A 57,671-nucleotide genomic window follows, 5' to 3' on the forward strand; every position below is an offset into this window, starting at 1 on the left:
TACCATTAAAGACATTCATGGCATTATTTACGCCAGCAAGCGCAAAAGATTTAACTAGTTCTACAGATTTATCCAATCGCTCTTTAAGGTTTTTGGTTTCTTCTTCTGTCCATTCCCCTAAAACATAATCTACTTGTTTTCCTTTGCTAAAAACATCGCTAATACCAAATCTAAATCGGTTATAATTTATGGTATTCAGTTTCTCTTGAATATCCTTTAACCCGTTATGTCCGCCATCGCTGCCTTTGGTTTTAAGGCGAATACTTCCAAAAGGCAAATTTAAATCGTCTGTAATAACCAATAAATTTTCTAACGGAATATGTTCTTTTGTTAACCAATATAACACCGCTTTTCCACTCAAATTCATATAGGTGTTTGGTTTTAATAGGATAAAGGTTCTCCCTTTTAATTTATAGGTAGCCACATCTCCTAGCTTTTGTGTTTCAAATATTAAGCCTTCTTGTTCGGCGAAATAATCCAACACTTTAAACCCAATATTATGACGCGTGTTTTTATAATCGTCCCCAATATTTCCCAAACCTACTATTAAATATTTTTTCATGGAATCATTGTCCGCTATGAAGCTTCTTTTCTTAAAAACTTTATTTAAAAACCTAAACATAATGTTTTAATTGGTAAAAATAAAAAAGCATCCTGAATATTACAGGATGCCTTTTCATTTAAATTTGAGTTGCCTCTATTCTTGAGTAGCTTCTACTGCTGTAGTTTCTGCTCCTTCTTCTGTTAATTCAGCCGCTGCTTCTGCTGCTGCCTCTGCTTCTTCTTCTTCAAACTCATCAATTGAAGTTCTAGATCTTCTTACTAAACAAACCACTGTATTATCTGGATGCATGAATTTGTATGCATCATTTTCTAAAGTAGTAATATAAAGTTTACTTCCAATTTTAAGAGGTGTAATATCTGCCTCAATAAAATCTGGTAAGTTAGCTGGTAATGCTTTCACTCTTAAACTACGTAAGTTTTTACGCAATACACCTCCATTTTTAACACCTTTTGAATTACCTACAAATAAAACAGGTATTTCCATGGCAATTTCCTTGTTTTCAAATAACTGATAAAAATCTATGTGAAGAATTCTGTCTGTTACTGGGTGAAATTGAATGTCTTGTAAAACAGCATTATAGGTTTCACCGTTTTCTATAGCAATCACAACTGTATGCGCATTTGGTGTGTATACAAGTTTAGAGAACGCTAGTTCGTTTGCTGAGAAATGAACTGGTGTGTCTCCTCCGTATAATACGCAAGGAACCTGACCAGCATTACGTAAGGCTTTTGTTGCTTTTTTGCCCACGCTTTCTCTTTGAGATCCGTTAATTGTAATTGATTTCATTTTTAAAATATATAGTTATTAATAATTATTCTTTTTTAGCTCCTTCCCTTTGGGGAGGTTGGGAGGGGATTACATGACAAATTTTGAACTTATAGATTTATTGTGGTGTACCTTATGCATTACATCAGCAAATAAGTTAGCACAACTTAAAACCCTAAGTTTATCGCTATGTTTTTTTAGTGGAATAGAATCTGTAATGATTAATTCCTCTAGTTTTGATTTTTCAAGTTTTTCATAAGCACTGCCAGATAAAAGGGCATGTGTACATATAGCTCTAACACTTAATGCGCCACGTTCCATCATTAAATCGGCCGCTTTGGTTAATGTCCCTGCGGTATCAACCATATCGTCTACCAATACTACGTTTTTCCCCGTTACATCACCAATAAGCTCCATGTGCGAAATGGTATTGGCTATGGCCCGTTGCTTATAACAAATAACAACATCACACTCCAATGCTTTTGAATAGGCGTAGGCTCTTTTAGAACCTCCCATGTCTGGTGATGCAATGGTTAAATTATCAAGTTTCAAACTTTGCAAATAAGGGAGAAAAATAGTAGATGCAAATAAATGATCTACTGGTTTTTCAAAAAACCCTTGAATTTGGTCGGCATGCAAATCCATAGTTATAATTCGTGTTGCACCAGCTGCTTCCAGCATTTTTGCTACCAATTTAGCCGCAATAGGTACTCTTGGTTTATCTTTTCTATCTTGTCTTGCCCAACCAAAATATGGTAAAACCGCTGTGATATGTCTTGCCGATGCGCGTTTAGCGGCATCAATCATCAACAACATTTCCATTAAATTTTCGGGACCTGGATTTGTAGATCCTATGATGAATATCCTAGTTCCACGAATGGATTCTTCATACGAAGGTTGAAACTCGCCGTCGCTATACGTGGACGTTATCACATTACCTAATGTAACACCAAAAGCTTTGGCAATTTTTTCACCAAGCACTTTACTTTGGGCACAAGCAAAAATTTTAGCTTCGGTAGTAACGATAGGCATAGTTAACTTGTTGTTTTGTAGTCCATAAAGACTACCCTGATTTTAAACGAGGTGCAAATTTATACATTTATTTTAACCTAAAAAGTATATTGTCTTGTATTTTTATGTGAATTAAAGAAAATATTCTATTTTTGCTGTCCAAAATAGGCTCAAGTGGCGGAATTGGTAGACGCGCCGGATTCAAAATCCGGTTCTTCGGAGTGCGGGTTCGATTCCCGCCTTGAGTACAGATATTTTATTAAAATGCCCTATTTTCAAAGGTTTTGAGGATAGGGTTTTTAATTTGTGCCGACATAGTATACAACAATTAATTAAAACGTTTCTAATTTAACATTGAAACTACTTTCTAAATTTGCATCCTAGTTCCGTTTTTAGATCTTCTCCTTTTAGGGGTTTTACTTGTCAAAACAACTAAAACAATAGTTAGAGCAACAAACAATATAGCATATAAGACATGGTATATTATTTTCCATAATACCTTGAGAAACGACAATATTCTATTTTTTTGACTTTCACTTAACTTTTTGATTTTCATTTTTTAAATGCTAGAATATTTGTCAAGACTATGACCAGTTTTAAAACTCCTACCTTCGTTATGGTGTTGTGCCGTATAGATTTACGACCTCCATACGCTCGTTTAGTTCTAATCTGTTAAACTCGTATAAAGTCATTAAATCTATTAATTCTCTTAATTTGGTGCAGAATTAGTCTTTTAAACCAAATATGATATTTAGTTATTGCTCCGTTTGGGAATGGTGCAACTTCAATCTTATATAATTCATAACCTCTATTGTTAAATATTTTAATTAAGTGAATTTGACTTTTTGCAAGGAATTTATTTTCCGTAATAGTGCCATTTTCATCTGAAATTTGAACATTTTTTATATAGGTTTCTTTTTGGTCATTATCCCAATATTGAATGTACAAATCTTGAGAGTAACAATTGAAACCAAAAAGAATAAATGTGATAATGAATATTTTTTTCATAATAAATAAGTTTAATTAAAAGTTAAATGTAAGATAGTGTCAATTCTATAAGTTTATAAACTCCATAACATACTAAACCAATAGTAAGTACAACAAACTTTAACTTTCCAACAACCCACCAGTAAGGTTTATATATATTGTTTTGGTTCATTTTTCTTATAGTCATATTTCATTGAATAAATATAGTAAATTGTTTATTACTCAAGTAAGTTTTATACCCCCCTACCTAAAAAAATCAAAGAGTAAAAACATAACTAACAAGCGATGTACAGACTGTTAGCCCTTTATAGATTTTACCCCATACCCCTTATTATTTTTATAAAATAACTCTCTTTAATAGTTTATATATCTATTTTTTTTGTTTCTGTTTTTAGTATATATTATTCATGTAATATACTCCATAGTAGGTGTGTAATATATTCCATAGTAGGTGTGTATTATATTATATAGGGGTGGTGCAATTTTTATACTGGGTGGTGCAGAAATTGACAAGGGTAGTGCAATTTTGATGCTAGATTTATTTTAAATAATCTGTATGTATTTTTCCATATATCTTAAATTGAACTGCATTTAAAAGATGAAAATATATTTCTTTTGAATTATAGTTGTAATCATTTTCGTTTCTTGTATCATTAAAATCATCAATAAACTTCTTAAAACTTATTTTGTCCTTAAAATATTGCTCCCATTCATTTTTAAAAGATTTCCATAAATGCGGTTTATATTGCTCTAAATAGTTGGTTGGTTTAATTGTATAGTCAAGATTGAAACATAATTCAATCAATTGTTTATTTACATTTACATAACGGTCTTTCCGTTTAATCACTTTAATTTTAACTAATCCATTTACTTTTAGAAGTCTAAAATGTTTTTTAAACATGCTCTCTTTAATACCTAGATAAATTAAGTTATCCAATATGTAGTTTGTATTCATTAAAACATATTTTTCGTTTTCAAATAACAATTGTGGCATATTATTATTTTTATGAAATTCATCTAATATAAACCCCATAATCATACAATGATATACATTGAAATAACCATCATTGATATTGTTAATAACATGATAATCTTTAAAAGCCTTATAATTTATGTATGAGCCATATTTATAATTGACTTGGTTATCTGTATTCTGTTTATTTTTCATTAAATTTATAAAGTATTAACGTTGCCCGTTTATACAAACATTTGAACAAACTAAAGAGCTGGTTAACAGCTCTTTTTTTGTTATACCATGTTTGATATAATGTTCTTTAAGAAAGTGTTTTAATATCTCTTTTTTACGGACATAGAAGTCTTTAAATATATCAACTGTTAACCCTTTATGTAAATCATTACTTTGTATAATTACTAAATGTTGAGGTGTTTCAAAGTTGGTGCCTTTGGCTGTTTTGGTTGTTAGGTTTAATTCTCTCGAAATATTGCCCTCTAAAACATTATTGATATTTGTTTTAGCCAGTCCAGTACGTGAACACCGTTTCCAGTTTGTTTCATCTCTAAAATATAACCAGTAATCAAAATCACGGCTCCTGTCATGGAAACCATTGTCAAACTCAAGTCTAATTATTTCAGTAAATAACGGCTCGTTAATAACCTCGTCATTACTTTGTAAACCATAATTTATAATGGTTTTTGTTTCGTTTGTAGATGTTTGAAAATAAACAGCTCTTATAAATTCTATATTGCCCGTTTCCATTGTCTTACTTATTAGAGTTATACAATGTTTCGGTTACTTCTTTACGACTGAAATATGTTTTATTACCCATTTTATAGGGTTTTAAAATACCTTTATTCATCCAGTCATGCAAACAGACTAAAGAAATTTTTAGGAGTTTAGCCGTTTCATTTCTTGACATAAATTCTTCCGGCTCTTTTGGTATGAAGTTTTGTTTTAATTCATCTAATTGAGCCTTGATTTTTTCATCAATTAGGTTTGCTAGTGCATTTGGTGTAGTACCTAAAAATTGTATTGTTTCCATAATTAATATTTTAAATTATGGTGCAATATCTTAACTCTATTTAGGGTATTTAGAGTTAAAAAAAGGGGATTTATCCCCTTGTAAATTCATGTAAGTAAAAATCAAACTTACTAGAGTAATAATTACTACTTGTTAAATCCTCAATATTTAAATGTGGGTTTTTTGGGTTTAATTCGCAAATTTCATTAAAATTCTTATTCCAGTAGATAGCAAAGTCATTTAAAGAACTTCTAATTTTAAAAGGGGTATTTTTATTTTCATCACTATTTTTATAATACATTTTAAATGTAATATGTTTTAATGCCGTTTTAACTTTTGGCTCGTTATTCCTTAACCATTTATCAACTAAATAATTAAAAAACAATTCACTTTTAATTTTATCGTTATTTAAAAAAACTAAATCCCCCTGTGAAGTTTGTTCGTTTTTATCTAAATTATTGAATAGCGTTTCAATTCTTAAATTATAGTACGATAGTTTTATACTATTTCTTAAGTCATTAAGACGATCCAAAAAGAATTTTTGAAGCTCCTTTTGTTCTTTAATTATTGATTTTTCGGTATAATCATTTACTTCTTTATCATTAAATAATTCTTTCGAAATTTTTAATTGTTGAATGTGGTCAAATTTGAACTTAGGATATACAATTAATTGTTCTAAATCTTCTTTATTAATTTCAACTTCATTTTTAAATTCAATCCTCAATAAAAACGATTTATCTCCAAACTTTTTAATTATTTTCTTTTTTTTTCTTTTGTAAAAATCTAAATATTCTTGATTTGAATTATTAATGACACTACTATCAAATACTTCCTTTCTAACAAACAATACAGCATCTTTTAATTCATTTTCAATTAATATAATAAAATCATCTATACTGTTAATTTCAATATCCATTTGAACAAATGACTTAGTTAAACCGAGGTTTTATTTCTCCATTCTTTATAATTCTTATACGGTTTTTGACCTGTAATAAATTCAATCTCATTGTTTAAATAATTAAAAGCATCTTTAGATGTTTTATAAAATGGTAGAACCATAAAATATGTTTCGTAAAATCCTATTGAAGTTTCAAGGTTTAAATTTGTTTTCATGCGGTTTCAGTTTTTACAATATCGAGTTTAGATTTTTTACTTTTCTTTAGCTCCTGGACTTGCCAAAATTCGTTTAATACATTTGCATTATCTTTTGGGGTTTTACCTATGTAGTTTAAAAACATTCTTTCAGTTGTATGCCCTGTTACTGCCATAATAACGGGTGTTGGTAATTTTCCGTAATGGTTTGTAGCAAATGAACGTCTGCAAATATGACTTGAAACTAATTCGTGTTTTTTATATTCGCCTTTTTCCTTTCGCCAAACTTTTGATTTTAATTTAACATTTTTGGATCCATCAACGAACTCATTAATTTTAACTTCACTACAAACAGTTTTAATGTATAAATTAAAATTTTGACTTGATATTGCTCTAGGAAATTCCCCGTTGAGGTTTTTTAATATTTCTTTTACTTGAGGATGCAAAGGCAAGATGATTTTTTGCCCTGTTTTTTGAGCCGTGTATTCAATAAAACCATTATTTACATTGTTTCTGGTAAACCTCAACAAATCACTAACCCTTGCACCAGTCCAAACGCCAATTATTAACCAATTACGAGCATTATCTAAATAAGGGATTTTACTAAAATCATGTTTGAAAATGGTTTCTATCTCATTTTCATTAAGAGTAATAAAACTTACTTTTTCTTTTGTTGCTCTAAATTCTCCATTCAAAACAACTGGATTTATTTTTATACCGTATTTTTTCGCATCAATACAAATCGTTTTTATGTAATTGATATAACGACCAGTAGTGTTGAGGTTTAATTTTTCAACATTGATTAAATAATTTTTAAAGTCTTTATAAAATTTTAAATCTATTTGTTCAAAAGTGTATGGTTTCTTTTGATTGGTTTCAAATGCACCAACTTTGTTTATTATGGTAGTATAACGTTTTAAAGTGTTTTCAGTCACTCCTGTTTTACCGCTAATTTGAACTTTTGTATTTAAAGTTTCTTTGTAATACTTTGAATAATCTAAGAAGTAGTTTAAATCTGTTTTGCTGTTTTGATTAAAATAGCACTTAATAGTTAAATTTAACCATTCAGAATTGATAATTCCCCCATTTGAATAGTGGTCGTTAAAACTATTCAAAATAGTTGTTCTAAGACCGTTTAAATCATTCTGTAAATTCTTTTTATCTTGAAACTCTGAAATTTGTTTAACAGCTCCTTTGTCGCTATTCCAGTATTTAGGGTCTATTAATAACGAAGTTGAGCGTTTTAAATCTATTTTACGCCCTTGAGTGAAGCGTAAATAAATAGTAGTAGGGTTTTGATTCCCTTTAGTGAAATACTTTAAAGAAGCCATAATAAACTAACTAACATTTGAACAAATCAAATATAGCAAATAATTTGAATGGTGCCGACATGGTGTACAACATTTGATTAATTTATACTAATTATTGCTAACCTCAACTAATTTCAAAGGGTTTTGAAAATCGTTGATAACAGTAATAAAATAAAGGGTTTTAAAGTGTTTTTAGAGAATTTAAAAGACTAACAAAATTAATTAGATTCAATTCCCGCCTTGAGTACAACCTTAAAAGCCTAACACTTATAAAAACATAAGTGTTAGGCTTTTTTACTCATACAAATCCCCGAGCATTACATTTTATCTGTATTAATCTTCATTTAAGAAATTGAAAAAACTTATACCTATATATAATCCTATTGAAAAAAAGGTATTCCAGGCGTAGCATATTTGCGCATGCCCTCCTCATTTATTTCCACTCCAAGTCCTGGCTTGTCCGGTAAAGGAATGTAGCCGTCTTTAGTTAAAAAATCACCATCAAAAGTGACAATTTCCTTATACATATCATTTTCATGGAAGTAAATCTGCCACTCAAGTATAAGGAAGTTTGGTACGGCTGCACATACATGTGCCGATGATATGGCGCCAAGATATGAGGCAACCATGTGTGGCGCAAAAGGAACATTATAGGTGTTGGCCATATTCGCTATACGCAGTCCCTCTCCTAACCCTCCACATTTTTGAAGATCGGGCATGATAACATCTACAGCACCAATTTCTAAAGGATGTCTAAAACCATAGGTCAAGTACCAATTTTCACCACCGCAAATAGGAGTAGTGGTTGATTCACGAATGCGAGCATAAGATTCTGGAACTTCAGCCGGCACTGGTTCTTCCAACCACATTAAATTGTATGGTTCCAAAGCCTTAGCTATTTTCATGCCCGAAACCTCGTCAAAACGCCCATGACAGTCTACACAAATATCAATATCATTGCCTACAGCCTCCCGAACTGCAGCGATTTGGCTTTCCATGCGCCTCAACTCTGGAATACTCACGCTCCAGTTGTATTGGTCTAATTTATTCGGGTCTTGACGATCATCAATATCAAATTTTACAGCCGTAAAACCATATTTATCAACATCTTCCTTTGCTCTTCTGCCCATCTCATCTGCCGCAAGCCTGCTACCTGCCGTATCGCAATAAACTCGTATCTTGTCACGAAATTTACCTCCCATTAACTGGTAAACCGGCAATCCTAAGGCCTTGCCCACCAAGTCCCACAAAGCGGTTTCTATTGCCGTCATCACACATACATACATACCGGCTTGAGCGCCTTTAAAGAGGCCTCCTCTGCGCATTTCTTCCTGAAGCCTATTAATATTCAAGGGATTTTTACCGATTAAGTGATTTTGAGCTAAATGGTTCACAACGTAATAAGTACCGTAAACACCATCAACCCCTTGACCATGACCAACAATGTCCTGATTTGTATAGATCTTGACAAAAAGGCTATGTTCATTGCGAATAAATCCGCATTTTACCGCGGTAATCTTAAGATCTGACGGTGCTGAAGACTTTGGTGTTCTTTCCACAGAAGATGCCAGCCCATTATAGGACGTGGCTAACATCGCGCCTGTAACACCTAGAGTGGTTTTAGACAAAAAGGAACGACGGGAAGATTTTTCACTAAGGAATGAGGAAAATAATTTCATTGTTTTTGATTATTTAATTGGTTGGTATTCATAAATATAATAAAAATACAAATAGCTTTTTGGAAGCTGCCTCAATAAAAATTTGGAAAATTAAGGTTGGGTTCCTTCTTCCACACAAAAAAAAGACCTTGTATAGTAAACCAAATGCTGATGCAACTTATATGCGTATGAAGGAAGATCATATGCAAAATGGACAGCTAAAACCCGGATATAACGCACCAACATCAAATGATTTTAGACGGTTTCATTAAAAGGAATAGAAAAAACAGAATTAGAGTTCGGTTTAATGGAATTGCACATAATTTAAGAAAGAAAATTGTTGCTTAAAGGCTATCATCAAATAAAAAAACCGTCTCAAATTTTAGTGTTGAGACGGCTTCTTTTTTTTTAATTTATTCTGCTCTTAAAAATTACAGTTTTTTATCTCAGTAACACGTAACGTATTTACCATACCTTTATCTTGAATGGGCATGGCTGCTAAACTGATGAGCATATCGCCTTCTTCCAAATAACCCATTTTACAGGCTATAGCATTAACGTCTTCAATGGTTTCATCTGTACTTACAAACTTATCGTAATAAAAAGCACGAACGCCCCAAAGCAAACTTAGCCTTGTTAATATGCGTTTGTTTGATGTAAAAACTAAAATATGGGATAATGGTCTCCATGCTGAAATTTGAAACGCCGTATAACCACTGTTCGTTAATGTAGAAATGGCTTTCGCATTAATTTCGTTTGCCATATTGGCGGCATGGTAACAAATTGATTTTGTAATGTAGCGATTAGTGCGAATATGTGGCGGTAATTGAGGCACTTTAATTAGTGGGGAATTTTCTACATTTCTTAAAATGTTTGCCATTTGCCTGATGACTTGTACTGGATATTTACCAACTGACGTTTCTCCCGAAAGCATTACTGCATCTGCTCCATCCATCACTGAGTTTGCAACATCATTTACCTCTGCTCTTGTTGGTGTTAAACTGTCAATCATGGTTTCCATCATTTGGGTTGCAATAATCACAGGGATTCTAGCTTTTTTAGCCCTTAAAACCAATTGCTTTTGAATTAATGGAACTTCTTCAGCAGGGACTTCTACTCCCAAATCGCCCCTAGCTACCATTAATCCATCACAATGTGCTACAATTTTATCTATGTTTTCTACCGCTTCTGGTTTTTCAATTTTTGCTATAATTGGTATTTTTTCATCACTATGTTCTGCTATTAAATCACGCAGTTGAATCAAGTCTTCTGCATGACGGACAAATGACAAGGCGATCCAATCTACATTTTGTTTTATGGCAAAAATAGCGTCTTCAATATCCTTTTCTGTAAGTGCTGGTTGCGAAATATCCGTGTTAGGTAGATTAACGCCTTTTTTAGATTTTAAAGGACCTCCCTGAATAACACGAGCTTTAACTTCTTTTACACCATCAGTTGAAACAACTACAAACATTAATTTTCCATCATCTAAAAGAATACGCTCTCCAGGTTTAGCGTCTTGAGGAAACCTATCATAGGTCATGTAAACACGGTCTTTGGTGCCTTCAAAGCGTTCTCCGGTGGCAAAAATGATTTCATCTCCTGGATAAACTATAACTTCTTCCTTCATTACACCTACACGAAGTTTTGGGCCTTGTAAATCTGCTAAGATGGCAGCGGTAAAACCAAATTCTTCATTAAGTTCCCTTATCATTTTTATTCGATCGGCTACATCGTTATAATCGGCATGCGAAAAATTGATTCTAAATACATCGGTACCTTCCTCAAGCATTCCTTTTAAAACTTCCTTCGTGCTTGTTGCTGGCCCTAATGTGGCTACTATTTTGGTTTTTTTTCTTAATTGCATTAGCTAAAAATTAAATTGTTTTTAGATTTTAATTGATTCCCATCAATATGATAGGCTGTTGATATTTGGGGTATTTTTAATATAGTATCTATAATAAGTTTTCCTTGGTCGTCGTCAAATTCACTATCAATCTTTAAAAAATAATTAACCTGTTTGTATTCTGGAATAAGATAAAACGTTTTGGTGATTTTTTCTTCTGAATCAAATAATGATTGTTGATTTGCTTTTTGGTATACTTCTGATTTACAAACGTTATGTACTAAATTCCATGTTGATAAATATTTAGGGTCTACCCATTCAAAAATAGAAAAGTTTGATTTTCCATTGTTATAATCTAGGTCTGAAGGCTTTCTATTAAGACGTATTTTTAAATAACTATTTAGAAGGTATGCTAACCTATAATCTTCAACAGCGCAATAAATTGCTATTAAAGTATATGGAGCTTCTTCAAAAAAATCATCAAGAATAAGCTTGTGTACAGCCATAAATTATAAATTGTGTAAATATAGTATTAATAATAAAGAGTCGTCACATCTTTTGCTTAATCTTAATTTTGAATGCCGACTAAAACGTTATAGTTGATTAATAATAATCCAGATTTTTAAATTAATCTAGACATTCTATTTTGAAAAACAAAAAAAGCGCGCTTTGATGCTTTCTCTTCTGCCTTTTTCTTGGAGGTTGCCCTAGCTTTTGCAACAACTTTTCCGTCTATGGATAGTTTCACTGAAAAATGTCTAACCTCATCATTTCCTGTGTCTTCATAAACATTGTACCCAAAGGTTTTCTTTTCTTTTTGACACCACTCAATGAGCAAACTTTTATAACTAATAACCTTGCCTTCAAGTGTTTCAATATCTACATAAGGGGTAATAACACAACTGTAAATAAACTTTTCGCAATACTTATAGCCTTTGTCTAAAAATATAGCACCTACCAAAGCTTCAAATAAATTGCCATGAATATTGTCTCCAAATTGTCCCGTTGGAATTTTACTTTCAACCAGTTTTATTAAGTTTAATTCTTTACCTAATTCATTTAAATGTTCTCTACTGACTATTTTTGATCGCATTTTTGTTAAATAGCCTTCATCTCCGCTAGGTACTTCAAGAAATAAATGCGAGGCAATAACGGCGCTTAGCATGGCGTCTCCTAAAAACTCCAATCGCTCGTAATTAATAACATTCCCAATACTGTCCTTTATATTCATGGAACGATGTGTAAATGCTGTTTCGTAGAATTTAATTTGCTTAGGTCTAAAACCAAGTATTTTAGTTATTTCCATAAAAAAATTCCCGTTGCGTTTAAAACGGGAATTTAGTATGTTACGAATGTAATTCATCTGATAATTTCTATTGTTCTATGTCGTCAGATGTAATAAACCTATCGACTTGAATTTCATGAAACAACATATCATAATGGTTTATTTCATTCGGGATTTAATCTATTTTCTTGAACAATACACAGGCGTTGTGACCGCCAAATCCAAATGTATTACTCATGGCTACTTTAACATTTCGCTTTTGAGCCTTATTTAAAGTTAAATTTAATTCTGGATCAATATTTTCGTCGACTGTTGAATGATTAATTGTTGGTGGCACAATGCCATGCTCTATTGCTAAAATAACCGAAATGGCCTCAATAGCACCGGCAGCACCCAATAAGTGACCCGTCATTGACTTTGTTGAATTAATATTTATTTTTTTAGCATGGTCTCCAAATATTTCCGATATAGCCTTAAGCTCTGCAACATCTCCAAGAGGTGTTGAGGTGCCATGCGTATTAATATGGTCTACATCTTCGGCTTTTAGTCCAGCATTCTCCAAACAATTTTTCATTACGGCAATAACTCCAATACCATCTGGATGCGGTGCTGTCATGTGGTAAGCATCAGATGACAATCCACCTCCAACAAACTCGGCATAAATTTTAGCTCCTCTTGCTTTAGCGTGCTCGTAGTCTTCTAAAACCAGTGCGCCTGCACCTTCGCCAAGAACAAATCCATCTCTTGTCCCATCAAAAGGTCTAGATGCCGTTTCTGGGCTTTCATTTCTGGTTGATAAGGCATGCATGGCATTAAACCCTCCCATACCCGCAATGGTAACTGCTGCTTCACTTCCTCCAGTAACTATAATGTCGCAATGCCCTAAACGAATCATGTTTAAAGCATCAAACATAGCGTTTGCTGCAGAAGCACAGGCAGAAACCGTGGTATAGTTTGGTCCCATGAAACCGTATTTAATAGAAATGTTGGCAGGAGCAATATCTGCAATCATTTTAGGAATAAAGAATGGATTAAATCTCGGGGTTCCGTCGCCCTCAGCAAAGTTTAAAACTTCTTGCTGGAATGTTTCCAAACCCCCAATACCAGCGCCCCATATAACACCTACTCTTAACTTGTTTACCTCGTCTAGATTTAATTTGGCGTCTGCAATGGCTTCATCGGCAGCAACCATAGCATACTGCGCAAACTTGTCCATTTTCCTGGCCTCTTTTCTATCTATAAAGTCGGTAACTTCAAAACCCTTTAATTCGCAAGCAAATTTGGTCTTAAATTTTTCAGTATCATAATATGTTATAGGCGCAGCACCACTTTTCCCACTAACTAGGCCCTTCCAATATTCATCTATGGTATTGCCAATTGGTGTTAAAGCTCCTAATCCTGTGACTACAACTCGCTTTAATTCCATAAAATGTAATGCTTATTTTGCTGCTTCTATATAAGAAATAGCTTGACCAACTGTTGCGATGTTCTCAGCTTGATCGTCTGGAATTTGGATGTCAAATTCTTTTTCGAATTCCATGATTAATTCTACAGTGTCTAATGAGTCTGCTCCTAAATCGTTAGTGAAGCTAGCTTCCGTTACAACTTCGTTCTCATCAACTCCCAATTTGTCTACGATAATCGCTTTTACTCTTGATGCAATGTCTGACATAATCTTTTAATTTTAAGTTTTAATTAGTTGGCAAAAATAAAAAACTTTATTCTCAAAACATATCTTTAATTTAAAAATATGATTGTAATTTACTAAAATAACTTTTAAGTAATTTTATTTTAACCATAATAATGTTAATAATTATTCTTTTTTTTGTTTTTGAATTTTTAAAGTCTGGACCTGTTTCTTAAAATAGACTCATAAATTTTACGTAGCAATCTATTAAATTAAATACTAATAACATCAAATAACTTAAAATATAAAAGCATTAAATGAAACGTATTGTGATTTTTGCGTCCGGAAGTGGTACTAATACTGAAAATTTAATCAAATATTTTCAAAGCAGAGACACTGTTTCTGTTGTTCTAGTGCTTACAAATAACCCGCACGCCAAGGTCTTAGACAGATGCAAACGGCTTAAAGTAAGTGCGTTCTCTTTTAACAAAATAGCGCTTACTGAAACTGGCGATGTACTCAACCTTTTAAAAGCATCAAAACCAGACCTTATTGTTTTGGCGGGTTTTTTATGGAAATTCCCAGAGTCTATTTTAAATGAATATCCCAATCAAGTAATTAATGTGCATCCAGCGCTACTGCCTAAATATGGTGGCAAGGGCATGTACGGTATGCTTGTTCACGAAGCCATTGTGGCAAATAAAGAAACCGAAACTGGTATTACGATTCATTATGTTAACAAACATTATGATGAAGGTGCTATTATATTCCAAGCTACATGCGACGTAAAACCCTCTGACTCTGCGGACGATGTTGCTGCAAAAATCCATGATTTGGAAATGGAACATTTTCCTAAGATAGTTGAAAGGATGCTGTTAGAAAAACTTTAAACTTAAATTCATAAGATTCCCTCCTTCGAGGGAATTACAAAAATGAGTAAGAAAAAGAAAAAATATTATACTGTTTGGAAAGGACATCATCCAGGTGTTTTTGAAACTTGGAACGATTGTAAAGCACAAATAAGCAACTTTGAAGGTGCTCAATATAAATCTTTTGAGACTTTTGAAGCCGCAAAACAAGCTTTAAAAGGGAATTACTTTGATTATATAGAAAAGAAATCGGATTTTAAAAGTCCCTTATCCGCCGAACAACTTAAAAAAATTGGACAGCCAAATTATAATTCCATTTCAGTGGATGCCGCATCAAGTGGAAATCCAGGAAAAATGGAATACCGTGGGGTTGACACCAAAACAAAACAACAACTCTTTATTCAAGGCCCTTTTGAAGAAGGCACCAATAATATTGGTGAGTTTTTAGCCATAGTCCATGGATTGGCACTTCTTAAAAAAAACAACAGCGACAAACTTATTTACACCGACTCTAAAACCGCCATGAGTTGGGTAAAAAAGAAGACTTGTAATACGAAATTAGAACGTAACCCAAAAAATGAAAAACTTTTTGAATTGATTGAAAGAGCTCTTAATTGGTTAAAAACAAACAGCTACAAAACAGTTATTGTTAAATGGGAAACTAAAGCTTGGGGAGAAATTCCAGCTGATTTTGGGAGAAAATAAATTCGTTTTTTAGTGTTTAAAAAACTTATATTTGCACAAAAATTTAGAAGTCCTTCATGGGTAAATTAGTAATTGTTGGCACCTTAGCTTTTGATGCTATTGAAACGCCTTTCGGAAAAACCGATAAGATTTTAGGTGGTGCCGCTACTTACATTGGTTTATCTGCTTCACAATTTAATGTTGATGCAGCCATTGTTTCTATAGTTGGCGGTGATTTTCCTAAAGAATATTTAGACCTTCTTTCAGATAAAAACATAAATCTTTCTGGAGTGGAAATTGTTGAAAATGGTAAAACATTTTTTTGGAGTGGTAAATACCACAATGACATGAATTCCCGAGACACCTTAGCAACAGAGTTAAACACGCTTGCTGATTTTAATCCTGTTGTTCCAGAAGATTATCGTGATGCAGAGATTGTTATGTTAGGAAACCTGCATCCGCTCGTCCAATTAAGTGTTTTAAATCAAATGACTGTTAAACCAAAATTAGTCATTTTAGATACCATGAATTTTTGGATGGATTGTGCTTTGGATGATTTACACACTGTGATAAAAAAAATAGACGTTATAACCATTAACGATGAAGAGGCTAGACAACTTACTGGGGAATACTCTTTGGTGGTTGCCGCTAGAAAAATCCATAGTATGGGTCCAAAATATGTCGTTATAAAGAAAGGGGAGCATGGAGCACTTTTGTTTAACAACGACAATGTTTTTTACGCACCGGCACTTCCTTTAGAAGAAGTTTTTGATCCAACAGGTGCTGGTGATACATTCGCGGGAGGTTTTGCTGGATATATTACCAAAACAGGTGATACCTCTTTTGAGAATATGAAGAATGCGATTATTCATGGCTCTACATTGGCTTCTTTTTGTGTTGAAAAATTTGGAACAGAACGCATGCAAAATTTATCAAAGAAAGAAGTTCATAAAAGGTTGCTGCAATTTAAACAGTTAACCCAATTTGAAATAGAATTAACATAACGTATCGCGCTCCTAAAAAGAGCGCGTTTTTTATTAAAAAAATTATTTTAAGGATATAAATAATGAGTGATGCTTTAAAACACGAATGCGGAATTGCAGTTATAAGACTTTTAAAACCTCTTGAGTTTTATAAAGAAAAATATGGCAGTGCTTTTTATGGGGTAAATAAAATGTACCTCATGATGGAAAAACAGCATAACCGTGGTCAAGATGGTGCTGGTTTTGCAAGCATTAAACTAAACACAAAACCCGGAGAACGTTACATTAGTAGGGTGCGTTCTGTACAGCAGCAGCCCATTCAAGATATTTTTGCTCAAATTAACCAAAGAATAAACAAAGATTTAACAGAGCATCCTGAATATGCAGATGATGTAGCGCTTCAAAAAAGGCATATTCCGTATATAGGTGAAGTTTTATTGGGGCATGTGCGATATGGTACCTTTGGCAAGAATAGTGTTGAAAGTGTACACCCCTTTTTAAGACAGAACAACTGGATGCACCGAAATTTAATTATGGCCGGGAACTTTAACATGACCAATGTTAAAGAACTATTTAGAAACCTTGTTGAACTTGGCCAACATCCAAAAGAATATACCGATACCATAACCATTATGGAAAAAATTGGTCATTTTTTGGATGATGCCGTAAGCAAAATTTATAAAGAAGTAAAAAAGGAAGGTTACAATAAAATGGAAGCATCTCCATTAATTGGCGAGCGTTTAAATGTTGCCAAAATTTTAAAACGTGCCGCTAAAAATTGGGATGGGGGCTATGCTATGGCTGGACTAATTGGTCATGGTGATTCCTTTGTGCTAAGAGATCCTGCAGGCATTCGTCCGGCATATTATTATAAAGATGATGAAGTAGTTGTTATAGCTTCTGAAAGACCTGTGATACAAACCGTTTTTAATGTAGAATATAAAGATGTGAAAGAGCTCGCCCCTGGGCATGCCATCATCACAAAAAAATCTGGTGACACCAAAATCAAAAAAATATTGGAGCCTTTAGAACGAAAAGCATGTTCTTTTGAGCGTATTTATTTTTCAAGAGGAAGTGATGCAGAAATTTATCAAGAACGAAAAATGCTTGGTAAATTATTGATGCCAAAAGTTTTAGATGCTATTGATAAAGACACTAAAAATACCGTTTTTTCATATATTCCAAATACGGCCGAAACATCATTTTTTGGAATGATAGAAACTGTTGAAGATTTTCTAAATGAAAAGAAAACCGCCGCAATTTTAAAAGGCAACTATAAATTATCAGCTGAAAAAGTAACCCAAATTTTATCTGAAAGACCTCGAATAGAAAAAATTGCCATAAAAGATGCTAAGCTTCGGACCTTTATTACTGAAGACAGTAGTAGAGATGATTTAGTGGCGCATGTATACGACATTACTTATGGTGTAATTAAGCCCACAGATAATTTAGTGATTATTGATGATAGTATTGTTAGAGGCACCACCTTGAAAAAAAGTATCATCAAAATGCTGGACAGATTACATCCCAAAAAAATTGTGGTTGTATCTTCTGCCCCTCAAATACGCTATCCAGATTGTTATGGTATTGATATGGCAAACTTAGAAGGATTAGTGGCTTTCAGAGCTGCTTTGGGATTACTACAAGATATTGGTAAATACAACATTATTGAAGAAATATACCAAAGATGTAAAGCTCAAGAAGATTTAGAAGATATAGACGTACAAAACTTTGTTAAGGAAGTTTATGCGCCTTTTACAGATGAACAAATTTCCGACAAGATTGCCGAGTTATTAAGTGATGAAGGGGTAAAAGCAGAAGTGAAAATAATTTTTCAATCTGTTGAGAATTTACATAAAGCTTGCCCTAAGCATTTAGGCGATTGGTACTTTACTGGAGACTATCCAACGGTTGGTGGAAACAGGGTTGTAAATCGTGCATTTATAAATTTTTATGAAGGCAATAAAGAACGAGCCTATTAAATATATTATTTTTAAAAATTAACGGTTAATCCTAAAAAATCGCATTTAGTCTGAAATAAATGCGTTTCGTCTAAAAAATAATTAGGTTTTCATAAATACATATAAATTGGTCTCACCATAACATAAGTAGGTTAAGTTCATGGTAGATTTGGGGCAAAAAAAGGTGAACATCTGTTCGCCTTTTTTTATGCTTTTACGTTTCAGCTTTAGGATTTTATTTTAGCACCATCTTCATCTTTAAAAACTTATAATTTCTCTTAAGCCAATATATATGTAGTTTGACTAAAATATTTCTTGAAACTATTGTACCTCTATATATTTGACCCACCATAACATAAGTAGGTTAAGTTCATGGTAGATTTGGGGCAAAAAAGGTGGACATCTGTTCACCTTTTTTATTTCATATAAATTAGTTCCACAAAAAAGGGTCTAGAATTAAATTCTAGACCCTTTTTGATTTTAAAAAGATATTTTATTTTGCTTCTGCGTAACGTCTTTCAACTTCGTTCCAGTTAATCACATTAAAAAATGCCGTGATATAATCTGGGCGACGGTTTTGGTAATTTAAATAGTAAGCGTGTTCCCAAACATCAATTCCTAAAATAGGTGTTCCTCCACAACCAACACCTGGCATTAATGGATTATCTTGATTTGGTGATGAACAAACTTCTACTTTACCACCTTTATGAACACATAACCATGCCCAACCAGATCCAAAACGCGTTGCAGCAGCTTTGCTAAAAGCATCTTTAAATGCATCCACAGAGCCATAAGCAGTTATAATAGCGTCTTTTAATTCACCAGTTAAAGATCCTTTTCCATCTGGTTTCATAACATTCCAAAATAATGAGTGGTTGTAAAACCCTCCTCCATTATTTCTCACCGCAGCATTACTCATATCTAAATTTATAAGGATGTTTTCAATAGTTTTTCCTTTTAAATCTGTTCCTTCAATAGCTGCGTTTAAATTGTTTGTATACCCTTGATGATGTTTTGTGTGGTGTATTTCCATGGTACGAGCATCAATATGTGGTTCGAGGGCATCATATGCGTATCCTAATTTCGGTAATTCGAAAGCCATAATTTCTGTTTTTTTATGTATTAATATTTATTTTCCCTCAAATTTACGGATAAAACATGTCAATTAAAAATAATTAATTGTTATCAAACCATTGATAGTTTTTATATTGTATCAAAATTCCCTTTCGTGCAAGAATTAAATTATTTTACGATATACAATGCATCTGCTGGCAGCGGAAAAACCTTTACGCTCGTTAAGGAATATTTAAAAATCCTTTTTATCGCCAAGAATCTAAACTATTTTAAAAACATTTTAGCCATAACGTTTACAAATAAGGCTGTTGCCGAAATGAAGGAACGCATCATAGAAACACTGATGCAGTTTTCAGAAGACACTATTTTAACATACCCCAACAGTATGTTTGATAGTATTTGTAATGAGCTTAATATGCAACCTTTGGAGCTTCATAAAAAATCTGAAAAACTACTACATACCATCATTCATAACTATGCTGCTTTTGATGTTTCAACCATTGATGGATTTACCCATAAACTTATAAGAACATTTGCCTACGATTTAAAACTCCCTTTAAATTTTGAAGTGGAGCTCGACCAAGATGCTTTGTTGAATGAAGCCGTTGATAGTTTAATTGCCAAGGCCGGAACCGATCAAGCATTAACAAAAGTGTTGGTGGATTTCGCTATTGAAAAAGCAGACGATGATAAAAGTTGGGATGTCTCTTATGATTTTAATAAGATTGCTAAACTGCTTGTCAAAGAAAATGACATCCCCTTTATTGAAACTTTAAAAGATAAAACGTTGGACGATTTTAAGGTTTTAAAAAGCCATTTAAAAGATGATATAAAAAGTCTTGAAACGACACTAGTTGAAAACGCAAAAAGCGTTTTGACCTTAATTGACGAAGCAGGCATAGAACATAATGATTTTTCTGGAGGTTATTTGCCAAAACATTTTCTAAATCTGGCCAATAGAAAATTTGATGTTAATTTTGAAGCAGCTTGGCAACAAGACCTTGAAAACAAACCATTATACCCCAAACGTGTTACAAATGATGTTGCTTCAATTATTGAACAACTACAACCACAAATCGCCAAAGGCTTTTACGAAACTAAAAAAAACGTTTTTCATCTTAAATTCTTAAAAAACTTTTATAAAAACATAACGCCTTTATCGGTTTTAAATGCGATAAACAATGAGCTAACCGCTCTAAAAACAGACCAAAACAAAATACTTATTTCAGAATTTAATAATATTATAAGTCATGAAATAAAAAATCAGCCAGCACCATTTATTTACGAGCGCATTGGTGAAAAATTCAAACATTATTTTATTGATGAGTTCCAAGATACATCCCAATTGCAATGGGAAAATTTAATCCCCCTTATAGACAATACACTTTCTACCGAAAATGGAACGGCGATGTTGGTTGGCGATGCAAAACAAGCCATTTACCGTTGGCGTGGCGGCAAAGCAGAACAGTTTATGGATTTGTTCAATAGAAAATCAATGCCTTTTGTAATTGAACAGGATATAAAAAACTTAACATCTAATTATAGAAGCTTTAAAGACATTGTAGATTTTAACAATAATTTTTTTAAATATCTTTCTAATGTGGTTTTTGTCAAAAAAGAATACCAAAACCTATATGAAAATGCCTATCAAAATACGTTTTTACAAAACACGGGCTATGTTGAGTTATCGTTTTTGGATATTGAAAAAGATGATGATAGAAACGACATCTTTTCAGAACATGTTTTAAAAACCATTCAGAAATGTCTAGAAAACGACTTTGATCTGGAAGATATTTGTATTTTGGTTCGAAAGAAAAAAGAAGGCGTTGCTATTGCCAATTATTTGAGCCAGCATCATATCCCGATAATTTCTTCAGAAACCTTATTAATTTATAATGCGCCTGAAGTTGCTTTTGTAAATAATGTATTATCACTTTTAATTCAGCCAAAAAACAGTGAACTTAAAATAGCTGTTTTAAATTATCTGGCTTCTTTGTTTGGCGTTGAAAACAAGCATGAGTTTTTTTGTAATCACCTCAATTTATCGCTCACTCAATTATTTAAAAGTTTTGAATCTTTCCATATTTACATAAACAATAATTATTTATTACAACTACCGTTGTTCGATTCGGTAGAAACCATTGTCAGAAGTTTTAATTTAGTAAAGAACAGCAATGCCTATGTGCAATTTTATTTGGACGTGGTTTTGGAATTTTCAGAAAAGAAAGGCTCGGATATTGCAGGGTTTTTGGACCATTTTGACAAGAAAAAGGAAACGTTAAGCATTGTATCTCCTAAAGGACAAAATGCGGTTCAAATAATGACCATTCATAAATCTAAAGGTTTAGAATTTCCTATAGTTATTTTTCCATATGCCGATTTGGATATTTATAGGGAATTAGATCCAAAAGAATGGTTTCCCATAAACAAAGAAACTTATCATGGTTTTTCGCATACTTTACTAAACTTTAATAAAGATTTTGAGAATTTTGATGATAATGGCCTTGAGATTTTCAACAATCATAAATCTGAACAAGAACTTGATAATATCAATCTGCTTTATGTCACCTTAACCCGTGCCATTGAGCAGTTGTATATTATTTCAACAAAAAACACCTCATCAAAAAGTGAAATAAATAATAAAAAGTACTCAGGTTTATTTATCAATTATCTAGAATATATTGGTGTTTGGAACGACTCACAACTCATGTATTCTTTTGGAAGCCCAAAAAGGGCAGAAGCAGAAAAATTAAATCAAACTAAAGGAGATTCAAAAGAAAGCATTGTTCAACAAACGTTTATTTCAACGTCTAAAGAGACCCATAATATAAAAGTGGTGACAAAATCTGGTTATCTGTGGGACACTAACCAGCAAGAAGCTATTGAAAAAGGAAATCTCATTCATAATATAATGTCTTTCATAAAAACGAAGGAAGATATAGATTTTGTTATAAATGATTTTATGGTTGCTTCCTTAATAAATAAGGAGCAAGCTATGGTTTTAAAAGAAAAAACTATTGAAATTGTAAATCATCCTTTACTTGAAACATATTTTAGCAATGACTTCGCAACATATAATGAACGGGATATTATTAGCAAACAAGGCATTATTTTGAGACCCGATAGAATTGTCATAAACTCCGAAAATGAAGCCGTAATAATTGATTATAAATCCGGGATAGAAGACAAAAAACACATACAGCAACTACAATCCTACAAAGATTTACTTGAAGATATGTCGCTAAAAGTCTCAAAAAAAATACTAGTTTACATAAACGACACTGTTTTTGTAAGAATAGTTTAGTCAAATTATTTGTTGATTGTAAGACTAATTAGCTGTTTTTTTAGTCCCCAATCACGGAAATTCATCTTCAAATTGGCCTAAATAATATAAAATCATCATTTTTTTATATATTTGTCTTTGTTAATAACATTTAACAACTTACTTTTGTTTCAATTAACACTTAAAATTAAACTTTTTGAATATGAAAAATCTTAGCCGATTATTATTAGCTATGTTACTGGTATTTGCTATTAGTAACTCAAACGCACAAGACAAAAACAACCCCTGGCAAATTTTTATTGGAGCAAATGCAGTAGATGCATATCCTTCTGGTGATGGAGGTTTATTTAGTGACACTTTTGGTGATGAATATTTTAATGCTGAAGACCATTGGAATATTTTACCTTCTTTATCTACAATTACTGTATCTAAATACTTAGGTAATGGTTTCTCATTAGGCCTAGGTGGATCTATCAACAAAATAACGAAGTGGGGAGATATAAGTACTAACCCAGACACAACAAACGAAGTTTCTGATTTATCTTACTATGCTTTTGATGGTATCATTAAGTACAATTTCTTAGAAGGAACTGTTTTAGATCCTTATGTAGGAGTTGGTGGTGGTTACACTTGGATTGATGATATTGGAGCTGGGACAGTTAATGGAACCGTAGGTTTAAATATTTGGTTCAGCGAAAACATTGGTTTAACTCTTCAATCTTCTTACAAACATGCATTCGAAGATTATTTACAAACACATTTCCAACATTCTGCTGGTATCTCTATCAAGTTTGGTGGAGTTGATACTGATGGTGATGGTATTTTTGACAAAGATGATGCGTGTCCAGATGTTGCTGGTTTAGCTGCATTTAATGGTTGTCCTGATACTGACGGCGATGGTATTGAAGACAGCAAAGATTCATGTCCAAACGAAGCTGGTTTAGCCGAGTTTAATGGTTGTCCTGATACTGATGGTGATGGTGTTCCAGATAAAGATGATAAATGTCCAACTGTTGCTGGTTTAAAAGCTTTAGCTGGTTGTCCAGATGCTGATGGTGATGGTGTAACTGATGGTGATGATAAATGTCCTAATGTTGCTGGTCCAGCTGCTAACGGTGGTTGTCCTTGGCCAGATACTGATGGTGATGGTGTTTTAGATAAAGATGATAAATGTCCAGACGTTAAAGGTACTGTTGCAAACAACGGTTGTCCTGAAGTTTCAGAAGAAGTTCAAAAAACGTTGAATGAATACGCTAAAACAATTTTATTTGATACTGGTAAATCAAGCATCAAAACTCAATCTGAAGCTGTATTAGGTGATATCATTAAAATACTTAATGAGTATCCAACTGCTAAGTTTACTGTAGAAGGCCATACTGATAGTGTTGGTAGCGATGCATTAAACCAAACTTTATCAGAAGCAAGAGCTTTATCAGTTAAAGAATACTTAACTGGTCATGGTGTTGATGAATTCAGACTTTCATCTAAAGGTTATGGTGAAGGTAGCCCAATCGATACTAACAATACTAGTAAAGGTAGAGCTAACAACAGACGTGTTGAAATCAACTTAGTTAAATAAGTTATAAACGATAAATAAGTTTTTAAAAACGCTTCGGATATCCGAAGCGTTTTTTATTTTTATAAGATGACAACTTTCATTTTTGATGTATTAAAAGATTTAAAAAACCAAAGTACAAATCTTTCAGAATTAACCTTTGTTTTACCAAGTAAACGGGCTGGGCTATTTTTAAAACATCAACTTTATAAAGTAAATGAGCAAACTGCTTTTGCTCCTTCCATTATTAGCATTGAAGAATTTACGGAAGAACTGTCTCAACTAAAAACCATTTCAAACACAGAACTTCTTTTTGAGTTTTATGATGTTTATAATGTGATGACTGAGGACAAAGAAAAAGATTCATTCGAAATATTTTCAAAATGGGCACAAATTTTACTTCAAGATTTTAATGAAATAGACCGTTATTTAATTCCTCAACAAAAAATATTCACTTATTTAAGTGCTATTCAAGATTTAAAACACTGGTCATTAGAAGAGCCAAAAACCGATTTTGTTAAAAATTATTTGTTGTTCTGGAATCAACTTTATAATTATTATTTACATTTTACAAAACAGCTTTTAAACAAAAAAATGGGATATCAAGGTCTTGTTTATAGAGAAGCTGTGGAGAATTTAGAGGCTTATATTCAAAACAATAGTAAAAAACAGCATATTTTCTTGGGATTTAATGCACTTAATACTTCCGAAGAAACCATAATACAAGAATTACTTCAAAATGATTTAGCTAAAATTTATTGGGACATAGATGCCAGCTTTATGAATAATGGCAGGCATGATGCCGCATTATTTACTAGAGATTATAAATTTAAATGGCATTACTATAAAAACAACCCATTTAATTGGGTTACGAATAATTATTCCAAAGAAAAAAGCGTATCTGTTTATGGCATTCCAAAAAATATTGGGCAAGCAAAACACATTGGTTTTATATTAGACAATTTAAAAAAAGAAAAGAACAATTTAAATAGTACCGCAGTTGTTTTGGGTGATGAAAGTCTGCTTATGCCTATTTTAAATTCATTGCCCGAAAACATTGATGCTTTGAATATTACTATGGGCTTCCCCTTAAAATCCATTCCATTGGCAACTTTGTTTGAACAACTGTTTCACATTCACAAAAAAGCATCCCATACGTTTTATTTCAAAGATGTTGTTACCATTATTTCGCATCCGTTTATAAGACCGTTATTTTATGTAAATGATATTGATTATGCGTCTAAAATGATTGATACCATTCATGAAAACAATTTAATTTATATTTCACCGGAACGCTTAAAAAGCCTTTCAAATACTAATGTTAAACTTATAGACTTTTTATTTTCTAATTGGAATACGATTGATTCAACGTTAAAAAATTGTTCTGAATTAATTTTAACTATTAAAAATGCATTAGATAAAAACAAAGCATCAAACCTGCTTTCTTTAGAATATTTGTTCCGTTTTAATGTGCTATTTAATGAATTGTCTTTATTAAACTCAAAATACAATCACATTAAAACCATACAAACCTTGCATAACGTTTATAAAGAATTGTTAAGTTCTGAAACTTTGGATTTTCAAGGAGAGCCTTTACAAGGTCTTCAAATTATGGGTATGTTGGAATCCCGTGCTTTGGATTTTGAAACCGTTATCATTTCATCCGTAAATGAGGGCATCCTTCCGTCAGGCAAAAGCAACAATTCTTTTATCCCTTATGATGTTAAATTAGAGAACACATTACCTACTTACAAAGAAAAAGATGCTGTTTACACCTATCACTTTTACAGACTTTTACAACGAGCGAAAAATATACATATTTTGTACAACACCGAGGCGGATGTTTTAACTGGAGGTGAAAAAAGTAGATTTATCACTCAGCTAGAATTGGAAGGTATCCATAAAATAAATCATCAAATTATTACGCCTTATGTGCCCATAATAGAAAACGTTTTAAATACGGTTTCGAAAAGCAATGATGTAATTGAAAAACTCATTAAACTAGCTGAAAAAGGATTTTCACCATCATCATTAACTAATTACATAAGAAACCCAATCGATTTTTACAATCAAAAAATATTGGGTATTCAAGAATATGAAGATGCCGAAGAAACCGTTGCCGCCAATACCTTAGGAACCGTTGTACATAATACATTAGAAGATTTTTACAAGCCTTTAATTGGCTCTTATTTATCTGTTGAATTAGTGTCGAAATTAAAGTCCCACATTACAGAGACGGTAATAAATCATTTCAAAAAAATTTACAAAGAAGGAGATATAACAAAAGGTAAAAATTTGATTATTTTTGAAATTGCCAAACGTTATGTATCTAATTTTTTAGACTTAGAAATAGAAGATTTAAAAGTGGGGAATACTATAAAAATAGTTGCCATTGAAGCTAATAAAACCGTTTTAATCAATATCCCTGAACTCCATTTTACTGTAAATCTTAAGGGAAAAGTAGACCGTGTTGACGAATATAATGGTATTACTAGAATTATCGATTACAAGACGGGAAACGTACAACAAAACCAGGTTGAAATTATTAATTGGGAAGATATAACCACCGATTTTGATTCGTACAGCAAAAGTTTTCAAATATTATCTTATGCCTACATGATGCAGCTATCTGGTGATATTGAACTTCCTGTTGAAGCAGGCATCATGTCATTCAAAAATTTAAATTCCGGATTTTTAAAGTTTGCAAAAAAAGATAAATCTGGAAATGGTGCAAAAAAAGAATTTTTAATCACCCAAGATACTTTAGATGCTTTTCATGAAGAACTTAAAAAACTAATTATTGAGATTTGTAATCCTACAATTGATTTTATAGAAAAGGAGATTTAAGCTGTTTTTAATTTCACATGTATCTTAGTTGTATAAACGCTCATTTTATCTAATAACAAATCTTTATTGACAGGTTTGGTCATATAATCGTTCATCCCAAAATCGATAACCCTTTGGCGTGTTTCTTGCATGGCATCTGCAGTTACGGCAATAATTGGTATGGCAGCGATACGTTCACCCAATTCACCACTTCTAATAATTTTAGTGGCTTCATAGCCATCCATAACAGGCATCTGTAAGTCCATTAAAATTAGATTATAAACATCTTTTTTTAAGGCATCTAATGCTTCCTGCCCATTATCAACAACGGTAAAACTAACATGAGTAAACCTTCCCAAAATTTTACGCATGACCATCTGGTTAAGCTTATTATCCTCAACTACCAAAACATGTAAAGGCTGTATTGCACTTTTATTTTTAGGAACCTTATAGGCGACTTCCTTTTTTACGGCGACATTTTTTAATGGCAAATCTATAAATATATCTGTGCCTTTATTGGGCTTACTTTCTAATACTATAGTACCCCCAAAAAGTTCAACTAAATGTTTTACAATGGTTAAACCCAAACCAATACCACCGAATTCTCGCTGGTGGTTAAGTCTCATTTGGTTAAAACTATCAAAAATTGATTTTTGGTTTTCTGGATCAATTCCAATACCTGTGTCTGATATTCTAAAGGAAAAACGACAAATATCATTAGGCTGTTGAATACAATTAAGTTTAAAGCTTATGTGCCCTTCCTTGGTGAATTTTACAGCATTTGCCAACACGTTGTTTACAATTTGAATGAAACGTTCTGCATCTCCATGTACTTTCATTGGAATGTCATGACACATTTCAAATTTAAATTCCAAGTCTTTTCTATGAGCTTCTGCACTCCAATTTTCACTGATTTGATGTAATAAAGTAGAAGGATTAAATGCATTCAAATTTAATTTAAGCTCGTTCTTTTCAATTTTTTCAAAATCAATAATGTCATTCACATTACTTAACAAGCTTAATGATGCATTTTTAATAATTTCGAATTGTTTATATGTTTCATTGTTTTCACTATTAGCCAATTCATTTTCAGCTATTCCCATAATAGCATTTATAGGTGTTCTTAACTCGTGGCTCATGTTAGACATGAAATACGTTTTTAGCTGGCTTATTTCTTCTGATTTTTGAAGCGCCACTGCTTGAGAGTTTTCTTTTTCTATTCTTAAATTTCTTATCAAATTAGTCATCGATAATGATAGAAAAATGACCTCGAGACCCGAACCAAATTTGGCGCTGTTCAGTGTATAAAAATTGTTTGGAAGTAAACTAAGATTATTCATTACAAAGCCCAACAGACCTATTACCAAAAAGAAGATTCCAATAGAGAAATACTTATCTATGGCAATGCACTTATAACGTATTACAAATACTGTCGACAGAATTAATATTAAACTAAATAACCCATTCAAATTGCTTAAAGGATAGGCAATCTCTAAGGTTTTTGGGCTTATAAAAAGCATAATGAACAAAGCTGACAAAATAACATAAATAGCATTGTAGACTTTTTTAAAATCTTTTAAAAACACATCTACTTTTAAAAAGTGCTCACAGTATTTTAACAAGAAAAAATTAGACAATAACCCTGTAATAAGTACGGCCCTACTGTTTAAATATCCACCTTCTGGAAATATGAATTCAAATATAAAACCATCGAGCGCAGATTGCATAAAACCAATCGAAAACACATAAAATCCATAATACAAAAATGACTTTTCCTTTAAACTGGTATAGAAAAACAAGTAAATAATGCCCGCTAAAAATAACAATCCGTAAAACAGCCCAAGAAACAATTGTTGGCTGTAATTCATCATCCAAAAAGAAGTTTCGGTATAGAGATTAAGAGGAATATTTAAGGTTTCTCCATCGCTTTTAAAATGCAAATAAATTTGTTGGGTTGAATTTGCTGGTAAGTCTAATTTAAAAACAGTGGCTCTGTGCTTTACTTGTCGTTCACTAAATGGAATCTTATCCCCACTTTTAAAGTGTTTTATATTATTATTTTCAATTTGGTACAAATTAGCCACATCAGTCACTGGTCTTGCCGTTTCTAGATAATAGGTACTTGTGCGTGCTTTGCTATTGGTTATATTAAACCGAACCCAATAATTATTTGAGGTAAAGCCGACACTATGGTTCTCTGATTCTAATACATTATTGTAAAATAACGAATCTTTTGAAACCTCATTAAGCGTCAAATCAAGATTGCCTGCATCGTAAAAATTGGCATATTCATAAAGTTGTCCTTTACTTTTTAAAGGGTCATAAATAGCATCTTGGGCATATAAGCCAAGACCTATAAAATAGGTTAATAGCAGTAATTGTTTCATGTTTGGGGCATTAAACTACTGTAAACATAAAAAAAAAGACTTTTAAAAAATCCTTTTTCTTGTTTAAACTACTAAAATCCTCGACAAATTTAATCGTTAAACGGCATATCTTGCAGAAATCGATTTAAAACAGTGAGTATTAAGAAAGAATAGTCTTTAGTTATTAACAAAAAACCCTTCTTCATAATTCTAGAAGAAGGGTTTTTAAATTGTTTATAGGCTAGTTTATAAATTCATTACTTCCCTTCTACCACAACAACAGAAAAAGGAGGAATGGTTACAGTAAGTTTTCCTTTATTTATCTCAAAACCTTTATAATCGGCTGGTTGGATTTTTGTTGGATTTTCAAAAGAGTTGTGATCTTGTAATGTTTTTGATGTCAAAACTTTTGCTGTTAAGTTTTTCACACCAAGCTCATTTAAATCTATTTCAATTTTGTTTTCTTTTTTAGAATCCACATTTACCATAGATACATGAACCAATCCTTTACTGTCTTTTGAAGCAGAAACATTTAATGCTGGGAGCGATTTATTATTATAAACATATAAAGGGGAAACAAACTTAATAGGAATTAATTTAGCATCTTGGTGCACTTTATACATTTCCATAACATGGTATGTTGGTGTTAAAATCATTTTAGCTTCTTTAGTAAGAATGACGGCCTGCAACACATTGACACACTGTGCTAAATTTGCCATACGAACCCTATCCGCATGATTGTTAAATATATTAAGGGTTGCGCCTGCTAAAACGGCATCTCTCATAGTGTTTTGTTGATACAAAAACCCTGGATTTGAGCCTTTTTCAACATCATACCAACCGCCCCATTCATCAACTACTAAATCGATTTTTTTAGTGGGGTCATATTTATCCATGATGGCAGAATGTTTGGTAACTAATTCCTCCATTTTCAAGGCCTCGGTCATGGTACCAAAATACTGATCTTCTGTAAAATCTACGGCATCGCCTTTATTGCTCCAATCAATTACAGAATAGTGGTGTAACGCCAACCCTCCTAACATACTATTAGGGATGTTTTTCATTAATGTTTCTGTCCAATTATAGTCATCGCCACTTGCGCCCGAAGCTATACGCACAATATCACCAGTTAAAAATGTAGCATATTTTCTATATTCATTGGCATAATATTCCGCAGTCATATTACCTCCACAGCCCCAGGCTTCATTTCCAATACCCCAATATTTTACTTTCCAAGGCTCAGTTCTACCATTTTTTACACGTAAAGCACTCATAGGGCTCGTACCACCAAAATTAGTGTACTGAATCCAATCTGCCATTTCTTGAACGGTACCGCTACCCACATTTGCAGATAAGTATGGTTCTGTACCAAGTAATTCACACATATTTAAGAAGTCGTGAGTACCAAAGCTATTATCTTCTGTTACCCCTCCCCACCAAGTATTCACTATCGTTGGTCTTTGGTCTAACGGACCAATACCATCTTTCCAATGATAAGTATCCGCAAAGCAGCCGCCTGGCCAACGCAGATTAGGTATCTGCAATTTTTTTAAGGCTTCAACAATATCATTACGCACACCGTTTGTGTTTGGTATTTCAGAATTATCTCCAACAAAAAAACCATCATAAATACATCTTCCCAAATGCTCAGCAAAATGTCCGTAAATATGTTTGTTAATTACTGGCGCATTATCATCGCTTTTAATTGTTATAACTGTGCCATCTGCCTGTGAATAAACACTTAGCGTTGAGACAAAAAAGATTGCCAAAAATCGTGAAATGAGTGATTTAAATTTTAACATAACCATCTGTTTTTTACTATTATTAATACACTTTTTAAGTGTGGAATTTACATTTATAAATTAATTAAAAAAAAACAACATAACCAAAGGTTATTAATGTTTTTAAGGCAGAAGTGCCATAAATAATATAATAAAGAAAAACCCAATGAGGTATAGAACTCATTGGGTTTCATTTAAAGTGGAGAAGATGGGGCTCGAACCCACGACCTCTTGGCTGCCAGCCAAGCGCTCTAGCCAACTGAGCTACATCCCCAATAATTATTTTAGTTCACTTAATACCAAAACAGGAATTGTGCTGCTAAAATCCTTTTTGAGTATTTCATTTTTTTCCCATAATTTGCTGAAAAAACCACGCTTTCTTCTTACTACACAAAGCATATCTGGATTATGTTCTCTATAATGCTCTAAAACACCTTGATAGGTTGTTGGATTTTCTGAAAAAATGGTATTGGATATCAAATTCTTTAATTCGTCACTTAAATCAAAATCTCCTTCATTGTAATAGTGTGTTTTTACTAACAACAAATCAACGGTTGCTTTAAAATGGTCTTTTACATGTTTTAAAGGCGATAAAACACCTTCCTTTTTTATAATAGCAGACTTTACAGCCATTAATATATTATGAATTGGTTTAAAAACCGTTGCTTCTGGAACAATGAGTGCTGGAATTTGAGTTTGCTTAATAATCTTACCCGATGTTTTTCCTAAAAAAACCTCTTCCTTAATGGAGTTCGTTCTTGGTTCAATTAAAATTAAATCAATATCGGCAGCTTTGCTAACCAATTCCAAAGTATCTATTAAATCTCCTTTTAAACTTTTTACTATATAATCAACGCCTTTAGTATCGACTTTAGATATCAAATCATCTAAATAAGCTTTGCTTTCTCGCGCTAAAATGGCATCAACATTAACCATGGTTCCTGCCTTTGTATACACATTATACGTTTGTACAACAAATAATTTAGCCCCAAAACTCTCGGCCAAATCTATAGCATATTGCAAATGACTTATGGAATTTGTAGAAGTGCCTAATGGGACTAAAATGTTTTTCATTCTTATTGAATTTTTATATAGATTTTAAAAATTAATACATGCAAAAGTAATCATTTAAATGAATTGCAAATATACTTAAGAAATTCAATTTTAAACAAGCCACTATTTTACTAAAGTAACTTTGGTTGCTTTTAACAAATTTTCGGTTTATATATTAGCTTAATAATTAATTTACGACTATATTTCCTATAATGATGTTAAAAGCGTTGTGGTTTAAAAATACAAGGCTTTACTTTGAAAAAATTCAATTCTTAATGAAATATTACTTATTATTGGCTCTTTTTGTTTTTGGCCTCAACGGATTTTCACAAATATTAGACCCTGTTGAATGGACTACGGCTGTTGAAAAAATATCCGACACCGAATATGATTTAGTGGTAACGGCTACCATCGAATCAGGTTGGCATTTGTATTCCCAAAAAGTACCAGAAGATGGCCCAATTCCAACAACGTTTACTTTTGAAGGTTCAGAGTCTTATAAGTTAGTGGGAGAAACAACCGAAGATGAAGGGCATGTGATAGACGATCCTGTCTTCATGATGCGTATTAAATACTTTGAAGATAAAGCCGTTTTTAAACAGCGTGTATCATTTACAAACAAACCAGAAACCATAAAAGGCTCTGTAGAGTTTATGGTTTGCGACGATTCGAGATGTTTGCCACCCAATGATGATGCTTTGGTTTTTAATCTAAGTGGAAAACCGTTAGCTGAAGAGACAACCGATACACAAGTTGACAATGCTTCCATAAACCAATTTTTATACGGTTTAACAGCTATAGACCTTGCCAAATCCAATGCTACTTGTAATGATGATGCTACTGTTTCTTCTTCTGAAATCAAAGAAGAAAAATCACTTTGGAGTATTTTTGGTCTTGGTTTTTTAGGGGGCTTATTGGCACTTTTAACACCGTGTGTATTCCCAATGATACCCTTAACCGTTAGTTTTTTTACCAAAAAAAGTGGCGGTAATAAAAGTGCTGGCATTTCAAAAGCCATTTTGTACGGTTTCTTTATACTTGCCGTTTACTTAATATTGAGCATCCCGTTTCATTTATTGGATTCCATAAATCCAGATATATTAAACGACATCTCTACCAACGTTACCCTAAATATTATTTTCTTTTTGGTTTTTGTGTTTTTCGCCTTTTCATTTTTTGGCTATTACGAATTAACAATTCCTGCTAGTTGGACCAACAAAACCAGCAAAGGCGAAAATGTTGGCGGCGTTTTAGGAATCTTTTTTATGGCATTGACCTTGGCATTGGTATCCTTTTCTTGTACAGGACCTATTCTTGGGTCGCTTTTAGCGGGCTCGCTAACAGCCGATGGCGGCGCCTGGCAACTCACGGCGGGTATGGGCGGTTTCGGATTGGCACTAGGATTACCTTTTGCGTTGTTTGCAATGTTCCCAAATATGATGAACGCATTACCAAAATCGGGTGGTTGGCTAAACACCACCAAAGTAGTTTTAGGCTTTTTCGAGCTTGCTTTAGCGTTCAAATTTTTATCGAATGCTGATTTGGTTCAACATTGGGGTTTATTAAAAATTGAAGTCTTTTTAGGATTATGGATTATCATTTTTACCGGATTGGCGTTGTATGCGTTCGGAAGAATGAAATTTCCGCATGATGCGCCCTTAAAAAAATTATCTTTTTCAAGAATCGCTTCTGGTGTTTTAGTGGCATCCTTCGTCATATACTTGGCATCTGGTTTTAGGGTTAATAAAGAAACCAACACGTTTACGCCTTTAACATTATTAAGTGGTTTGGCGCCACCTGTGGGTTATAGTTTTCTATATCCCAATGAATGTCCAAACAATTTAGATTGTTTTAAGGATTTAAAGGAAGGCGTTGCCTATGCCCAAAAAGTGAATAAACCCATTATGCTGGATTTTACAGGATATGCGTGTGTAAACTGTCGGAAAATGGAAGAGCATGTTTGGCCTAAAAAGAAAATTGATGATTATTTAAGAAATGAGTATGTGTTGATTTCTCTGTATGTTGACGATAAAAAAGACCTCCCGGAAGACGAGCAAGTGCTTGTTAACCGAATCAATGGTGGCACTAGAAAACTGGAAAATTATGGACATAAATGGGCACATTTTCAAACGCAATTTTTTCAAACAAATTCACAACCCTATTATGTGCTTTTAAGTCCAGATGGTAAGCAAATATTGAATTCCCCAGTTGGATACACACCAGATGAAGATGAATACGCCCAATTTTTACAATGCGGATTGGATGTTATGCGGCAAAACCCATAGAAGTATGCGCTAAGTGTTCAATAAACCTAAGGTTTTAATTACCTTTGTGTAACTAAATACCGCACATATGATATATTCAATGACAGGTTACGGAAAATCTGTTTTGCAGTTACCAACAAAAAAAATAACCATCGAGTTAAAATCCTTAAACAGCAAAAGCTTAGATTTAAATACCCGAATGCCCTCAATTTACAGGGAAAAAGAATTGGATATTAGAAAAATTCTAGCCGATACCTTAGAGCGCGGTAAAATAGATTTCTCCATTTTTATTGAAGTAACTGCTGAAGACACCTCAACCCAAATTAATGTGCCTGTTGTAAAACAATATATCAATCAGCTTAAAAAAGTAGTAGATGGTGATGAATTGGAACTATTAAAAATGGCGGTTCGTTTTCCAGATGCTTTAAATACGGTTCGCGAAGAAATTGATGAAGAAGAATGGAAAGCCATTCAAACCGAAATTACTAAAGGTATAAGTGCCTTAAACAATTACCGTCTTAATGAAGGCAAAGTGCTTGAAAAAGATTTTAATAATCGCATTGTTATTATTAGCGATTTATTGGATAAAGTTATAGCGATGGATCCCGCGCGTATTGAAGGTGTTAGAGAACGTTTGCTAAAAGGTATTGAAGAATTAAAAGATAAATACGACGAAAACCGCTTTGAACAAGAGTTGGTTTACTACATTGAAAAATTTGATATTACTGAAGAAAAAGTCCGCTTAAAAAACCACTTGAATTATTTTATAGAATCTATAGATTCAATTGATTCCAACGGGAAAAAATTAGGCTTTATAAGTCAGGAAATGGGTAGGGAAATCAATACCATTGGGTCTAAAAGCAATTATGCGCCCATGCAACAACTCGTAGTTCAAATGAAGGACGAATTGGAAAAAATAAAAGAACAATTATTGAATGTTTTATAGAAAAAAGACAATAGAACATAGATAATAGAATGTCCCACTGAGCATTAGCGAGAAACAAAATATATTATGTTGCGAAGCTAGCAAGTAAAACTTGTCGAAGTGCTTAAAAATTAAAAATTTGGCTAATCAAGAAACCATAAAACAAGGCAAACTCATCGTGTTTTCAGCACCATCAGGTTCTGGAAAAACCACTATTGTAAGACACTTATTGGGCATTGATGCCCTAAATTTAGAGTTTTCCATTTCAGCAACCTCTAGAGAAAAACGGGGCGAAGAGGTCGATGGAAAAGATTATTATTTTCTATCTACAGAAGCTTTTAAATCTAAAATAAAAAGCGAATCTTTTTTGGAATGGGAAGAAGTCTATCGCGATAATTTTTACGGCACTTTAAAAAGCGAAGTGGAACGTATCTGGGCAAAAGGCAAACACGTTATTTTCGATATTGATGTGTCTGGCGGGTTACGTATCAAACGAAAATTTCCAGAACAAACTCTAGCTGTTTTTGTAAAACCACCAAGTATTGACGAGCTTAAAATCCGCTTAAAAAAACGCAGTACCGAAAGTGCCGACAAAATAAACATGCGTGTTGCCAAAGCATCTGCGGAATTGGCAACGGCTCCTTTATTTGATGTCATTATTGAAAACGACGTTTTGGAAAACGCCTTAAAAAAAGCTGAAACACTGGTTGGTAATTTTTTAAAATCATAAACAATGAAGGTTGGCTTATATTTCGGTTCTTTTAATCCCATAAATATTGGTCATTTGGTCATCGGTAATTATTTAGCCGAGCATAGCAATTTAGACCAAATTTGGTTTGTGGTAACGCCCCATAATCCGTTTAAAAAGAAAGATACCTTGCTCGATAATTACCAACGTTTGGAAATGGTTTATCTCGCCACCAAAGACTATCCAAAACTGAAACAATGCGATATAGAGTTTGGTTTACCGCAACCTAATTATACCGTAAACACGCTCGCCTATTTACAGGAAAAGTACCCGCAACACGATTTTTGCTTGATTATGGGTGAGGACAATTTAAAGAGTTTCCATAAGTGGAAAAACTACGCGGTTATATTAGAAAACCATGATATTTACGTGTACCCAAGAATATCAGAAGGGCCTATAGAAACCCAATTCGATAATCATAAAAAAATTCATCGTGTAGAGGCGCCTATTATGGAATTATCTTCCACCTACATTCGCAGTGCCATAAAAAAAGGCATTAACGTACAACCCATGTTGCCACAAGGTGTTTGGAAGTATTTAGATGATATGAATTTCTATAGGTAACCTTAAAATTGTTTGTTTTCATTTTTTAAAACAAACCCACCACTAAACTTAATTAAAATGAAAAATCTATTTCTTGCCATCCTATTCGTTTTACCAATTTCCATATTTGCACAAAAAGCAAAGGACACCATTCGGTTGTTCTATTTGGGCGGACAGTCCAATATGGAGGGATTCGGTTATAATAAAGATTTACCAAAAACGCTGAACCAAACATTTAAGAATGTTTATATTTTCCATGGAAATTCTGTAATTGATGGTGATACATCTGGAGGTTTGGGTTACTGGAGCGTGTTAAAACCAGGTCATGGTATCGGTTTTCAAACCGACGGCAAAACCAACCAATATTCTGATAGGTTTGGCATTGAGTTATCGTTTGCCAAACGCATGCAAGAACTCTATCCAAACGATAAAATCGCGCTTATTAAATACTCTAGAAATGGTTCCAGCATCGATAGTTTAGCGGCCAGTTCTTTTGGTTCTTGGGATGCAGATTTTAATGGTAAAAACGGTATCAATCAATACGATCATTACCTAAAAACCATTAAAAACGCCCTAAGAGTAAAAGACATTAATAATGATGGCAAGGAAGATGTGTTGGTGCCTTCGGGGATTTTGTGGATGCAAGGGGAATCGGATGCCGATAAAACCGAGGAGATCGCTCTTCGCTATTACAATCATTTAAAACGTTTGATGGACTTGATGCGTGCCAGTCTGCTAACCGATGATTTACCAGTAATAATTGGAAAAATATCCGACTCGTTTAACGATACCGATGGTAAAGTTTGGGATTATGGCGATTTGGTGCAATATGCCCAAGAAAAATTTGCCAAAACCGATGGCAATGCTGCCATTATAAGAACCACAAAATATTATAAATACTCTGATAAATGGCATTACGATAGTGCTGGGTTTATAGATTTTGGAGAGCAATTTGCTAATGAATTCCATAAACTGGATTCCAAATAAATTTTATTCCTATAAAATATTGATATGTTAAACTTTTGAATTAGTTTAGATTAACTATCAAAACTGAAAATATTTACATATGAAAATCAACACTATTTTAGAAAGCATAGGCAACACGCCTGTGGTAAAATTGTCCAAATTATTCCCGAACGCCCATGTGTGGATGAAACTCGAAAAAGCAAATCCGGGAGGCAGCATTAAGGATAGAATTGCGCTGGCGATGATTGAAGATGCAGAAAAGAAACATATTTTAAAGCCTGGTATGGAAATCATCGAGCCTACTTCTGGGAATACCGGTATCGGTCTGGCCATGGTTGCCGCCGTTAAAAACTACAAGCTTACTTTAGTTATGCCAGAATCTATGTCTGTGGAAAGACGTGCATTAATGGCCGCTTATGGTGCTCAACTGGTACTTACGCCCAAAGAATTGGGTCTCAAAGGTACTTTAGCCAAGGCAGATGAATTGGTTGCCCAAAATAAAAATGCTTGGATGCCTTCCCAATTTACCAACCCAGCCAATCCAGAAATTCACCGTAAAACGACGGCTTTGGAAATAGCCAACGATTTTCCAGAGGGCATCGATTATTTAATTACTGGGGTTGGCACAGGTGGTCATATCACAGGCATAGCGGAAATTTTAAAACAAAAATTTTCCAACTTAAAAGCAATAGCTGTAGAGCCTAGTGATTCTCCAGTTATTTCTGGTGGCGAACCAGGACCACACCCATTACAAGGCATCGGGCCAGGTTTTATCCCTGAAGTATTGAATACCAAAATACTAGATGGCGTTTTTAAAATCACCAAAGAAGAAGCCTTTGCCGAAGTTCAAAATATTGCAAAAACAGAAGGCATATTAGTGGGTATTTCCACAGGTGCTTCATTGGCTGCCGTTAGGAAACAGTTAGAAACAGCCGATAATAAAACAATCATTCTTACCATAAATTATGATACTGGTGAACGTTACCTTTCTATTGAGGGGCTTTTATAATAAAAAAACATTTTATTTTAATCCCACAATAAAATCTACAAGTATAGCGGCTAAATTGGCTGTGCTGTTATCAATATCTAAAGTTGGGTTTAATTCTGCGATGTCACAAGTTATTACCTTATTGGTTTGAAATAAAAAAGGTAATAGTTTAAATAAAAAGAAAGGTGTAAATCCCATAGGAGACGGCGCGCTGACACCAGGTGCATAGGCTGATGAAAATGCGTCTAAATCAATGGTAATATATAAGTAATCATTTTTTTTAATAAATGGTATTAAACGGTTTTTTAGTGTTTTTAAATTTTCAACCGATGTATCACAATCATAATTAAACACATAATTTGCTTGCTTGCTTGCTGCGATGCTGAAGAGTTGTTTGGTATTAGATTGCTGCTGTATTCCAATAGCAAAATAGTCAACTGATTGATTTGTCTTCTTTAATTCAGAAATAATTTGATTAAATGGTGTTCCCGAATTAGGTGTGGTTTCAACAGGGCGTAAATCAAAATGAGCATCAAAATTTATAATGCCAATCCGCTTTTTGGCTGTACTTTTTACGGCGTCCCAAATGCCCATAAAATGACCATAAGCCATATCATGACCACCTCCAATGACTATTGGAAATATTTTTTGAGTTATTAACTTACTCACTGCTTTGGATAACGCTATTTGGCACGATTCCATATCATGTTCAACACAAATAACATCACCTATATCAGCAATATGTTTATTATGATGCACAGCAAGTTTACCAAGTCTTTCCCTTAGTGCTTTAGGTCCTTGAGATGCCCCTATCCTGCCTTGGTTTCTTTTGACGCCTTCATCACAAACATAACCTAATAAAGCGATATCTATTTTGGTGTCTTCATTCAGATCATTAACATGAATGAAGTCTATTTTTTGGCACCAATATAAAGCTCCTAAATCTGGATTAGACGATCTCCCCGACCAAAATATCTTTTGTCCAGGTTGATAATTAACATTCATTTGATGATATAAATCCGCTTTCAAAATCTTTAATAATTAGATTATTTCTGTTCCCTTTAAAAACACTTTTTCTATTTGAGACGAACCAAATGCATACGGTATAAAACCGTAAGAACTTATTGGTTTGGTTAAAATTAAATTAGCTTTTTTACCAACGGTAATCGAACCAACTTCTTTTTCTAAACCCATAGCATAGGCTCCATTTATCGTAGCTGCATTAATAGCTTCTTCTGGTGTCATTTTCATTTTTATACACGCAGTAGATATCACAAAATTCATATTTCCTGAAGGAGAAGACCCTGGATTATAATCGGTTGCCAAAGCTAAAGGCAACCCGGCATCAATCATTTTACGTGCTGGCGTATATGGAATACTTAAAAAGAAAGAACATCCCGGTAAAGCAACAGGCATGGTATTGGAATTTTTAAGTGTCTCGATATCTTCATCTCGCATCTCTTCTAAGTGATCGACAGAAAGGGCATTATATTTTACACCAGCTTGTACACCACCGAAAGAGGTAAATTGATTGACATGAATTTTAGGTATTAATCCTTGTTTTTTTCCTGCCTCTAAAATTAATTCAGTGTCTTCAATAGAAAAATAGCCTGCTTCACAAAACACGTCTATATATTCTGCAAGTCCTGCTTCTGCAACTAACGGTATCATTTCATCAATGATAAGGTCTACATAGCCTTTCTTATTGTTTTTGTATTCATTCGGAACGGCATGAGCTCCTAAAAATGTTGCCTTAATTGGTATCGCATAATTTTGTTTTAAGCGTTTGATAACACGTAGCATTTTTAATTCAGATTCTAAAGTTAAACCATAGCCCGATTTAATTTCTATAGCACCAGTTCCTAAAGCGATAACTTCTTCTAAACGTATTTTGCTTTGTTCATATAATTCGTCTTCAGAGGTTTCTTGAAGTTTTTTAGCGGAATTCAAAATGCCACCACCTTTATTAGCAATTTCTTGATAGGACAAACCCTTTATTTTATCAATAAACTCATGTTCTCTATGTCCTGAATAAACTAGGTGCGTATGGGAATCACACCAAGTTGGTAATAGCATTTTTCCAGTGGCATCAATAACCTCATCGGCTACTATGTCAGGGCAATTCTTCATCATGCCAAAATCTGAAATAATACCATCTATCACTAACAAATAGGCCTTTTTAATAGTTGGTAATTCGTTCATCGCCTTACCAGAAACAAATACAACTGTCTTATCTCGTACCTGAAGTAATTCCTTTATATTTTTAAATAAAATGCGCATTAAAATAAATTTTCGATGAGTTGATTGTCTACTAAATTAGCGATAGTTATCTTTAAATTTGGTGTTCTGTCCATTTCTCGTTTAATAGCGAATAAGGCTTCTTTATTTCTAGCCCAGCTTCTTCTAGCGATGCCATTATTTACATCAAAAAACAACATGCTTTTTAATCTGGCTTCGGCTTCTATGGTGCCATCTAGCAACATCCCAAAGCCGCCATTTATCACTTCGCCCCAGCCAACACCGCCGCCATTATGAATAGAAACCCATGTGGCGCCCCTAAAGCTATCACCAATTACGTTATGAATGGCCATATCTGCAGTAAATTTACTGCCATCATAAATATTAGAGGTTTCTCTATAAGGTGAATCGGTGCCACTTACATCGTGATGATCTCGTCCTAATACAACAGGGCCAATAACTCCTGCTGCTATAGCATTATTAAAAGCTTCCGCAATTTTTGAGCGTCCTTCTGCATCGGCATACAATATACGAGCTTGCGAACCAACCACCATCTTATTTTTTTTGGCATCTCTAATCCAAGTGATGTTGTCTTGCATTTGCAACTGAATTTCTTCAGGCGCTTGTTTCATAATATTTTGTAAGACCTCCATGGCAATATCATCGGTTTTGTCTAAATCTTCCGGTTTTCCAGACGTGCAAACCCAACGAAATGGTCCGAAACCATAATCGAAGCACATAGGGCCTAAAATATCTTGAACGTAAGACGCATATTTAAAATCAGCATTATTTTCTGCCATAACATCTGCTCCAGCTCGAGATGCTTCTAGTAAAAAAGCATTACCATAATCGAAGAAATAGGTTCCTTTTATCGAGTGTTTATTTATAGATTTCGCATGTCTGCGCAACGATGATTGTACCTTTTCTTTGAAAATAATAGGGTCTTCTCCGATTAATCTATTGGATTCTTCATAGGATAAACCAACAGGATAATAACCACCTGTCCAAGGAATATGTAATGAGGTTTGATCTGAACCTATATGAATAAAAATGTCTTCAGCATCAAAACGTTCCCATACATCAACCACATTTCCAATAAACGCCATTGAGACAACTTCCTTATCTTTTTGTGCTTCTTTCACACGAACAACCAAATCGTCCATAGAATCAATAAGCACATCTACCCAACCTTGATTGTAGCATTTGGTAGCTGCTTTTTCATTCACCTCAGCACAAATAGTAATACAACCAGCTATATTTCCAGCTTTGGGTTGTGCCCCACTCATGCCTCCCAAACCAGCGGTTAAGAATATTTTACCCGCTGCTGTATCTTCTTTTTTCAATACTTTTCTAAAAGCATTCATGACCGTAATTGTGGTTCCATGAACAATGCCTTGCGGACCAATATACATAAAAGAACCCGCTGTCATTTGTCCGTATTGCGTAACACCAAGTGCGTTAAATTTCTCCCAATCATCTGGCTTAGAATAATTTGGAATCATCATACCATTAGTAACAATAACTCTTGGTGCATTTTTTGAGGATGGAAATAACCCCATGGGATGTCCAGAATACATATGCAATGTTTGCTCTTCGGTCATAGTTGCTAAATACTGCATGGTCAATAAATACTGTGCCCAATTTTGAAATACTGCACCATTGCCACCATACGTTATTAATTCTTCTGGATGCTGCGCCACCACCGGATCCAGATTATTCTGAATCATAAGCATAATGGCTGCCGCTTGCGAACATTTAGCTGGATATTCGGAAATCGCTCTAGCAAAAATGTTATAGGCTGGCTTAAAACGATACATATAAATTCTGCCGAAATCCTTCAATTCTTGAGCAAATTCTGAAGCCAATGCTTCATGCCATTTTTTAGGAAAATATCTTAAAGCATTTCTAATAGCCAACTGCTTTTCTTCTATTGATAAAATATCTTTACGCTTAGGCGCTCTATTAATATCTAACGGATAATTATGTTTTGGAGGCATTTGAGTGGGAATGCCTTGAAGTATAAGTTCTTTAAACGTCATAACTATTTTTAATTATTTTAATTGTTTTGCATTTTGAAAAAAAAGGGGGTCTCTATACTAAATTTGAAATAAAACATGTGTAAAATTCAATCGAACTGAAAATCCTTTTTTAAAATACATACCCTATTATTTTACTATAAAAGCCTGGTTTTTAACCATCATAATCAACGTATTGATATCATCTTTAAGCATACGGTCTTCTTCTAATTTGGCTACTTTACTTCTTATAATCCTAAAGTTTTTTTCTATAATATCAGAGAACGTATTTGGTCTTCTAAACTCCATGGCCTGTGTTGCATACATGAGTTCGATGGCTAATATTTTTTCAATATTTCCCAAAATCTGATTGAATTTACGCCCAGAGATACTTCCCATAGAGACATGGTCTTCTTGCCCTAATGACGTTGGAATACTATCTGCCGAAGGCGGAAAACATAACGATTTGTTTTCTGATACCAATGCAGCCGTTGTGTATTGCGGAATCATAAATCCTGAATTTAATCCACCACTGGCGGTTAACAATCTTGGTAATCCGTATTTACCTTCAATTAATAAATAGCATCTTCTATCGGAGATATTCCCTAATTCTGAAGCTGCTATAGATGCATAATCAAGAGCCATGGCTAGTGGTTGTCCATGAAAATTTCCTCCTGAAATTGCTTCCTTTTCACTTAACACAATAGGGTTATCGGTTACAGAATTCATTTCAATGTCTGCCAATTCATTGAGGTGATAATAAGCATTTCTAGAGGCTCCATGCACTTGTGGGATACAACGCATAGAATACGGGTCTTGAACACGCTCGCAATTTTCATGCGATTTTATATTCTTGGAGTCTTTAAACAACATACGCATGCGTTTAGCAACTTCCATACTACCCTTAAATGGACGAATACTATGCAACAATTCTTTAAAAGGTGATTCGCTACCTTGATAACCTTCTAAACTCATAGCGCCTGCAACATCTGCTAAATCGAGTAAATACCTCATTTTATTTAAGCCTATAATGGTATGAGCCAATATAAACTGTGTACCATTTATAAGCGCTAAACCCTCTTTTGCCAGTAATTGAATGGGCTGTAAGTTGTGTTGCTTTAAGACCTCTTTTGCTGGCATAATGGTATCTTCAACCCAAAACTCGCCTTCGCCAATTAATGGTAAAAAGAGATGGGATAATGGCGCTAAATCACCTGATGCTCCCACCGAACCTTGCTCGGGTACTACTGGCAATAAATCATTTTCTATAAAATAAATAATACGATCTATAACTTCTAAACGAATGCCCGAAAAGCCACGACTTAAAGCATGTACTTTACAAATCATCATGATTTTTGATAATTCTTTGGCAATAGGATTACCAACGCCAACGGCATGTGTTATTAATAAGTTTTTTTGAAGCAAGCTAGTCTCTTCTGGTGAAATCTTCACATCACATAAAGGCCCAAACCCTGTATTGATGCCATAAACAGCTTTAGCACCATTGGCCATTTTTTCTACTTTAGCTCTGCAATCATTTATTTTAGAAATGGCATAGTTAGACAAAGTTGCTTTCAGGCTGCCATTTGTAATAGCCATGACTTTATCTACTTCGAGTCTGTCGGTTCCGTATGCAAACATATCTTTATTTATAATAAGTTGAATTTTAAGCCTCTAAATACAAAATTATCAATAAATTTGATGCTTAACAAGACTATGTTAACACAATATTAATAACCATGAGTTATCAAATAGAGCTTAGGCATATACGTTATTTTTTAGCAGTTGCCGATACCTTACACTTCAGAAAAGCCGCTGAAAAACTTTTTATTTCGCAACCTGGATTAAGCCGGCAAATTAAAGAAATGGAAGACCAGTTAGGCATCACCTTATTTGATCGCCATAACCGACAAGTGTTATTAACCAATGCCGGTTTATATTTAAAACAGGAGTTATCAAATAACCTGAAGAGTTTAGATGCTATTTTAAATCATGCCAAATTATTACAAGCAGGTAAAGATGGGCAATTAAGTTTTGGTTATGTCGGTTCTGCTATGCAACACATTATACCCGAATTACTATTAAAATTTACACAAAACCACCCAAGTGTTTTATTTAGTTTAAAAGAAATGGACAATCAAAAGCAAATAGAAGGCTTGCTTGCTCAGGATATTGATATAGGGTTTGTAAGGTTAGAACGCGTGCCAAGAGGCTTAGAAATTTATCCGCTTTTAAAAGAAACCTTTTGCTTGGTATTGCCCAAAGACCATCCTATTGACCGTTCCAATTTTAAAAATATAGCACAGTTAAAATCCGAACCATTCATATTATTCGACCCAGAATATAGTGCGTCGTATTATGAAAAAGTCATGGAGATTTTTGATGAGAGTGGTTTTAGCCCTATGGTGTCTCATAATACCATTCACGCAGATTCCATTTATAAATTAGTAGAACATAAATTTGGCGTGTCTATAGTTCCCAAATCACTGCAGACCGTAAACAATGATTCCATAAAATTTATTGAATTAGATACCATTTCACAACGCACCGTATTATCTGCCGTGTGGGACAAAAACAATATAAACCCTATGTTAGTTCATTTTTTGAATTTAATTAAATGAGCTTGATTTGCTACAGAAAAAGAGATAAGTTCATTTCGACATCTGATATAAAACATGAAAACGATTTCATATCATTATAGTTAAAGGAGCCTCTCAAAATATCTTCTTTTCCAAACCACAACCTTAATCCCTTAATAACAATATGTTAACCTATATTTTAAATATAGGTCGCACCTTTGTGGTTTTATAATACAACTATTTGCGAAATATCTATTTTAAGCAAATGATGATCCTGATAAATCATCAATCTACTCTAGTAGTAAAAGTAACTACTTATTTAAGTGGCTACTCACCTTCTCTCCAATTCAAAATACATAACAACCAAATCATCATACCAACGCATGAAAAAAAGAGCTGTTGATATTGTTGTCATTTCCGATGTGCATTTGGGCACTTACGGATGCCGCGCCAAAGAATTATTAAAATACCTAAAGTCCGTTAAGCCAGAAAGGGTTATTCTAAATGGCGATATTATAGATATTTGGCAGTTTAGCAAACGCTATTGGCCAAAATCGCACATGAAAGTTATAAAACACATTACTTCATTAATATCTAAAGGCGTCGAGGTAAATTACATCACAGGAAACCATGATGAGATGCTTCGGAAATTTGTAGGGTTTCAATTGGGTACGTTTAGCATTTCTAATAAAGAATTGCTGGAACTGGATGGTAAAAAAACCTGGGTGTTCCACGGTGATGTGTTCGATGTCACCATGCAACACTCCAAATACATCGCAAAACTGGGCGCTGTGGGTTACGATTCTTTGATTTTACTGAATAGCGCCATCAACTTTTTTGCTTCTAAATTTGGTAAAGGTCCTATCTCGATGTCCAAAAAAATAAAGAATGGCGTGAAATCGGCTATAAAATTCATTAATAATTTTGAAAAAATTGCTGCTGATATTGCCATTGAAAATAATTACGATTATGTGGTTTGTGGTCACATTCATCAACCAGAAATAAAAAAAATAGAAACTGCTGAAGGTTCTGTGATGTATTTGAATTCGGGCGATTGGGTGGAGAATTTAACCGCTTTGGAATATTATGATAACAAATGGCATTTGTTCAGTTTTAAAGACCATGTAACGGTTGAAGACGGTACTTATTCTGATGAAGATGATGAAGACGAAGAGCTATTGGAAACCAAAGATCTATTTCAAAATTTAATGAAAGAATTTCAAACCGAATCGAAACAGCTCAAAACAAACGTTTTATAATCAGCCCCAAATGAAAATACTATATGCCATTCAAGGTACCGGTAACGGACATTTAAGTAGAGCGCGCGACATCATTCCTATTCTCCAAAAAAAAGGTGTTGTATTGGATATTCTTATCAGTGGCACTCAGGCCGATATTAATCTGCCTTATCCCATAAGCTATCAATTAAAAGGATTGAGTTTCATTTTTGGCAAAAAAGGCGGTGTAGATGTTTGGAAAACCTATTTTAAAGCTAAAACCATGCGTCTTCATAAAGAAATAATGAGTCTTCCTGTTGAGAATTACGATTTAATTATAAATGATTTTGAACCTGTATCGGCTTGGGCCTGTAAATTAAAAAAAATACCATGTGTTAGCTTAAGTCATCAATCTGCCGTATTATCACCTGAAGCTCCAAAACCCAAAAAGAAAGACCCATTAGGAAAACTCATTCTTAAAAAATACGCGCCAACAACCAAACAATATGGATTTCATTTTAAGGCTTATGAAGATACCATATTCACGCCCGTTATTAGGCAAGATATTAGAGGTGCTAATTGTACAACGGGCGACCATTATACGGTGTATTTGCCTTCTTATGATGATGAAAAAATATTGAGCATATTATCTAAGATTAAGGATGTTACTTGGGAGGTATTTTCAAAACACAATAAAAAAATAGTTTCAGATAAAAATATCACGGTACAGCCTATTACCAATGAAGCTTTTATAACTAGTATGGCGACCAGCAAAGGCGTTCTTTGTGGTGCTGGCTTTGAAACGCCTGCCGAAGCCCTTTATATGAAAAAGAAATTGTTAGTCATCCCTATGAAAGGACAATATGAACAACAATGTAATGCCGCAGCTTTAAAAGATATGGGCGTACCCGTTATAAAATCCTTTAAAAAGAAATACCTTAAAAATATTAAAGATTGGATAGATAGTGATACAATTATTGAGGTTAACTACCCCGATATTACAGAACATATTATAGATAAGATATTAGAAGAAAATCTATAGTTCATGTTATTCAATTAATCTAATTAATTCCAAATACGTTATCGGTTTGATTGATTTGCAACAAGCAAATTGAATTGAGAACTTTTTCAAAAAAAATTTATGGATTTTAACCATCCCCAAACAAACTTCATATTAAAACCACAAGATTTCGGAAAAGATTTTGTTTTTGGCGTTTCCACGGCTGCTTATCAAATCGAAGGAGCGCATAGCGTTCATGACAAAGGCGCTTCCATTTGGGATCAGTTCACTTCTAAAAAAGGAAATACATTTAATAACCACCATGGTCAAATAGCCTGCGATTTCTACAATAAGTTTGAGGAAGATATCTTGTTAATGAAATCCATGAATATTAAAAATTTCAGGTTTTCATTAGCATGGTCACGCATTATTCCCAATGGCATTGGAGATATAAGTCAAGCAGGTATTGATTATTATAATAAAGTGATTGATTTTTGTTCAGAATGTGGCATCACGCCGTGGGTAACGCTTTATCACTGGGATTTACCGCAAGCGCTTCAAGACAAAGGTGGTTGGACGAACAGGGACATCGTATCTTGGTTTGAAAATTACGTACAAGTTTGCGCCACCCATTTTGGAGACCGTATAAAAAATTGGATGGTTTTAAATGAACCGATGGTTTTTACTGGGGCTGGTTATTTTTTAGGAGTGCATGCACCAGGTTATAAAGGCTTAAAACATTTTTTACCTGCCATACACCACGCTGTAATGTGCCAAGCTGCTGGGGGTAGAATCTTGCGAAATTTAGTCTCCGATGCTTTTATTGGTACCACATTTTCATGTGCACAAACAACACCGTTTCGAGATACGCCTAGAGATTTTATAGCCGCAAAAAAGGCTGATGCTTTGTTGAATCGGCTTTTTATTGAACCTTCGTTAGGTTTGGGATATCCGACAGAAGAAGTTCCGGTTCTCAAGCGCATTGAAGCTTATATAAAACCGGACGACTTAAAAAATGCTGCATTCGAGTTCGATTTTATTGGTGTGCAAAATTATACACGTGAAATGATTACTCACAGCTATTTAGTGCCTTATTTACAGGCTAAAATTGTAAAAGCCTCCAAACGGAATGTAAAAACAACGTTGATGGATTGGGAAGTGTATCCGCCCAGTATTTATAATATGATTAAACAATTTAGCCAATATAGTGGAGTTAAAAAAATGATTATTACCGAAAATGGTGCCGCTTTTACTGATAACTTAATCAATGGCACCATAGAAGATGTTGACAGACTTCATTACTTACAATCCCATTTAGAACAGGTTTATAAAGCCAAAAAAGATGGCTTTGATGTAGAAGGCTACTTTGTTTGGACCTTTACCGATAATTTTGAATGGGCAGAAGGCTACCATCCACGATTTGGATTGGTTTATACCGATTTTGAAACCCAAAAGCGGATTATTAAAGCTTCAGGTAAATGGTATCAAAGCTTTTTGGGATACATAAAACCTTAAAACCTGAAACGTTTTTACAATATCAAAAATGATCTTGCTATAATCAAGTAATTTTATTTTTAATTCTACAATCCTATACGTTTATAAATCAAAAGAAAATAAGACTTCATTTTAAATGGTCAATAAAATACGTCTGTAAACCATAATCATATCCATAATGCTTATGGGTTGGTTCAAAATAATAGCCTCATAACATTATTTCCATATTATCTATTCTAAAGCATGTTGGTATTTGCAATAAACCTTCCTAATCAACCCAGAATAGACACAATTAAACGAATAACCTCCTTAAACAGAATATCTTAACATTAAGATTTCTAAATTTGATTACTTATTTATCCAATTTAAATATCATGGTCCCTCAAATTAAAATTTTCTGTAATTTCATATACTTCATTTTTATACTGTTATCATATAACGCTTTTGCTCAGAGCTGGAGCCAGTCCATATTAACGTTCTCCGGAACTGGTAATGTAAATGGTGGTGTTACTTCTTTAATGTACGGCCCTGATAATCGTTTGTATGTAGCAGAATATACGGGAGCCATTAAAATACTCACAATTCAGAGAAACAGCCCCATCAATTATGTTGCTACTAATGTAGAGATTTTGGACGGCATACGCACCATGCCCGATCACAACGATGACGGCACCCTGTACTCCAGTTTGAATAGGGAAACCCTAGGCCTCACGGTCGTTGGCACCCCAACCAATCCTGTGATTTATGTAACATCAAGCGATTTTCGTATTGGAGCTGGTGAAGGTGGTGGTAATGGAGATGTTAATCTTGACACCAATTCTGGTGTCATAACAAGATTTAGCTGGAATGGAAGCGCTTGGAATGTGGTAGATATTGTAAGAGGGCTTCCTCGTTCCGAAGAAAACCATGCAACAAACGGTCTTGAATTTGTGACCATCAATGGAACCGATTACCTAATAGTAGCACAAGGTGGCCATACCAATGGAGGCTCTCCTTCTACCAATTTCGTATATTCTTGCGAGTATGCTCTTTCTGGTGCTATTCTGGCTGTAAATCTAACTGCTCTGGAAACCATGCCTATTTTGGATGATAATGGCAGGGCCTACATATATGATCTTCCTACTTTGGATGACCCCACGCGCCCAAATATTCATGCGGACGGGTCTCCCGCATCTGAGGATCCCGATGATCCAAATTATTCCCCTCTGGATATCAATGATCCTTGGGGCGGCAACGATGGACTTAATCAAGCCATATTAGTCCCTGGAGGTCCTGTTCAAATACTATCTCCCGGATATCGCAACGCCTATGACCTCGTTGTAACAGAGAGCGGTGCACTATATGTTACAGATAACGGCGCCAATGGTGGCTGGGGCGGCCTACCTATGAACGAAGGGGGCGGCTCCGTGACCAATGATTATAACCCTGCTGAACCCGGCAGTAGCGATAGTTTACTATATGGTGAAATGGTTAATAATCTAGACCATTTGCAATTGGTAACCACAAACTTACAGGCTTATGCCTTTGGAACCCTTCCTGAAACATATTATGGTGGGCATCCAAACCCCACAAGAGCAAATCCAGTAGGGGCAGGTTTATATACCGCCGATGGCATAAACAATGTTTTCCGAACACTTAAATATGATCCCGACGGAAGTACGCCCGGTTCGACTTCGAATCCAAATGAAGCCCTACCTGTTAATTGGCCGCCGCTTCCAGTATCTGAAGCCAACACGGTAGAAGGCGATTGGCGTGGACCAGGTATGATAAACCCAGATGGACCAAATGATGATCCTGTTGTGACATGGGGCACCAATACCAACGGAATAGACGAATATACGGCATCCAACTTTGGTGGCGTCATGCAGGGCAATCTTTTGGCTGGTACACACAATGGACTCATTAGACGCGTGCAACTTAATGCCAACGGCACGTTGGCATCAGGTGGACTAACATCTAATTTCCTTTCAGGGATGGGGGGAAATGCCCTTGGCATAACCTGTAATAGCGATTTTGATATTTTTCCCGGAACGGTATGGGCAGGTACCTTGAATGGGAAAATAGTAGTTTTTGAACCAACAGATTTTTTAAATTGTTTAGACCCTAGCGATCCTTTATATGATGCGAATGCTGATTATGATAGTGATGGTTATTCAAACCAAGATGAGGAAGACAATGGGACTGAAATATGTAACGGAGGTTCTCAACCTGATGATTGGGATAAAGTGATGGGCGGTCAATTAATATCCGATTTGAATGATCCTGACGATGATTTTGATGGAATCCCCGACGCTCTGGATCCTTTTCAATTGGGAGATCCTACGGTAGAAGGAAGTGACGCTTTCACTATTCCAATATTGAATGATTTTTTCAATGATCAACAAAACCTTGGAGGAATTTATGGTCTTGGTCTAACAGGGCTTATGAATAACGGAGATACAGGTGCCAATTGGCTTCTGTGGCTAGATAGGAAGGATGATCCAAATGACCCTAATCCAAATGATATATTAGGAGGTGCCCCTGGGCTTATGACATCGCAGATGACGTCGGGTACTGCCCTTGGGACTTCTAACAATCAAGAGAAAGGATATCAGTACGGCGTACAAATCCAAAATGATTCTGGCATAATTACAGTTTCAGGAGGAATGGTTGGGTTCAATGGCCCTTTAACACTTTATGAAAACCTATCAGCGCCTTCAGGTGAGTTGGGATTCTTTATTGGCGATGGCACACAAAGCAACTACATAAAATTTGTGGTGACAACAACTGGTTTTGTGGCTCTTCAAGAAATTGAGGATATTCCCCAAAGCCCCATAACATATAATTTACCACAAGCTAATAGGCCGACTTCTGGAATTAAATTCTTTTTTGAAATTGATCCCTCAATCGGACAAGTAACCCTTAAGTTTCAAATAGACGAAGGTTCGCTCACAACCTTAGGCACTATAGTGGCACAAGGCTCCATTTTACAAGCTTTACAAAGTTCAAGCACAGATTTAGCCGTCGGATTGATTGGTGCTTCTAATGAAGATGGCGTAGAGTTAGAAGGGACTTGGGATTTTTTAAACGTAACTGCCGAAAAGCCCTATATGGTACAAAACATTCCTAATCTGCAAAGGGAATCAGGTGCTCCAGACGACATGTTTGATTTGGATGACTACTTTGAGGATAATAATGGGACGGCTAATTTAACTTACAGTGTGGCGCTTAATACCAATCCAAATATATTGGCCAGTATTTCTAATAATCTACTGACTATAACATATCCATCTGAATTACAGACAGCAGATATTACCATACGGGCATCTGACTTAAATGGTTATTTTGTAGAAGATACGTTCACGGTAAGCATTATCAATTCTTCATTAATTCTTGCCAGGGTCAATGCTGGTGGTGCCGCAGTTTCAGCTACGGATGGTGGGGCCAATTGGGAACAGAATAATGTCGCTGGGGCAACATCAGGACCCAGTTATTCGGTTAATACTGGGACCATTTATAATGGCGGATTATTAAATATAAACCGTCATAGTTCCATTCCTGACTATATAGACGAATCAACATACAATGCCATTTTTGCCTACGAACGCTATGACGTTACCGCAAGCCCTGAAATGGAATTTACATTCGTGTTACAAAATGGTGACTATCAGGTTAATTTGTATATGGGCAACAGTTTTGTAGGGACTTCAGAAATAGGTGACCGTGTTTTTGATATTGAAATAGAAGGAGTGATCGTTGAAGACAACATGGATCTTATAGCCCGTTTTGGCCATCAGTCAGGCGGCATGGTAACCTATCCAGTGACCGTGTCTGGTGGTGTGCTTAACATCCAGTTTTTGCATGAGGTGGAAAACCCATTATTAAACGCCATAGAAATAATGGCTGCCCCTCCACAATATCCTCCTTTATCGGTAAATCCAATAGCAAACCAAACAAATCTAACGGGAGATGTTATTAGTACTTTGGGCGTTTCCGCCTCTGGTGGAAACCCTAATAATAATTTCACCTATAGCATTGACGGGCAGCCTCTAGGGATAAATATTGAACCCACCAATGGATTAATTTATGGAACCATCGATCAAACGGCTTCCAACGGGGGCACAAATAATGATGGTGTACATGGTGTTACCGTTACTGTAGAAAAGGTTGGATCGACTTCGGTTACCACAAATTTTAGCTGGACCGTTAATGATTTGGCGTGGTTTGACAAAAATGAAAATGAAAATTATACGGCTCGCCACGAGTGCTCTTTTGTACAGGCAGGTGATAAGTTTTATTTGCTTGGGGGTAGGGAAAACTCAAAAACCTTAGATGTTTACAATTACACTTCAAATAGCTGGAACTCTCTTGTGGATTCAGCACCTATGGAGTTCAATCATTTTCAGGCCACCGAATACCAAGGACTTATATGGGTGATAGGCGCCTTTCAAACAAACTCATTCCCCAATGAAACTCCTGCCGATTTTATATGGGCCTTCGATCCTGTAGCTCAGCAATGGATTCAAGGTCCAGAAATACCTTCCGGTAGAAGAAGAGGATCTGCGGGACTGGTTGTCCATAATGATAAATTCTATATTGTTGGTGGCAATACCATTGGCCATAACGGAGGCTATGTCCCTTGGTTCGACGAGTATGATCCTGTGTTAGGTACCTGGACAACGCTGACAAATGCACCAAGATCCCGCGACCATTTTCATGCCGTAGTGATTAACAATAAACTTTACGCGGCATCAGGACGACTCTCTGGTGGAGATGGGGGCACATTCGCTCCAGTAATCCCAGAAGTAGATGTTTATGATTTTTCTACGAATAGCTGGAGCTCGCTTCCTTCAGATCAAAATATTCCCACCCCTAGAGCCGGGGCTATTGTAGCGAATTTTAACAACAAGCTTGTCATTGCTGGCGGGGAAGTTTCTACAAATGTAAATGCGCTTGATATTACCGAAATATATGACCCTTTAGACCAATCTTGGTCCACAGGGGCAAGCCTCATTCATCCAAGGCATGGCACGCAGGGAATCGTTTCCGGAAACGGTATCTTTGTAGTAGCAGGCTCCCCTGTTATGGGTGGCGGAAAGCAAAAGAATATGGAGTTTTATGGAAGTGATAGTCCAACGGGGATACCTTTGGATGCTAGTGAATTAATGGGTCCCACCACGGTTGATTTTAGCGTACAAAATAGCCAAGACATAACATTGGACTTAGAAAATGGAAATACGGGAATCTTTATCCGTTCGGTTGAGATAAACGGGCATGATGACGATGATTTTGTTATCCAATCTGGAAATTTAAATAATGTGCTCTTAAAATCTAATTCCTCCAAAATAATCTCTGTTGATTTTATTGGTGCTGGTACAGAAAAAAATGCCATACTAACTATTGACTACGGCGCTAATGCTTCATTGGATATTTCGTTAAGTTATGATTCTACACTATCATCGCCTGATGAGAAAGATAATATATCTAATGTATTTACTATATATCCAAATCCATCAAGTGAATATGTTTATGTTGAAATAAAATCTTCATCCATTGATGTTACCGATTTCTTGTTGTTTGATATCACTGGTAGATTGATTAAAAAAATAAAAAATGACAATTCTGAACAGTCAACATTCAAAAAGCAAATAGATGTTAGAGGTTTACAATCGGGGCTATATACCTTATATATACTTTCTAAAGGAAGTGTTGTTCATAAAGCAAGATTGGTAATAAACAACTAAATGCTGTTTTTATAAAGTGCTATTGGCAATTATTAATAACCCAACTATTACATTTTTTTTGAAATAAAAAAGCCTCGCAGAAATGCGAGGCTTTACAATCTCTAAAAGTGGTCCCACCTGGGCTCGAACCAGGGACCACCTGATTATGAGCCGTCAATCAGACAGAAAAATCTATACAATAAAAATTTTAACATATTGATTTTCAACATTTTAATAAATTTTGATTTCAACTGATATCAATTGATATCAAAGAAATGTTTGCAAATTGTTTGCAAATTTTTTTATTAACTTACGGTTATGAACACGCTTATAACCTTAATGTTAGATCAACGAAGAATGAAAAAAGATAGCAAATATCCTATCATTTTTCGACTTACTCATAATAGAAAAACAACCTCAATTTCTACCGGGTACTCCATCCTTGAAATACATTGGGATGAAAAGAAAAAAGAAGTTAAGACCAGCTATAAGAAAGTTGAATCTGTTCGTTTATTAAATATAATACTTTTAAAGGAAAATGCGCGAATAAATGAGATTATAAATAGACTTCATGATAAAGGAGAATTACAGTATCTTTCTATTAATCAAGTAAAACAGAAAATAACAAGAAAAGTAAACTACAGTTCATTTACAGAGTATGGGAATCATTTAGTAAAAGAACTAACAGACGTTCGGCGTTTCGGAACTGCCCGTTCATATAAATTCACTATAGGAATCATGCAAACCTTTGCCCAAAAGATTGATATAAAATTCAATGAAGTTAATTATGACTTCCTCATGAGATTTGAAAAATTCCATTTAACAAAAGAAGACAATAGTATAAATGGTCTAGCATTCTATATGAGAACAATAAGAGCCATTTATAACAAAGGCATTAAAGATGGTTGTATTGATAAAGAAGCTTATCCATTTTCTGAATACAAAATTAGAGTTGCTCCTACTAAAAAAAGAGCAATAGACATTTCGCATATTAAAAAAATATTGGATTTACAGCTACCTGTTGAACATGAATTATTCCATGCAAGAAATTATTTTTTAATATCATATATGCTTTATGGTATGCCATTTATGGATATGGCATTTTTAAAAGTAGGGGATATAAAAAACGGTAGGGTTGTTTATCAACGAAAGAAGACCTTAAAAAATTACGATATAAAAATATCAGATCCGCTAAATGAAATTTTAAAATTTTATAAAGTAGGTAAATCAAAAAAAGATTTTCTGTTCCCAATTATCATGAGAGAAGAACCAAAACAGCAGTATGACGATGTAGGTAGATTAAGAGCCATGTATAATGACAAACTAAAAAAAATTGCTCTTCTGTGCAAGATTGACCAAACATTATCTTCTTATGTTTCACGACATAGTTTTGCAACTAATGCCATGCTTCAAGATATTCCATTACAGGCAATTTCTTCGATGCTTGGTCACAGTAAGCTGAATACAACTCAAATCTATCTTAAAACGCTTCCAAATGAAATTTTGGACAGATACAACGAAAGATTAAGTCTCAGTTTTTTAAATGACTAGTATAAATCCCAAGAAAGAATTAAACCAATAAAATCATCCACCCCCTAATTTAGCACCTCGTCAAATCCAACTTGGTAGTCCATATTTTGGTCAACCCCATGATTGTTTTGAAGAAATTTGATTGATAAAATTTGCATCGTTTTGGTGTTTTGATATTTTTTCCAAATTTTAAGATAATTCAAATAAATTTTAAACATTTTATGTTTTTTAAAGTTTGTTTATGTTTTTATATTGTTTGTATATGTTTATATATAGATACCAGCGCTTGTCCATTGCTTGTCCAGCGCTTGTCCAAATTTTGGTACGGCATCGGTACACTACTTGTACCAATATTGGTCAACCTCCTTTAATTTTATTTGCACTATTTTGAGCGATTTTGACATGTTAAACATTATTACTTTTTCTAAAATTATCAAAATCGATTTTGTGGTCATGGACTTCGATTTGGAAATTGTTCTACAATAATTCCTAAAGCGTTTAGCCACAGAGGTTTTAATCTTGATGGTCTCAAACTTCTCTTTTTCATACCCTTTGTCCATTTTTTAGTAAAAAATTTGTTGATTTTATTGGGCTGCGACGGTTTTTTAGTAAAAAAGGCTTAAAGTCCTTATTATTAAAAAACATTCAATCCCACTGATAGCAAGGGATTGCACTAAAAATAAAATCAAGTAACATCGCATCGCGTGTTACCCTCTTGCTTATCCATTAATTTTACAGATTCAATAATTATTCGTCATATAAGAATCCTAAATTATTACAAATAATGGATAACTTATAAAACATTCTAGCATGTCAAAAAGTAGTAACAGGATCTTTAACCGACTCCTATAAATATATCCATTTAAAGGAAAAAATAAAAACGTGAGTTACTCTCAAATGAA

At 34.2% G+C, this 57,671-nt stretch carries 44 protein-coding genes and 2 tRNA genes (1 of these 46 cut by a window edge); 20 read left to right on the forward strand and 26 right to left on the reverse strand.

Annotated features, from left to right (window positions below; all coding sequences use genetic code 11):
* The 3 genes from pth to CSW08_RS05660 form a co-directional block, all read right to left on the reverse strand.
* On the reverse strand, nucleotides 1-562 hold the 5' portion of the coding sequence (gene pth / locus CSW08_RS05650) for an aminoacyl-tRNA hydrolase (RefSeq protein ID WP_238987205.1). The gene continues 5 nt to the left of window position 1, outside the view; 562 of the gene's 567 nt are visible here — the first part of the coding sequence; its start codon is at nucleotides 560-562; its stop codon lies beyond the left edge, outside the window.
* Nucleotides 563-697: 135 nt separating this feature from the next.
* A complete protein-coding gene (locus CSW08_RS05655) occupies nucleotides 698-1,351 on the reverse strand; it encodes a 50S ribosomal protein L25/general stress protein Ctc (protein ID WP_106658934.1) in 654 nt (217 codons plus the stop codon).
* A gap of 69 nt (nucleotides 1,352-1,420) precedes the next feature.
* The gene (locus tag CSW08_RS05660; RefSeq protein WP_106658935.1) at nucleotides 1,421-2,362 is read right to left on the reverse strand and encodes a ribose-phosphate pyrophosphokinase; all 942 of its coding nucleotides are present in this window, start codon (nucleotides 2,360-2,362) and stop codon (nucleotides 1,421-1,423) included.
* A 147-nt stretch (nucleotides 2,363-2,509) separates the two neighbouring features.
* Here CSW08_RS05660 and CSW08_RS05665 point away from each other — a divergent pair.
* A tRNA-Leu gene (locus tag CSW08_RS05665) sits at nucleotides 2,510-2,589 on the forward strand.
* A 424-nt stretch (nucleotides 2,590-3,013) separates the two neighbouring features.
* On the opposite strand, the gene CSW08_RS05675 is transcribed toward CSW08_RS05665, so the two are convergent.
* The 13 genes from CSW08_RS05675 to CSW08_RS05740 all read right to left on the reverse strand — a co-directional run bounded on the left by CSW08_RS05675 (nucleotide 3,014) and on the right by CSW08_RS05740 (nucleotide 14,170).
* Nucleotides 3,014-3,349, reverse strand: a complete 336-nt coding sequence (locus tag CSW08_RS05675) for a hypothetical protein (protein WP_106658937.1) — start codon at nucleotides 3,347-3,349, stop codon at nucleotides 3,014-3,016.
* 517 nt (nucleotides 3,350-3,866) lie between these two features.
* Nucleotides 3,867-4,496, reverse strand: coding sequence for a hypothetical protein (locus CSW08_RS05680; protein ID WP_106658938.1), 630 nt, complete (start codon nucleotides 4,494-4,496; stop codon nucleotides 3,867-3,869).
* A gap of 15 nt (nucleotides 4,497-4,511) precedes the next feature.
* Nucleotides 4,512-5,045, reverse strand: coding sequence for a hypothetical protein (locus tag CSW08_RS05685; RefSeq protein ID WP_106658939.1), 534 nt, complete (start codon nucleotides 5,043-5,045; stop codon nucleotides 4,512-4,514).
* A 4-nt stretch (nucleotides 5,046-5,049) separates the two neighbouring features.
* A complete protein-coding gene (locus tag CSW08_RS05690) occupies nucleotides 5,050-5,328 on the reverse strand; it encodes a helix-turn-helix domain-containing protein (protein ID WP_106658940.1) in 279 nt (92 codons plus the stop codon).
* Nucleotides 5,329-5,398: 70 nt separating this feature from the next.
* On the reverse strand, nucleotides 5,399-6,223 hold the full coding sequence (locus CSW08_RS05695) for a hypothetical protein (protein ID WP_106658941.1): 825 nt from the start codon (nucleotides 6,221-6,223) through the stop codon (nucleotides 5,399-5,401).
* A gap of 17 nt (nucleotides 6,224-6,240) precedes the next feature.
* Nucleotides 6,241-6,420 carry a hypothetical protein gene (locus CSW08_RS05700; protein WP_106658942.1) on the reverse strand — a complete coding sequence of 60 codons (180 nt, stop codon included), beginning with the start codon at nucleotides 6,418-6,420 and terminating at the stop codon, nucleotides 6,241-6,243.
* Nucleotides 6,417-7,730 (reverse strand): tyrosine-type recombinase/integrase, encoded by a 1,314-nt coding sequence (locus CSW08_RS05705; protein WP_106658943.1) that lies wholly within the window; start codon nucleotides 7,728-7,730, stop codon nucleotides 6,417-6,419. The genes CSW08_RS05700 and CSW08_RS05705 overlap by 4 nt, the downstream gene beginning before the upstream one ends.
* Nucleotides 7,731-8,089: 359 nt before the next feature.
* Nucleotides 8,090-9,388 carry a mandelate racemase/muconate lactonizing enzyme family protein gene (locus CSW08_RS18360; protein ID WP_106658944.1) on the reverse strand — a complete coding sequence of 433 codons (1,299 nt, stop codon included), beginning with the start codon at nucleotides 9,386-9,388 and terminating at the stop codon, nucleotides 8,090-8,092.
* 403 nt (nucleotides 9,389-9,791) lie between these two features.
* A complete protein-coding gene (gene pyk, locus CSW08_RS05720; RefSeq protein WP_106658946.1) occupies nucleotides 9,792-11,234 on the reverse strand; it encodes a pyruvate kinase in 1,443 nt (480 codons plus the stop codon).
* A complete protein-coding gene (locus CSW08_RS05725) occupies nucleotides 11,234-11,719 on the reverse strand; it encodes an IPExxxVDY family protein (RefSeq protein WP_106658947.1) in 486 nt (161 codons plus the stop codon). Before CSW08_RS05725 ends, pyk begins: the two co-directional genes overlap by 1 nt.
* Nucleotides 11,720-11,835: 116 nt before the next feature.
* A complete protein-coding gene (gene rnc / locus CSW08_RS05730) occupies nucleotides 11,836-12,576 on the reverse strand; it encodes a ribonuclease III (protein ID WP_106658948.1) in 741 nt (246 codons plus the stop codon).
* A gap of 97 nt (nucleotides 12,577-12,673) precedes the next feature.
* Nucleotides 12,674-13,924 carry a beta-ketoacyl-ACP synthase II gene (fabF, locus tag CSW08_RS05735; protein ID WP_106658949.1) on the reverse strand — a complete coding sequence of 417 codons (1,251 nt, stop codon included), beginning with the start codon at nucleotides 13,922-13,924 and terminating at the stop codon, nucleotides 12,674-12,676.
* Nucleotides 13,925-13,936: 12 nt separating this feature from the next.
* Entirely contained in the window at nucleotides 13,937-14,170 is a 234-nt protein-coding gene (locus CSW08_RS05740; protein WP_007647141.1) for an acyl carrier protein, read from the reverse strand.
* Between the two features lie 272 nt (nucleotides 14,171-14,442).
* Here CSW08_RS05740 and purN point away from each other — a divergent pair, with 272 nt between their 5' ends.
* The 4 genes from purN (at nucleotide 14,443) to CSW08_RS05760 (ending at nucleotide 18,643) form a co-directional block, all read left to right on the forward strand.
* Complete coding sequence (purN, locus tag CSW08_RS05745; protein ID WP_106658950.1) at nucleotides 14,443-15,015, forward strand: phosphoribosylglycinamide formyltransferase; 573 nt, start codon at nucleotides 14,443-14,445, stop codon at nucleotides 15,013-15,015.
* 42 nt (nucleotides 15,016-15,057) lie between these two features.
* Entirely contained in the window at nucleotides 15,058-15,699 is a 642-nt protein-coding gene (locus tag CSW08_RS05750) for a ribonuclease H1 domain-containing protein (RefSeq protein WP_106658951.1), read from the forward strand.
* Between the two features lie 56 nt (nucleotides 15,700-15,755).
* Nucleotides 15,756-16,682, forward strand: a complete 927-nt coding sequence (locus tag CSW08_RS05755; RefSeq protein WP_106658952.1) for a PfkB family carbohydrate kinase — start codon at nucleotides 15,756-15,758, stop codon at nucleotides 16,680-16,682.
* A 62-nt stretch (nucleotides 16,683-16,744) separates the two neighbouring features.
* Nucleotides 16,745-18,643, forward strand: a complete 1,899-nt coding sequence (locus CSW08_RS05760) for an amidophosphoribosyltransferase (protein WP_106658953.1) — start codon at nucleotides 16,745-16,747, stop codon at nucleotides 18,641-18,643.
* 472 nt (nucleotides 18,644-19,115) lie between these two features.
* On the opposite strand, the gene CSW08_RS05765 is transcribed toward CSW08_RS05760, so the two are convergent.
* On the reverse strand, nucleotides 19,116-19,724 hold the full coding sequence (locus tag CSW08_RS05765) for a superoxide dismutase (RefSeq protein WP_106658954.1): 609 nt from the start codon (nucleotides 19,722-19,724) through the stop codon (nucleotides 19,116-19,118).
* Nucleotides 19,725-19,850: 126 nt separating this feature from the next.
* Between CSW08_RS05765 and CSW08_RS05770 the strand changes: the two genes are divergently transcribed.
* The 3 genes from CSW08_RS05770 to CSW08_RS05780 all read left to right on the forward strand — a co-directional run bounded on the left by CSW08_RS05770 (nucleotide 19,851) and on the right by CSW08_RS05780 (nucleotide 27,381).
* Complete coding sequence (locus tag CSW08_RS05770) at nucleotides 19,851-23,000, forward strand: UvrD-helicase domain-containing protein (RefSeq protein ID WP_106658955.1); 3,150 nt, start codon at nucleotides 19,851-19,853, stop codon at nucleotides 22,998-23,000.
* Nucleotides 23,001-23,181: 181 nt separating this feature from the next.
* Nucleotides 23,182-24,558, forward strand: a complete 1,377-nt coding sequence (locus tag CSW08_RS05775; RefSeq protein ID WP_106658956.1) for an OmpA family protein — start codon at nucleotides 23,182-23,184, stop codon at nucleotides 24,556-24,558.
* Between the two features lie 66 nt (nucleotides 24,559-24,624).
* A complete protein-coding gene (locus CSW08_RS05780) occupies nucleotides 24,625-27,381 on the forward strand; it encodes a PD-(D/E)XK nuclease family protein (protein WP_106658957.1) in 2,757 nt (918 codons plus the stop codon).
* On the opposite strand, the gene CSW08_RS05785 is transcribed toward CSW08_RS05780, so the two are convergent.
* From CSW08_RS05785 to CSW08_RS05800, 4 genes are all read right to left on the reverse strand, one after another.
* Entirely contained in the window at nucleotides 27,378-29,747 is a 2,370-nt protein-coding gene (locus tag CSW08_RS05785) for a hybrid sensor histidine kinase/response regulator (protein ID WP_106658958.1), read from the reverse strand. The genes CSW08_RS05780 and CSW08_RS05785 overlap by 4 nt on opposite strands.
* A gap of 236 nt (nucleotides 29,748-29,983) precedes the next feature.
* Complete coding sequence (locus tag CSW08_RS05790) at nucleotides 29,984-31,528, reverse strand: alpha-N-arabinofuranosidase (RefSeq protein ID WP_106659021.1); 1,545 nt, start codon at nucleotides 31,526-31,528, stop codon at nucleotides 29,984-29,986.
* A gap of 179 nt (nucleotides 31,529-31,707) precedes the next feature.
* A tRNA-Ala gene (locus CSW08_RS05795) sits at nucleotides 31,708-31,781 on the reverse strand.
* Nucleotides 31,782-31,786: 5 nt separating this feature from the next.
* Nucleotides 31,787-32,581, reverse strand: a complete 795-nt coding sequence (locus CSW08_RS05800) for a universal stress protein (RefSeq protein ID WP_106658959.1) — start codon at nucleotides 32,579-32,581, stop codon at nucleotides 31,787-31,789.
* Between the two features lie 254 nt (nucleotides 32,582-32,835).
* Here CSW08_RS05800 and CSW08_RS05805 point away from each other — a divergent pair, with 254 nt between their 5' ends.
* From CSW08_RS05805 to cysK, 6 genes are all read left to right on the forward strand, one after another.
* Nucleotides 32,836-34,845 (forward strand): protein-disulfide reductase DsbD family protein, encoded by a 2,010-nt coding sequence (locus CSW08_RS05805; RefSeq protein WP_106659022.1) that lies wholly within the window; start codon nucleotides 32,836-32,838, stop codon nucleotides 34,843-34,845.
* A gap of 67 nt (nucleotides 34,846-34,912) precedes the next feature.
* Nucleotides 34,913-35,770: a YicC/YloC family endoribonuclease gene (locus tag CSW08_RS05810; protein WP_106658960.1), complete on the forward strand. Its 858-nt coding sequence runs from the start codon at nucleotides 34,913-34,915 to the stop codon at nucleotides 35,768-35,770.
* Between the two features lie 136 nt (nucleotides 35,771-35,906).
* Complete coding sequence (gene gmk, locus CSW08_RS05815) at nucleotides 35,907-36,479, forward strand: guanylate kinase (protein WP_106659023.1); 573 nt, start codon at nucleotides 35,907-35,909, stop codon at nucleotides 36,477-36,479.
* 3 nt (nucleotides 36,480-36,482) lie between these two features.
* Entirely contained in the window at nucleotides 36,483-37,061 is a 579-nt protein-coding gene (gene nadD / locus CSW08_RS05820) for a nicotinate (nicotinamide) nucleotide adenylyltransferase (protein WP_106658961.1), read from the forward strand.
* Nucleotides 37,062-37,118: 57 nt separating this feature from the next.
* Nucleotides 37,119-38,027, forward strand: a complete 909-nt coding sequence (locus tag CSW08_RS05825; protein WP_106658962.1) for a sialate O-acetylesterase — start codon at nucleotides 37,119-37,121, stop codon at nucleotides 38,025-38,027.
* 79 nt (nucleotides 38,028-38,106) lie between these two features.
* On the forward strand, nucleotides 38,107-39,015 hold the full coding sequence (gene cysK / locus CSW08_RS05830) for a cysteine synthase A (protein WP_106658963.1): 909 nt from the start codon (nucleotides 38,107-38,109) through the stop codon (nucleotides 39,013-39,015).
* 12 nt (nucleotides 39,016-39,027) lie between these two features.
* Here cysK and hutG read toward each other — a convergent pair whose 3' ends face one another.
* The 4 genes from hutG to hutH form a co-directional block, all read right to left on the reverse strand.
* Nucleotides 39,028-40,023 carry a formimidoylglutamase gene (gene hutG, locus CSW08_RS05835; protein ID WP_238987207.1) on the reverse strand — a complete coding sequence of 332 codons (996 nt, stop codon included), beginning with the start codon at nucleotides 40,021-40,023 and terminating at the stop codon, nucleotides 39,028-39,030.
* A 12-nt stretch (nucleotides 40,024-40,035) separates the two neighbouring features.
* Nucleotides 40,036-41,274 carry an imidazolonepropionase gene (gene hutI, locus CSW08_RS05840; RefSeq protein WP_106658965.1) on the reverse strand — a complete coding sequence of 413 codons (1,239 nt, stop codon included), beginning with the start codon at nucleotides 41,272-41,274 and terminating at the stop codon, nucleotides 40,036-40,038.
* Entirely contained in the window at nucleotides 41,274-43,271 is a 1,998-nt protein-coding gene (locus CSW08_RS05845) for a urocanate hydratase (RefSeq protein ID WP_106658966.1), read from the reverse strand. Before CSW08_RS05845 ends, hutI begins: the two co-directional genes overlap by 1 nt.
* Before the next feature lie 126 nt (nucleotides 43,272-43,397).
* On the reverse strand, nucleotides 43,398-44,888 hold the full coding sequence (gene hutH, locus CSW08_RS05850) for a histidine ammonia-lyase (RefSeq protein ID WP_106658967.1): 1,491 nt from the start codon (nucleotides 44,886-44,888) through the stop codon (nucleotides 43,398-43,400).
* A gap of 98 nt (nucleotides 44,889-44,986) precedes the next feature.
* Here hutH and CSW08_RS05855 point away from each other — a divergent pair, with 98 nt between their 5' ends.
* The 6 genes from CSW08_RS05855 (at nucleotide 44,987) to CSW08_RS05880 (ending at nucleotide 56,790) form a co-directional block, all read left to right on the forward strand.
* Nucleotides 44,987-45,868 carry a LysR family transcriptional regulator gene (locus CSW08_RS05855; RefSeq protein ID WP_106658968.1) on the forward strand — a complete coding sequence of 294 codons (882 nt, stop codon included), beginning with the start codon at nucleotides 44,987-44,989 and terminating at the stop codon, nucleotides 45,866-45,868.
* Between the two features lie 341 nt (nucleotides 45,869-46,209).
* Entirely contained in the window at nucleotides 46,210-47,085 is an 876-nt protein-coding gene (locus tag CSW08_RS05860; RefSeq protein ID WP_106658969.1) for a UDP-2,3-diacylglucosamine diphosphatase, read from the forward strand.
* Between the two features lie 10 nt (nucleotides 47,086-47,095).
* On the forward strand, nucleotides 47,096-48,085 hold the full coding sequence (locus tag CSW08_RS05865; protein WP_106658970.1) for a glycosyltransferase family protein: 990 nt from the start codon (nucleotides 47,096-47,098) through the stop codon (nucleotides 48,083-48,085).
* Between the two features lie 99 nt (nucleotides 48,086-48,184).
* Nucleotides 48,185-49,558, forward strand: a complete 1,374-nt coding sequence (locus CSW08_RS05870; protein ID WP_106658971.1) for a GH1 family beta-glucosidase — start codon at nucleotides 48,185-48,187, stop codon at nucleotides 49,556-49,558.
* Nucleotides 49,559-49,911: 353 nt separating this feature from the next.
* On the forward strand, nucleotides 49,912-55,260 hold the full coding sequence (locus tag CSW08_RS05875) for a Kelch repeat-containing protein (RefSeq protein ID WP_106658972.1): 5,349 nt from the start codon (nucleotides 49,912-49,914) through the stop codon (nucleotides 55,258-55,260).
* 318 nt (nucleotides 55,261-55,578) lie between these two features.
* Nucleotides 55,579-56,790 (forward strand): site-specific integrase, encoded by a 1,212-nt coding sequence (locus CSW08_RS05880; protein ID WP_262496538.1) that lies wholly within the window; start codon nucleotides 55,579-55,581, stop codon nucleotides 56,788-56,790.
* A 317-nt stretch (nucleotides 56,791-57,107) separates the two neighbouring features.
* Here the strand turns inward: CSW08_RS05880 and CSW08_RS18455 are convergent, their stop codons facing one another.
* The gene (locus CSW08_RS18455; RefSeq protein ID WP_106658974.1) at nucleotides 57,108-57,329 is read right to left on the reverse strand and encodes a BfmA/BtgA family mobilization protein; all 222 of its coding nucleotides are present in this window, start codon (nucleotides 57,327-57,329) and stop codon (nucleotides 57,108-57,110) included.
* Between the last annotated feature and the right edge of the window lie 342 nt (nucleotides 57,330-57,671).

It is taken from the genome of Confluentibacter flavum, from assembly GCF_002843175.1.
Taxonomy (GTDB): domain Bacteria; phylum Bacteroidota; class Bacteroidia; order Flavobacteriales; family Flavobacteriaceae; genus Confluentibacter; species Confluentibacter flavum.

Excerpts from the sequence above, each read along its gene's own strand:
- CSW08_RS05655 (WP_106658934.1), bottom strand. The coding sequence starts at position 1,351 with ATGAAATCAATTACAATTAACGGATCTCAAAGAGAAAGCGTGGGCAAA.
- CSW08_RS05660 (WP_106658935.1), bottom strand. The coding sequence starts at position 2,362 with ATGCCTATCGTTACTACCGAAGCTAAAATTTTTGCTTGTGCCCAAAGT.
- CSW08_RS05675 (WP_106658937.1), bottom strand. The coding sequence starts at position 3,349 with ATGAAAAAAATATTCATTATCACATTTATTCTTTTTGGTTTCAATTGT.
- CSW08_RS05680 (WP_106658938.1), bottom strand. The coding sequence starts at position 4,496 with ATGAAAAATAAACAGAATACAGATAACCAAGTCAATTATAAATATGGC.
- CSW08_RS05685 (WP_106658939.1), bottom strand. The coding sequence starts at position 5,045 with ATGGAAACGGGCAATATAGAATTTATAAGAGCTGTTTATTTTCAAACA.
- CSW08_RS05690 (WP_106658940.1), bottom strand. The coding sequence starts at position 5,328 with ATGGAAACAATACAATTTTTAGGTACTACACCAAATGCACTAGCAAAC.
- CSW08_RS05695 (WP_106658941.1), bottom strand. The coding sequence starts at position 6,223 with ATGGATATTGAAATTAACAGTATAGATGATTTTATTATATTAATTGAA.
- CSW08_RS05700 (WP_106658942.1), bottom strand. The coding sequence starts at position 6,420 with ATGAAAACAAATTTAAACCTTGAAACTTCAATAGGATTTTACGAAACA.
- CSW08_RS05705 (WP_106658943.1), bottom strand. The coding sequence starts at position 7,730 with ATGGCTTCTTTAAAGTATTTCACTAAAGGGAATCAAAACCCTACTACT.
- CSW08_RS18360 (WP_106658944.1), bottom strand. The coding sequence starts at position 9,388 with ATGAAATTATTTTCCTCATTCCTTAGTGAAAAATCTTCCCGTCGTTCC.
- pyk (WP_106658946.1), bottom strand. The coding sequence starts at position 11,234 with ATGCAATTAAGAAAAAAAACCAAAATAGTAGCCACATTAGGGCCAGCA.
- CSW08_RS05725 (WP_106658947.1), bottom strand. The coding sequence starts at position 11,719 with ATGGCTGTACACAAGCTTATTCTTGATGATTTTTTTGAAGAAGCTCCA.
- rnc (WP_106658948.1), bottom strand. The coding sequence starts at position 12,576 with ATGAATTACATTCGTAACATACTAAATTCCCGTTTTAAACGCAACGGG.
- fabF (WP_106658949.1), bottom strand. The coding sequence starts at position 13,924 with ATGGAATTAAAGCGAGTTGTAGTCACAGGATTAGGAGCTTTAACACCA.
- CSW08_RS05740 (WP_007647141.1), bottom strand. The coding sequence starts at position 14,170 with ATGTCAGACATTGCATCAAGAGTAAAAGCGATTATCGTAGACAAATTG.
- purN (WP_106658950.1), top strand. The coding sequence starts at position 14,443 with ATGAAACGTATTGTGATTTTTGCGTCCGGAAGTGGTACTAATACTGAA.
- CSW08_RS05750 (WP_106658951.1), top strand. The coding sequence starts at position 15,058 with ATGAGTAAGAAAAAGAAAAAATATTATACTGTTTGGAAAGGACATCAT.
- CSW08_RS05755 (WP_106658952.1), top strand. The coding sequence starts at position 15,756 with ATGGGTAAATTAGTAATTGTTGGCACCTTAGCTTTTGATGCTATTGAA.
- CSW08_RS05760 (WP_106658953.1), top strand. The coding sequence starts at position 16,745 with ATGAGTGATGCTTTAAAACACGAATGCGGAATTGCAGTTATAAGACTT.
- CSW08_RS05765 (WP_106658954.1), bottom strand. The coding sequence starts at position 19,724 with ATGGCTTTCGAATTACCGAAATTAGGATACGCATATGATGCCCTCGAA.
- CSW08_RS05775 (WP_106658956.1), top strand. The coding sequence starts at position 23,182 with ATGAAAAATCTTAGCCGATTATTATTAGCTATGTTACTGGTATTTGCT.
- CSW08_RS05780 (WP_106658957.1), top strand. The coding sequence starts at position 24,625 with ATGACAACTTTCATTTTTGATGTATTAAAAGATTTAAAAAACCAAAGT.
- CSW08_RS05785 (WP_106658958.1), bottom strand. The coding sequence starts at position 29,747 with ATGAAACAATTACTGCTATTAACCTATTTTATAGGTCTTGGCTTATAT.
- CSW08_RS05790 (WP_106659021.1), bottom strand. The coding sequence starts at position 31,528 with ATGTTAAAATTTAAATCACTCATTTCACGATTTTTGGCAATCTTTTTT.
- CSW08_RS05800 (WP_106658959.1), bottom strand. The coding sequence starts at position 32,581 with ATGAAAAACATTTTAGTCCCATTAGGCACTTCTACAAATTCCATAAGT.
- CSW08_RS05805 (WP_106659022.1), top strand. The coding sequence starts at position 32,836 with ATGAAATATTACTTATTATTGGCTCTTTTTGTTTTTGGCCTCAACGGA.
- CSW08_RS05810 (WP_106658960.1), top strand. The coding sequence starts at position 34,913 with ATGATATATTCAATGACAGGTTACGGAAAATCTGTTTTGCAGTTACCA.
- nadD (WP_106658961.1), top strand. The coding sequence starts at position 36,483 with ATGAAGGTTGGCTTATATTTCGGTTCTTTTAATCCCATAAATATTGGT.
- CSW08_RS05825 (WP_106658962.1), top strand. The coding sequence starts at position 37,119 with ATGAAAAATCTATTTCTTGCCATCCTATTCGTTTTACCAATTTCCATA.
- cysK (WP_106658963.1), top strand. The coding sequence starts at position 38,107 with ATGAAAATCAACACTATTTTAGAAAGCATAGGCAACACGCCTGTGGTA.
- hutI (WP_106658965.1), bottom strand. The coding sequence starts at position 41,274 with ATGCGCATTTTATTTAAAAATATAAAGGAATTACTTCAGGTACGAGAT.
- CSW08_RS05845 (WP_106658966.1), bottom strand. The coding sequence starts at position 43,271 with ATGACGTTTAAAGAACTTATACTTCAAGGCATTCCCACTCAAATGCCT.
- hutH (WP_106658967.1), bottom strand. The coding sequence starts at position 44,888 with ATGTTTGCATACGGAACCGACAGACTCGAAGTAGATAAAGTCATGGCT.
- CSW08_RS05855 (WP_106658968.1), top strand. The coding sequence starts at position 44,987 with ATGAGTTATCAAATAGAGCTTAGGCATATACGTTATTTTTTAGCAGTT.
- CSW08_RS05860 (WP_106658969.1), top strand. The coding sequence starts at position 46,210 with ATGAAAAAAAGAGCTGTTGATATTGTTGTCATTTCCGATGTGCATTTG.
- CSW08_RS05865 (WP_106658970.1), top strand. The coding sequence starts at position 47,096 with ATGAAAATACTATATGCCATTCAAGGTACCGGTAACGGACATTTAAGT.
- CSW08_RS05870 (WP_106658971.1), top strand. The coding sequence starts at position 48,185 with ATGGATTTTAACCATCCCCAAACAAACTTCATATTAAAACCACAAGAT.
- CSW08_RS05875 (WP_106658972.1), top strand. The coding sequence starts at position 49,912 with ATGGTCCCTCAAATTAAAATTTTCTGTAATTTCATATACTTCATTTTT.
- CSW08_RS05880 (WP_262496538.1), top strand. The coding sequence starts at position 55,579 with ATGTTAGATCAACGAAGAATGAAAAAAGATAGCAAATATCCTATCATT.
- CSW08_RS18455 (WP_106658974.1), bottom strand. The coding sequence starts at position 57,329 with ATGGACAAAGGGTATGAAAAAGAGAAGTTTGAGACCATCAAGATTAAA.